The organism is Delftia sp. WSY_16 (genome assembly GCF_043104415.1).
GTDB lineage: Bacteria > Pseudomonadota > Gammaproteobacteria > Burkholderiales > Burkholderiaceae_C > Comamonas > Comamonas tsuruhatensis.
In genome coordinates this window covers 843,571-899,201 of record NZ_JBICKS010000040.1, presented here as the reverse complement: position 1 = coordinate 899,201, position 55,631 = coordinate 843,571, and the positions used below count along the sequence as shown (strand labels likewise).

Annotated in this window: 50 protein-coding genes (1 of these 50 running past the window's edge); 29 read left to right on the top strand and 21 right to left on the bottom strand. The window is 69.4% G+C overall.

The window, feature by feature from the left end; translation table 11 throughout:
* Both ACF8O7_RS23795 and ACF8O7_RS23790 read right to left on the bottom strand, forming a co-directional pair.
* A protein-coding gene (locus tag ACF8O7_RS23795) for a mandelate racemase/muconate lactonizing enzyme family protein (RefSeq protein ID WP_126311511.1) crosses the window boundary here: on the bottom strand, window positions 1-283 show its 5' end (the start). Its footprint begins 875 nt before the window's first position; the window shows 283 of its 1,158 coding nt (coding positions 1-283); it begins with the start codon at window positions 281-283; the stop codon falls past the left edge of the window.
* Window positions 284-326: 43 nt separating this feature from the next.
* The gene (locus ACF8O7_RS23790; protein ID WP_126311510.1) at window positions 327-1,295 is read right to left on the bottom strand and encodes a tripartite tricarboxylate transporter substrate binding protein; all 969 of its coding nucleotides are present in this window, start codon (window positions 1,293-1,295) and stop codon (window positions 327-329) included.
* A gap of 229 nt (window positions 1,296-1,524) precedes the next feature.
* Between ACF8O7_RS23790 and ACF8O7_RS23785 the strand changes: the two genes are divergently transcribed.
* Window positions 1,525-2,529 (top strand): LacI family DNA-binding transcriptional regulator, encoded by a 1,005-nt coding sequence (locus tag ACF8O7_RS23785; RefSeq protein WP_280047680.1) that lies wholly within the window; start codon window positions 1,525-1,527, stop codon window positions 2,527-2,529.
* Window positions 2,530-2,533: 4 nt separating this feature from the next.
* Here ACF8O7_RS23785 and ACF8O7_RS23780 read toward each other — a convergent pair whose 3' ends face one another.
* Window positions 2,534-3,328, bottom strand: coding sequence for an arylamine N-acetyltransferase (locus tag ACF8O7_RS23780; RefSeq protein WP_046988158.1), 795 nt, complete (start codon window positions 3,326-3,328; stop codon window positions 2,534-2,536).
* 96 nt (window positions 3,329-3,424) lie between these two features.
* Here ACF8O7_RS23780 and ACF8O7_RS23775 point away from each other — a divergent pair, with 96 nt between their 5' ends.
* Entirely contained in the window at window positions 3,425-4,918 is a 1,494-nt protein-coding gene (locus ACF8O7_RS23775) for a PLP-dependent aminotransferase family protein (protein WP_209802447.1), read from the top strand.
* On the opposite strand, the gene ACF8O7_RS23770 is transcribed toward ACF8O7_RS23775, so the two are convergent.
* Complete coding sequence (locus ACF8O7_RS23770; protein WP_209669390.1) at window positions 4,887-5,468, bottom strand: peroxidase-related enzyme; 582 nt, start codon at window positions 5,466-5,468, stop codon at window positions 4,887-4,889. The two genes, ACF8O7_RS23775 and ACF8O7_RS23770, sit on opposite strands and share 32 nt — an antisense overlap.
* A gap of 120 nt (window positions 5,469-5,588) precedes the next feature.
* Window positions 5,589-6,515 (bottom strand): LysR family transcriptional regulator, encoded by a 927-nt coding sequence (locus tag ACF8O7_RS23765; RefSeq protein WP_392444412.1) that lies wholly within the window; start codon window positions 6,513-6,515, stop codon window positions 5,589-5,591.
* 133 nt (window positions 6,516-6,648) lie between these two features.
* Here ACF8O7_RS23765 and ACF8O7_RS23760 point away from each other — a divergent pair, with 133 nt between their 5' ends.
* The gene (locus tag ACF8O7_RS23760; RefSeq protein ID WP_392444410.1) at window positions 6,649-7,551 is read left to right on the top strand and encodes an alpha/beta fold hydrolase; all 903 of its coding nucleotides are present in this window, start codon (window positions 6,649-6,651) and stop codon (window positions 7,549-7,551) included.
* A gap of 31 nt (window positions 7,552-7,582) precedes the next feature.
* Here the strand turns inward: ACF8O7_RS23760 and ACF8O7_RS23755 are convergent, their stop codons facing one another.
* Window positions 7,583-7,924, bottom strand: a complete 342-nt coding sequence (locus ACF8O7_RS23755) for a hypothetical protein (RefSeq protein WP_126311504.1) — start codon at window positions 7,922-7,924, stop codon at window positions 7,583-7,585.
* A 15-nt stretch (window positions 7,925-7,939) separates the two neighbouring features.
* On the opposite strand from ACF8O7_RS23755, the gene ACF8O7_RS23750 reads away from it, so the two are divergent.
* A complete protein-coding gene (locus tag ACF8O7_RS23750) occupies window positions 7,940-9,451 on the top strand; it encodes a YdgA family protein (protein WP_070080457.1) in 1,512 nt (503 codons plus the stop codon).
* Between the two features lie 40 nt (window positions 9,452-9,491).
* Here the strand turns inward: ACF8O7_RS23750 and ACF8O7_RS23745 are convergent, their stop codons facing one another.
* On the bottom strand, window positions 9,492-10,280 hold the full coding sequence (locus ACF8O7_RS23745; protein ID WP_126311503.1) for an IclR family transcriptional regulator: 789 nt from the start codon (window positions 10,278-10,280) through the stop codon (window positions 9,492-9,494).
* Between the two features lie 127 nt (window positions 10,281-10,407).
* Between ACF8O7_RS23745 and ACF8O7_RS23740 the strand changes: the two genes are divergently transcribed.
* The 9 genes from ACF8O7_RS23740 to ACF8O7_RS23700 all read left to right on the top strand — a co-directional run bounded on the left by ACF8O7_RS23740 (window position 10,408) and on the right by ACF8O7_RS23700 (window position 19,002).
* Window positions 10,408-11,409: a tripartite tricarboxylate transporter substrate binding protein gene (locus ACF8O7_RS23740; RefSeq protein ID WP_016451549.1), complete on the top strand. Its 1,002-nt coding sequence runs from the start codon at window positions 10,408-10,410 to the stop codon at window positions 11,407-11,409.
* Window positions 11,410-11,486: 77 nt separating this feature from the next.
* Entirely contained in the window at window positions 11,487-12,422 is a 936-nt protein-coding gene (locus ACF8O7_RS23735) for an amidohydrolase (RefSeq protein ID WP_126311502.1), read from the top strand.
* Window positions 12,419-13,417, top strand: coding sequence for a tripartite tricarboxylate transporter substrate binding protein (locus ACF8O7_RS23730; RefSeq protein ID WP_126311501.1), 999 nt, complete (start codon window positions 12,419-12,421; stop codon window positions 13,415-13,417). Before ACF8O7_RS23735 ends, ACF8O7_RS23730 begins: the two co-directional genes overlap by 4 nt.
* 48 nt (window positions 13,418-13,465) lie before the next feature.
* Window positions 13,466-14,152: an RraA family protein gene (locus tag ACF8O7_RS23725; RefSeq protein WP_016446268.1), complete on the top strand. Its 687-nt coding sequence runs from the start codon at window positions 13,466-13,468 to the stop codon at window positions 14,150-14,152.
* Window positions 14,149-15,081: an NAD(P)-dependent oxidoreductase gene (locus ACF8O7_RS23720; protein WP_126311500.1), complete on the top strand. Its 933-nt coding sequence runs from the start codon at window positions 14,149-14,151 to the stop codon at window positions 15,079-15,081. Before ACF8O7_RS23725 ends, ACF8O7_RS23720 begins: the two co-directional genes overlap by 4 nt.
* A 70-nt stretch (window positions 15,082-15,151) precedes the next feature.
* A complete protein-coding gene (locus tag ACF8O7_RS23715; protein WP_126311499.1) occupies window positions 15,152-16,156 on the top strand; it encodes a tripartite tricarboxylate transporter substrate binding protein in 1,005 nt (334 codons plus the stop codon).
* 39 nt (window positions 16,157-16,195) lie between these two features.
* Entirely contained in the window at window positions 16,196-17,152 is a 957-nt protein-coding gene (locus ACF8O7_RS23710; RefSeq protein WP_126311498.1) for a tripartite tricarboxylate transporter substrate binding protein, read from the top strand.
* Window positions 17,153-17,156: 4 nt separating this feature from the next.
* On the top strand, window positions 17,157-18,056 hold the full coding sequence (locus ACF8O7_RS23705) for an amidohydrolase (RefSeq protein WP_043790525.1): 900 nt from the start codon (window positions 17,157-17,159) through the stop codon (window positions 18,054-18,056).
* 22 nt (window positions 18,057-18,078) lie between these two features.
* Window positions 18,079-19,002 carry an SMP-30/gluconolactonase/LRE family protein gene (locus tag ACF8O7_RS23700; protein WP_392444408.1) on the top strand — a complete coding sequence of 308 codons (924 nt, stop codon included), beginning with the start codon at window positions 18,079-18,081 and terminating at the stop codon, window positions 19,000-19,002.
* A gap of 57 nt (window positions 19,003-19,059) precedes the next feature.
* Here ACF8O7_RS23700 and ACF8O7_RS23695 read toward each other — a convergent pair whose 3' ends face one another.
* Window positions 19,060-19,599, bottom strand: coding sequence for a PadR family transcriptional regulator (locus ACF8O7_RS23695; protein WP_016446262.1), 540 nt, complete (start codon window positions 19,597-19,599; stop codon window positions 19,060-19,062).
* Between the two features lie 163 nt (window positions 19,600-19,762).
* On the opposite strand from ACF8O7_RS23695, the gene ACF8O7_RS23690 reads away from it, so the two are divergent.
* Window positions 19,763-21,784 carry an NADPH-dependent 2,4-dienoyl-CoA reductase gene (locus ACF8O7_RS23690; RefSeq protein ID WP_065346660.1) on the top strand — a complete coding sequence of 674 codons (2,022 nt, stop codon included), beginning with the start codon at window positions 19,763-19,765 and terminating at the stop codon, window positions 21,782-21,784.
* 47 nt (window positions 21,785-21,831) lie between these two features.
* Window positions 21,832-22,272, top strand: a complete 441-nt coding sequence (locus ACF8O7_RS23685; RefSeq protein WP_016446260.1) for a nuclear transport factor 2 family protein — start codon at window positions 21,832-21,834, stop codon at window positions 22,270-22,272.
* 66 nt (window positions 22,273-22,338) lie between these two features.
* On the opposite strand, the gene ACF8O7_RS23680 is transcribed toward ACF8O7_RS23685, so the two are convergent.
* Window positions 22,339-23,790 carry a catalase gene (locus tag ACF8O7_RS23680; protein ID WP_016446259.1) on the bottom strand — a complete coding sequence of 484 codons (1,452 nt, stop codon included), beginning with the start codon at window positions 23,788-23,790 and terminating at the stop codon, window positions 22,339-22,341.
* 264 nt (window positions 23,791-24,054) lie between these two features.
* Window positions 24,055-24,597, bottom strand: a complete 543-nt coding sequence (locus ACF8O7_RS23675; protein WP_016446258.1) for a PAS and helix-turn-helix domain-containing protein — start codon at window positions 24,595-24,597, stop codon at window positions 24,055-24,057.
* A gap of 73 nt (window positions 24,598-24,670) precedes the next feature.
* On the opposite strand from ACF8O7_RS23675, the gene ACF8O7_RS23670 reads away from it, so the two are divergent.
* The 6 genes from ACF8O7_RS23670 (at window position 24,671) to ACF8O7_RS23645 (ending at window position 33,361) form a co-directional block, all read left to right on the top strand.
* Window positions 24,671-25,378 (top strand): CoA transferase subunit A, encoded by a 708-nt coding sequence (locus ACF8O7_RS23670; RefSeq protein ID WP_016446257.1) that lies wholly within the window; start codon window positions 24,671-24,673, stop codon window positions 25,376-25,378.
* A 2-nt stretch (window positions 25,379-25,380) separates the two neighbouring features.
* Window positions 25,381-26,019 carry a 3-oxoacid CoA-transferase subunit B gene (locus ACF8O7_RS23665; protein WP_012206068.1) on the top strand — a complete coding sequence of 213 codons (639 nt, stop codon included), beginning with the start codon at window positions 25,381-25,383 and terminating at the stop codon, window positions 26,017-26,019.
* Window positions 26,020-26,127: 108 nt separating this feature from the next.
* Window positions 26,128-27,492, top strand: coding sequence for an HD-GYP domain-containing protein (locus tag ACF8O7_RS23660; protein ID WP_061288148.1), 1,365 nt, complete (start codon window positions 26,128-26,130; stop codon window positions 27,490-27,492).
* Window positions 27,493-27,582: 90 nt separating this feature from the next.
* A complete protein-coding gene (gene imuA / locus ACF8O7_RS23655; protein ID WP_280047672.1) occupies window positions 27,583-28,467 on the top strand; it encodes a translesion DNA synthesis-associated protein ImuA in 885 nt (294 codons plus the stop codon).
* Window positions 28,468-28,473: 6 nt separating this feature from the next.
* A complete protein-coding gene (locus ACF8O7_RS23650) occupies window positions 28,474-29,982 on the top strand; it encodes a DNA polymerase Y family protein (RefSeq protein ID WP_017403837.1) in 1,509 nt (502 codons plus the stop codon).
* Window positions 29,975-33,361 carry an error-prone DNA polymerase gene (locus ACF8O7_RS23645; protein ID WP_126311493.1) on the top strand — a complete coding sequence of 1,129 codons (3,387 nt, stop codon included), beginning with the start codon at window positions 29,975-29,977 and terminating at the stop codon, window positions 33,359-33,361. Before ACF8O7_RS23650 ends, ACF8O7_RS23645 begins: the two co-directional genes overlap by 8 nt.
* A gap of 35 nt (window positions 33,362-33,396) precedes the next feature.
* Here ACF8O7_RS23645 and tsaA read toward each other — a convergent pair whose 3' ends face one another.
* The 8 genes from tsaA to ACF8O7_RS23605 all read right to left on the bottom strand — a co-directional run bounded on the left by tsaA (window position 33,397) and on the right by ACF8O7_RS23605 (window position 42,544).
* A complete protein-coding gene (gene tsaA / locus ACF8O7_RS23640) occupies window positions 33,397-33,891 on the bottom strand; it encodes a tRNA (N6-threonylcarbamoyladenosine(37)-N6)-methyltransferase TrmO (protein ID WP_016446252.1) in 495 nt (164 codons plus the stop codon).
* Complete coding sequence (locus ACF8O7_RS23635) at window positions 33,888-34,253, bottom strand: winged helix-turn-helix domain-containing protein (RefSeq protein WP_016446251.1); 366 nt, start codon at window positions 34,251-34,253, stop codon at window positions 33,888-33,890. Before ACF8O7_RS23635 ends, tsaA begins: the two co-directional genes overlap by 4 nt.
* A 339-nt stretch (window positions 34,254-34,592) precedes the next feature.
* Window positions 34,593-36,851, bottom strand: a complete 2,259-nt coding sequence (locus ACF8O7_RS23630; protein WP_061288138.1) for an AsmA family protein — start codon at window positions 36,849-36,851, stop codon at window positions 34,593-34,595.
* Between the two features lie 147 nt (window positions 36,852-36,998).
* Entirely contained in the window at window positions 36,999-38,345 is a 1,347-nt protein-coding gene (locus ACF8O7_RS23625; protein ID WP_034369055.1) for an MFS transporter, read from the bottom strand.
* A gap of 37 nt (window positions 38,346-38,382) precedes the next feature.
* Window positions 38,383-39,702, bottom strand: coding sequence for an MFS transporter (locus ACF8O7_RS23620; RefSeq protein WP_126311492.1), 1,320 nt, complete (start codon window positions 39,700-39,702; stop codon window positions 38,383-38,385).
* A 121-nt stretch (window positions 39,703-39,823) separates the two neighbouring features.
* Window positions 39,824-40,702, bottom strand: a complete 879-nt coding sequence (locus ACF8O7_RS23615; protein WP_017403842.1) for an SMP-30/gluconolactonase/LRE family protein — start codon at window positions 40,700-40,702, stop codon at window positions 39,824-39,826.
* Window positions 40,703-40,748: 46 nt separating this feature from the next.
* Complete coding sequence (locus tag ACF8O7_RS23610) at window positions 40,749-41,681, bottom strand: 3-keto-5-aminohexanoate cleavage protein (RefSeq protein ID WP_017403843.1); 933 nt, start codon at window positions 41,679-41,681, stop codon at window positions 40,749-40,751.
* Between the two features lie 68 nt (window positions 41,682-41,749).
* Window positions 41,750-42,544: an SDR family oxidoreductase gene (locus tag ACF8O7_RS23605; protein ID WP_047327423.1), complete on the bottom strand. Its 795-nt coding sequence runs from the start codon at window positions 42,542-42,544 to the stop codon at window positions 41,750-41,752.
* Between the two features lie 138 nt (window positions 42,545-42,682).
* On the opposite strand from ACF8O7_RS23605, the gene ACF8O7_RS23600 reads away from it, so the two are divergent.
* The 8 genes from ACF8O7_RS23600 to ACF8O7_RS23565 all read left to right on the top strand — a co-directional run bounded on the left by ACF8O7_RS23600 (window position 42,683) and on the right by ACF8O7_RS23565 (window position 50,166).
* Window positions 42,683-43,438, top strand: coding sequence for a GntR family transcriptional regulator (locus ACF8O7_RS23600; protein ID WP_126311491.1), 756 nt, complete (start codon window positions 42,683-42,685; stop codon window positions 43,436-43,438).
* Between the two features lie 64 nt (window positions 43,439-43,502).
* A complete protein-coding gene (locus tag ACF8O7_RS23595) occupies window positions 43,503-43,730 on the top strand; it encodes an AbrB/MazE/SpoVT family DNA-binding domain-containing protein (protein ID WP_016451595.1) in 228 nt (75 codons plus the stop codon).
* Window positions 43,727-44,143 carry a putative toxin-antitoxin system toxin component, PIN family gene (locus ACF8O7_RS23590; protein WP_016451596.1) on the top strand — a complete coding sequence of 139 codons (417 nt, stop codon included), beginning with the start codon at window positions 43,727-43,729 and terminating at the stop codon, window positions 44,141-44,143. Before ACF8O7_RS23595 ends, ACF8O7_RS23590 begins: the two co-directional genes overlap by 4 nt.
* 12 nt (window positions 44,144-44,155) lie before the next feature.
* Window positions 44,156-45,073, top strand: coding sequence for a pseudouridine synthase (locus tag ACF8O7_RS23585; protein ID WP_392444403.1), 918 nt, complete (start codon window positions 44,156-44,158; stop codon window positions 45,071-45,073).
* A 105-nt stretch (window positions 45,074-45,178) separates the two neighbouring features.
* Window positions 45,179-45,727 (top strand): TetR/AcrR family transcriptional regulator, encoded by a 549-nt coding sequence (locus tag ACF8O7_RS23580; protein ID WP_016446240.1) that lies wholly within the window; start codon window positions 45,179-45,181, stop codon window positions 45,725-45,727.
* 1 nt (window position 45,728) lies between these two features.
* The gene (locus tag ACF8O7_RS23575) at window positions 45,729-47,504 is read left to right on the top strand and encodes an MFS transporter (RefSeq protein ID WP_012206052.1); all 1,776 of its coding nucleotides are present in this window, start codon (window positions 45,729-45,731) and stop codon (window positions 47,502-47,504) included.
* A 29-nt stretch (window positions 47,505-47,533) separates the two neighbouring features.
* Window positions 47,534-48,703: an HlyD family secretion protein gene (locus tag ACF8O7_RS23570; RefSeq protein ID WP_126311490.1), complete on the top strand. Its 1,170-nt coding sequence runs from the start codon at window positions 47,534-47,536 to the stop codon at window positions 48,701-48,703.
* A complete protein-coding gene (locus tag ACF8O7_RS23565) occupies window positions 48,700-50,166 on the top strand; it encodes an efflux transporter outer membrane subunit (RefSeq protein WP_126311489.1) in 1,467 nt (488 codons plus the stop codon). The genes ACF8O7_RS23570 and ACF8O7_RS23565 overlap by 4 nt, the downstream gene beginning before the upstream one ends.
* On the opposite strand, the gene ACF8O7_RS23560 is transcribed toward ACF8O7_RS23565, so the two are convergent.
* From ACF8O7_RS23560 to dsrO, 3 genes are all read right to left on the bottom strand, one after another.
* A complete protein-coding gene (locus ACF8O7_RS23560; RefSeq protein WP_280047671.1) occupies window positions 50,167-53,367 on the bottom strand; it encodes a tetrathionate reductase subunit A in 3,201 nt (1,066 codons plus the stop codon).
* 78 nt (window positions 53,368-53,445) lie between these two features.
* Window positions 53,446-54,489: an NrfD/PsrC family molybdoenzyme membrane anchor subunit gene (gene nrfD, locus ACF8O7_RS23555; protein ID WP_126311487.1), complete on the bottom strand. Its 1,044-nt coding sequence runs from the start codon at window positions 54,487-54,489 to the stop codon at window positions 53,446-53,448.
* A 16-nt stretch (window positions 54,490-54,505) separates the two neighbouring features.
* The gene (gene dsrO / locus ACF8O7_RS23550) at window positions 54,506-55,351 is read right to left on the bottom strand and encodes a sulfate reduction electron transfer complex DsrMKJOP subunit DsrO (protein WP_016446234.1); all 846 of its coding nucleotides are present in this window, start codon (window positions 55,349-55,351) and stop codon (window positions 54,506-54,508) included.
* Window positions 55,352-55,631: the final 280 nt, after the last annotated feature.

The following is a 55,631-nucleotide window of genomic DNA, read 5'->3' as shown; positions in this document are numbered from 1 at the left end:
TGTCGCTGGGGTCTTCGCCCAGCAGGGAGGGCGCGATCTCGCTGGCATGGGCGAACTGGCCGGGGCCGCCTGCGCGCTTGGCGTAGCTCAGGCCCAGGCCCCAGTGGCCGTCGCGGGTCTGGATCTCGGCGAACAGCATGGCGACCTCGGTCATGGGCTTTTGGCGGCCCGTGAGCACCTTGGCATCGCTGATGGGCCGGGCCAGGGGGAGGTAGCAGGACGACAGGCGTATCCACTGGATGCGGTCCTGGCTGGTGGTTTCGGAGAGCGCGGAAGAGGTCATGGCTGCGGGAGTGCGGTGGTTGGGAAAAGGACAGGGGCAGGCATCAGTCGATGCTGATCTTTCCGGCCTCGATGACCGTCTTCCAGCGCGCGTATTCCTGGCGCTGGAACTCGGCGAACTGCTGGGGCGTGCCGGCCACCATCTCGTAGCCGATGGAGACGAACTGCTCGCGCACCCGGGGATCGTTGAGCGCCTCGACAAAGGCCGCATGGGCCTTGTCGCGCAGCGCAGGCGGCAGGCCCTTGGGCGCGACGATGGCCTGCCAGGAGGCGACCTCCACGTTCTTCACCCCGGCCTCGGCCAGCGTGGGCAGGTCCGGCAGCACGGGCGAGCGGCGCGGGCTGGTTACGGCCAGGGCACGCATCTTGCCGGCCCGGATGTGCTGTATCACGGCATTGATGTTCTGGAACGAGGCATCGACCTGGCCGCCGATCAGGTCGGCATGGGCCGGTGCGCCACCCTTGTAGGGGATGTGCACGCCCTGGGTGCCCGTCTGCTGCCAGAACAGTTCGGCCGTCAGGTGGTCGCTGGAGCCGTGGCCGGCCGAGGCAAAGCTCATCTTGCCCGGATGGGCCTTGAGGTGGGCGACCACGTCGGCCACGCTGTTGTGCGGCGAGGCGGCAGGCACGACCAGCACGTTGGGCGACTGCACAGCCACGGTGATCAGGTCGAAGTCCTTGAGCGCGTCGTAGGGCAGGTTCTTGATCAGGTGGGGCACGATGACCAGCGGGCCCAGCGAGGTGACGAGAAAGGTCTGCCCGTCCGCCGCCGCGCGCTGCACGAAGGCTGCGCCGATGGTGCCCGTGGCGCCGGCCTTGTTTTCCACCACGAAGGACTGCCTGAGCTTGTCGCCCAGCCTGGGCGCCACGGCGCGCGCGACCTGGTCGGTGGAGCCGCCGGCGGGGAAGGGCACGACCAGGGTGACCGGCCTGTCGGGCCAGGCCTGGGCCGACGCAGAAAAGGCAGCGAGTGCGGCCAGGGCCAGCGCCATGGCACGAAGAATGTGATTCATCTTGTCTCCTGATTTGTGAATGACATCGTTGTCATTTCCGGGGAAATGAAAAAGCGCCGATGCCATTTTGTAGATGCAAGGATTTGCGCTTTCAGCAAAATGATATCGTTGTCATTTTGGCTGTCAATCACGATTTCTGCGATGCAGGGCAGGCCTGGCGCCCGTGCGTGGAGGGCGGTCTGCTATCTTCAGGCCCGTCCCCGATACCAGCCCGCGATCGCGCTTGCCCATGAACACACCCACACCACCCAGGCCCGCCACGCTGCACGACGTGGCCGAGGCGGCCGGCGTCTCGCTGATCACGGCCTCGCGCGCACTGGGCAATCCTTCCATCGTTTCGGAGAAGACGCGCGAGCGCGTGCGCCAGGCCGTGGAGGCCACGGGCTATATCCCCAACCTGCTGGCCGGCGGGCTCAAGTCCAGGCGCAGCCGCATGGTGGCGGGCGTGGTGCCTGCGCTTTCGGTGTCGCAGTTCCTGCCCACGGTGCAGTCATTGACGGCCACGCTGGCGCAGGAGGGCTATCAGCTGCTGCTGGGCCAGACCTTCTACGACGAGCAGCGCGAGGAAGAGGTGCTCAACGCCATGATCGGGCGCCAGCCCGACGGCATTGTGATGATGGGCCTGGTGCAGTCCGGCAAGGCGCGCGAGCGGCTGCGCAGGACCGGCATTCCCGTGGTGGAAACCTGGGACTTCAGCGACCGGCCGCTGGACATGGTGGTGGGCTTTTCCCACCTGAAGGTGGGCAGCGCGCTGGCCGGCTATTTCCTCTCGCACGGCCTGCAGCGCGTGGGCATGGCCACGGGCAGCGACCACCGGGCCCAGCAGCGGCGCGAGGGCTTTCTTGCAGCCTGGGGCCGCGAGGTGCCCACGGTCACCGTGTCCGCGCCCGGCAGCCTGGAGCTGGGCCGGCAGGCGCTGGGCCAGTTGCTGGCGCAGCAGCCTGATCTGCAGGCTGTGGTCTGCAGCTCGGACATGCTGGCCCACGGCATTTTGGTGGAAGCTCAGGCGCGCGGCCTGCGCGTGCCCGTGGACCTGGCCGTCTCGGGCTTCGGCAATGCCGATTTCGCGGCCCATCTGCTGCCGTCGCTGACCACCGTGCATGTGGACGGGCCGGGCATAGGCCGCCTGGCCGCCGAACTCGTGCTGGCACGCTGCCAGGGCCGCAGTGCCGGGCGCTCGGCGTTCGACCTGGGGTTCGAGCTGATCGAGCGGGATTCGACCCGCCGAGCTTAGAGGGTCAGCACACGGCAGCTGCCTGGCGCTCGGTCGCCAGCCCGAACAGGCTGCCCAGCGCGTGCTGGATTTCATCAGGCGCCAGCTGCTTGGTCTCGGTGCCGCTGGCCGTGATGGTCTTGAGCGCGTCGCCCACCAGGATCATGCGGCCGGCCGGCTGGTGCAGCACCACCACCCGCTTTTGCACGAAGATGGCGTCCGGGTGCGTGGAGTTCAGGTAGTTGGCAGGGGCGAAATCCACCCATTCCTGGGGCGACAGGTTGAAGGCGTACTGGTTGGCCCATTCACCGTCCACGCGGGCCTGCAGCAGGTACTCGCCCTGGTCGTCCAGGCTCAGGCGGAAGGTGTCGCCGTCCTGGCGGACCTCGGTGTCCAGCACGTCCAGGGCCATGGGGGCGCGTATGCCGTAGCTGCCAAAGCCCAGGTCGCACAGCCAGCGCCGTCCCTCGACCTCGGCCACCAGGGCCATGTGGGTGCGGGGGCGGCGTGCCGGATAGAACATGGGCCGCGCCGCCACAAAGCGGTAGGCAATGCCCAGGGCCTGCAGCGCCATGGCGAACAGGCCGTTCACCTCGTAGCAGTAGCCGCCCCGGGCGCCGCCGAGGATCTTGCCCGCAATGTCTTCGGGCACCAGAGAGACGATCTTGCCGGCCTGCACGTCCAGGTTCTCGAAAGGCACGGAAAACAGCTGCTGGCGCATCAGCGCATGCAGGGTGGCGGCATCTGCCTGGGCGGAGTCCCCGGCACTGAAGCCGATGCGGCGGAAATAGGCCTGGAGATCGAAATTGCTGGCTTGCATGGGTTTCCTCGGGTTGCTTGATGGCTGCAACGATAAATCCGGGCAGCCAATGCCTGTATAAGCAGAATCCAAGAAAACTGACCTGTACAGATTGGCATGCCCACCAACAACGAACCCTTGCCCCAGTACCGCCGCATTGCCCAGGCCCTGCGCCAGACGCTGGCCTGTGGCGCACTGCGCCCCGGCGACAGGCTGATCTCCGCCCGCAGCCTGGCCGAGCGCGAACAGGTCAGCCTGCCCACCGCGCTGGAGGCGCTGCGCTGCCTGGAGGCCGAGGGCCTGATCGTCGCGCGTCCGCGCTCGGGCTACTTTGTGCGGCAGGCAACCGGCGGCGCGGCGCTGCAGGCGTCCCGCCCGTCGTCGCGCCCCGTGCCCGTAACCCTGTCGGCCCTGGCGCGCTCGCTGTTCAGCAGTCCCGACACGCGCCTGATCCCGCTGGGTGCGGCATTGCCCGATCCGGCCTGGCTGCCCACGGCCCGGCTGCAGCGCGCGCTGCAGACCGCCGGGCGCCGCCTGGACGCGCACGGGCAGACCTACAGCATGCCGCCGGGCCGCGCCGACCTGCGCGGCCAGATCGCGGCCCGGGCCGCGCAATGGGGTGCGCGCTTCGGCCCCGACGACCTGGTCCTGACGGCAGGCGCCACCCAGGCCGTGCGGCTGGCCCTGCGCGCCGTGTGCAAGCCCGGCGATGTCGTGGCCGTAGAGCGGCCCGCCTATTTCGGCAGCCTGCTGCTGCTGGAGGACCTGGGCCTGAAGGCGTTGGAGATTGCCACCGATCCCCGCGAAGGCCTGCTGCTGGAGCCGCTGGCCGAGGCCATTGCCCGCCACCGGCCGGCTGCCGTGCTGGCATCGCCCACCGTGCAGAACCCGCTGGGCGCCAGCATGCCGGTGGAGCGCAAGCAGGCCCTGGTGGCGCTGCTGGAGCGGGCGGGCATTCCCTTGATCGAAGACGATGTCTATGGCGACCTTGCAGGCGACGGCCAGCGCCCGCCGGCCTGCAAGGCCTTCGACGGCAGCGGCAACGTGCTGTATTGCGGCTCCGTGTCCAAGACCCTGGCGCCGGGCTGGCGCGTGGGCTGGATTGCGGCGGGTCGCTTCCATGCCCAGGTGCTGCAGGTGCGCCTGGCGGGCGACTGGGCCGGTGCGCCGCTGCTGGAAGCCGCCGTGAGCGAGGTGCTGGCCAGCGGCGACTACGACCGGCACCTGCGCCGTCTCAAGTCCCGCGTGCAGGCCGGGGTGCAGGCCGTCACGGCCAGGGTCGAGGCCAGCTTTCCGCCCGGCACCCGCGTCTCGGCCCCGCGCGCGGGCTTTCTGCTGTGGGTGGAACTGCCGCGCCAGGTCAATGCACTGGAGGTGCACCGCCGCGCGCTGGAGCTGGGCATTGGCGTCAGCCCCGGCCCGCTGTTCTCATCGCGCTCGGACCTGCCCAACCACCTGCGCCTGAACTGCGCCAACGAGCCCACGCCGCGCCTGCTGGGGGCCGTGGGGCAGGTGGGGGAGATATGCCGGGGTTTGGTCGAGGGTGCTGCTGCGCGGCAGGGGGCACAGGTCGGCCAGCCTACTTCTTCTCGCGCGGCACGCGCCCCATGAGGAAGAACTCGGGATTGGGCTGCATGCCGGCAAAGCTGGCCATGCGGTTGGACAGGCCGAAGAAGGCGGTGATCGCGGCGATGTCCCAGATGTCCTCGTCGTCGAAGCCATGCGGGTACAGCGCCTCGAAGTCGGCCTCGCAGATTTCATGGCTGCGTTCGCAGACCTTCATGGCGAAGTCCAGCATGGCGCGCTGGCGGGCGCTGATGTCGGCCTTGCGGTAGTTGACCGCCACCTGGTCGGCCACGTAGGGCTGCTTTTCGTAGATGCGCAGGATGGCGCCGTGGGCCACCACGCAGTACAGGCACTGGTTGGCTGCGCTGGTGGTGGTGACGATCATCTCGCGCTCGCCCTTGGTCAGGCTGCCTTCTTCCTTGAGCATGAGCGCATCGTGGTAGGCGAAGAAGGCACGCCACTCGGCCGGGCGGCGCGCAAAGGCCAGGAAGACGTTGGGGATGAAGCCTGCCTTTGCCTGCACTTCAAGGATGCGGGTGCGGATGTCCTCGGGCAGGCTGGACAGTTCGGGCTGGGGGTAGCGGGCGGTGGCCATGTGTCTTGTCTCCTGGGTGTGGTGGTTGTCGTTGCGGTCCATGTTCGCATGGCCTGCGCTGCGCGGGGTGAACGCGCATGACAGCCTGCCTGCCGCCGAGGTTGCAGATTGCGCCCGGGCTCAGGCGGGCGCCATCTCCGGCTCAGGCCGTTGTGCAAACCAGTCGCCCAGAAAGCCGGTGAGCGCGCGGATCCGGGCCGACATCTCGCTGCGCGTGGCGTGCACCAGGTAGATGTCGGCCGCAGGCAGCTGCCATTGGGGCAGGACCTCGCGCAGGGCGCCTGCGGCCAGCGGCGCGGCCACGTCCCACAGCGAGCGCTGCAGGATGCCGTGGCCGTCCAGTGCCCAGGTCAGGGCTGCAGCGCCATCGTTGGTGCTCATCACGCCGTTGACCTTGATGTTGTGCTCGCTCAGGCCCTGGCGCGTGCGGCGGCTCAGGCGCCAGCTGCCATAGGTTTCGTCGCTCTCGCGGATCACGATGCAGCGGTGGGCCTGCAGGTCGGCGGGCTGGCGCGGCTCGCCGTGGGCGTTGAGGTAGGAGGGCGCGGCGCACAGCACGCGGCGGTTGGGCAGCAGCAGGCGGGCGGTGAGGGCGGAGTCGGGCAGGGCGCCAAAGCGCACCACGGCGTCAAAGCCCTGCTCGACCAGGTTGACGGGCCTGTCCGTCAGGTGCAGCTGCACCTGCACTTCGGGATAGGCGCGCGCAAAGGCCGACAGCGCGGGCGCCAGCCGCTGGCGGCCAAAGCCCAGCGTGCAGGCGATGGACAGCGGGCCGCGCGCCGTGGCGCGCGTGCCCGAGATGCTGCGCTCCAGCGCCTCCAGGTCGGCCAGGATGCGCGCGCCGTCCAGCAGGTAGGCTTCGCCCTCGGGCGTCAGGTGGATGCGCCGTGTCGTGCGCTGCAGCAGGCGCACGCCCAGGCGCCGCTCCAGCAAGGACAGGCGGCGGCTGACGGCGGGCGGCGTCACGCCCATCTGCTGGGCCGCAGCGGCCAGAGTGCCCTCGCGGATCAGCAGCGAGAAGAAACGCAGGTCGGAAAAGCCGTCCATGGTGGATGCGGTGGATGGTTGATTCGTAAATTGAACTGATGGATCAATGCAGTATTTTGCTATTTATGCAGCCTGGTTTACTGATTAGCATGGCAGGCTGACAGTCATGAACAACGTAGAAGGAATCTCCGGGATGCACACAGATCCATGGATGCCGGGCCTGCGCCACCAGCGCATCACGGTCGATGACGGGGTGGAGATCAACGCCTGGGTGGGCGGCCAGGGGCCGGCCCTGCTGCTGGTGCACGGCCACCCGCAGACCAGCGCCATCTGGCACCGCGTCGCGCCCCGGCTGGCGCAGCAGTTCACCGTGGTGCTGGCCGACCTGCGCGGCTATGGCGACTCCTCGCGCCCGGCCGGCGATCCCGAGCATGTGAGCTACAGCAAGCGCACCATGGCCCGCGACCTGCTGCGGCTGATGGCGCGGCTGGGCCATGAGCATTTCAGCGTGCTGGCGCATGACCGGGGCGCGCGCGTGGCGCACCGGCTGGCCATGGACTATCCCGCCAGCGTGCAGCGCCTGGTGCTGCTGGACATTGCGCCCACGCTGGCCATGTACGAGCAGACCGGCGAGGCCTTTGCGCGCGCCTACTGGCACTGGTTCTTCCTGATCCAGCCCGCGCCGCTGCCCGAGCGCCTGATCGAGGCCGACCCCGCCGCCTATGTGCGCGAGATCATGGGCCGGCGCAGCGCCGGCCTGGCGCCCTTCGATCCCCGGGCGCTGGCCGAGTACCAGCGCTGCCTGGCGCTGCCGGGCAGCGCGCACGGCATGTGCGAGGACTACCGCGCCTCGGCCGGCATCGACCTGGATCATGACCGTGAGGACCGCCGGCTGGGGCGCAGGCTGTCCATGCCGCTGCTGGTGCTCTGGGGCGAGGAGGGCGTGGTGCACCGCTGCTTCGATCCGCTGCGCGAGTGGCAGCTCGTGGCCGACGATGTGCGCGGTCGGCCACTGGCCTGCGGGCACTACATTGCCGAGGAGGCGCCCGACTCACTGCTGGACGCGGCTCTGCCATTTCTGTTGCAGGCCGGGTGAGTGCGGTCATTGCTGGCTTTCGGGACTGCATTCAGGCAAGCCGGCAAAAAAGGGCAAAGAGGGCAAAGGTGCATTCGCACCATATCTGCGGAGACATAGCGTTCTCCATGGATTCAATTGGTATGCCAATCGTGTCCGGAAAAGGTAAGCAATTGAAAAAACCGCATGCCTGCTGCCAGCATGCAATGCCCAGGTCCCAATCCTTGAAAGCCGCTGGAGACAAGGCCTGGCAAGGGCTGGGCAACGCCTTGCGCCCATAGGGGACCACCGCACAAGGTGCAGGCGGGCCAATGCGCGGCCCATTGCCGATGCATGGTGAAACGCCGAACTGATACAGTCGCGCGGCCCGCCCGAGGGGGAGGGTCTTATTCATCACGGGATATTCACAATGAGCAACAAGAAAACCGCAGTGGCTGCTGCCGTGGCATTGGCCGTCGTGGCCTATGGAGGAACCACCTGGTATACGGGCCAAAGGGCCGAGTCCGGCTACAAGGATGCCGTGGCCGAATTGCGCAAGGTGCTGGGCGAGAAGGCCGTCGTGACCGACGAATACCACAAGGGATTCCTGTCGTCCCAGGCCAAGCTGGTGCTGCAGTGGCCTGCGGCTGGCGAGGCCGATGCGCCCGCCGCTGCAGACGCCGGCGCAGAAGCCGCCCCCAAGCCCGTGCGCCTGGTGGTGGACACCACGGTGCGCCACGGCCCGCTGGCCGGTGGCCGCCTGGCGGCAGCGGTGTCGGAGACGCGCTTTGCGCTCGACGGCCTGGACGAAAAGAGCCGCCAGACCCTGGCCAAGGCTGTCGCTCCCACGCTGACCAGCGTGCACCACTTCACGGGCGGCCAGGATGTGCGCCTGCTGCTGCCTGCAGGCGAGATGGGCGACAACGAAGTCACCATGCGCTGGCAGGAAATGGTGCTGGACACGGCCCTGGGCGGTGGCAGCGTCAAGGGCACCTGGCGCTGGCCCGAGGTGGCCCTGCTGGGCCTGCCCAGCCGCGACAAGTCCATGGGCGTGGAAGAGGAAGAGGGCGAGGAGGAGGAGGAATCCGACAACGACGAGGCCATCGCCGCCCAGCCGGCCGCAGCGCCGGTGGAGCGCACCAGCATCGTGCTCACGGGCCTGGAAAGCAGCTTCGAGAACAAGGTCATCGACGGCCTGTGGGGCCTGGGCCCCGGCAAGGCCAGCGTGCGCATCGCCCGCTTCGGCATGAGCAGCACGCCCGCCGAAGGCGGCGAGGCCAAGACGCTGCTGGACCTCAAGAACGTGGACGGCAGCTCGGTCATCGAGTCCGACAAGACCACGCTGGGCATGACCACCCAGGTCAAGGGCACGGGCCGTATCGGCCCCATCGATTTCGAGTCCGTGGGCTACGAGGAAAAGATCCAGCGCCTGGACATCGAGGCGCTGCGCGGCTTCCAGCGCGTCATGGTCGAGGGCTACCGCAAGGAGGGCCTGGCCAAGGCACTGGAATCGCTGGAAGAGCAGGGCATGGGCGTGCTGATGCAGAACGCCCCGCGCCTGGTGGCGGCCCTGCCGGCCTACTCCATGAAGCTGCAGGCCACCTACCAGGGCCAGACCGGCCACCTGGAGTACGGCGCCGAAGTGCAAAGCGCGCCCACGCAGGAGCAGGTCGCCCAGGCCGGCTGGATGCCGGCGCTGCTCAAGACCTCGGCACTGCAGGCCAATGCCAGCCTGCCCAAGGCCTGGCTGGAGCCGCTGATCAAGGCATCGGGCAAGCCCGATGTCTCGGCCGAGGATGTGGAGGGCATGCTGGGCATGGCCCAGGCCACGGGCTATGCCCGCCTGGAAGGCGACAAGCTGGTCAGCGCGCTCAAGATGCAGGCCGGCCAGGTCACGCTCAACGGCAAGCCCATCGCCCTGCCCATGGGCGCGCTGCAGTAAGCGGCCATCCACCTTCGGGGCGTCGCCCCGGAAGGGGTTCTCAGGGATGCCACTGGCTGGCGCGCACCACAGGGGCCTGTGTGCTGGCGCTGCCCGCCAGCGCATAGGACAGCTGGTTGGCCGCCACCACCACCGTCTGCGCCATGGCTTCCAGCCGGGCCTCGGGCAGGCGCGATGCCGGCCCGGAGATGCACACCGACCCCATCAGCCGCCAGTGCATGCCGAACACCGGCGCCGACACCGTGGCCACGCCCTGTTCGCGCTCGCCGATGGACCAGTGGTAGCCGCGCTGGCGGATCTGCTCGTACACCGGCCCCGGCTCGCCTGAAAACGCCAGGATCACGCGCCCCGGCGAGCCCTGGTCCAGCGGCAGCCCCTCGCCCATGCGCGCATGGTGGCGCAGGGCCTGCGGCCCTTCCACGCGCACGAGGCAGGTGCGCACATTGCCTTCGCGCACATAGAAGGCCGCGCTCTCGCCGCTGGCCTGCGTGAGCGCGCGCAGCGCGGGCTCCAGCACGTTCTGCACATCGAAGCCCGCCTGGTAGCGCGCACCCAGCCAGCCAGCGGCCGGGCCCAGGCGCCAGTCCCCATCGTCCCTTTGCACCATGAAGCCCGACTGCGCCAGCGTGCGCGCCAGCCGCAGCACCGTGGTCTTGTGCAGCGCGCAGCGCCGGCTCAGTTCCGCCAGGGACAGGTGCGACTCCCCGAGGGCGAAGGCGCCAAGCAGCTGCAAGGCACGCGTGACGGCGATGACGCCGCCGTCCTTGGCCGCGCTGGCCTTGTCATCGGGTGGCTGCGCCGGGGAAGGGGTGCTGGGGGGCTTGTTCATGGTGCAAGGCATGCAATTGGTTGCGCTGTATGAAACGGCATTGTATGGGTTGAAACGTTTTCATAAAGTTCGTCCCACGCACCGCAGCCATGCGGGCGTTGGACACAACAAACGGAGACAAACCGCCATGCCGATTCCCTCGCTTTCGCGTTGCCTCAACGCACGCCTTCTTGCCGTCCTGGTCGGCGTTGCCGCCATCGTGCCCATGGGCGCTGCCCAGGCCCAGGACGCCTATCCCCGCAAGCCCATCCGCCTGGTCGTGCCGTTTCCGCCCGGTGGCGGCACGGACATGATCGCGCGCACCGTGGCCCAGCGGCTGGCGGACCACAACAAGTGGACCGTGGTGGTGGACAACCGGCCCGGCGCCGGCGGCAACCTGGGCGTGGACGCCGTGGCCAAGGCCGCGCCGGACGGCCATACCCTGGTCATGGGCCAGACCAGCAACCTGGCCATCAACCCCTCGCTGTACGCCAAGCTGCCCTATGACCCGCTGAAGGATCTGGTGCCCGTGGCGCTGGTGGCTTCCGCGCCCATCGTCATGGCCGCGCCGGCCAACTCGCCCTACAAGACCTTTGCCGACCTGGTCAAGGCCGCCAAGGCCAAGCCCGACGGCCTCACGCTGGGCTACCCGGGCAACGGCACGGTGGCGCACCTGGCCGGCGAACTGGCCGAGAACGCGGCCGGCATCAAGCTGCGCCATGTGCCCTACAAGGGCGCAGCACAGGCCATGACCGACCTGGTGGGCGGGCAGATCGATTTCTACATGTCCGCCGTGCCCACGCTGCTGGGCCAGGTGCGCAACGGCAAGCTGCGCGCAGTGATGGTCACCTCGCTCAAGCGCTCCGCCCAGCTGCCGCAGACGCCCACGCTGGCCGAGTCCGGCTACCAGGATTTCGAGGCCGTCACCTGGTTCGGGGTGCTGGCGCCGGCCGGGACGCCCCAGGCCATCGTGCAGCAGCTGAACAAGGCCATCAACGATGCGCTGCTGGTGCCCGAGGTGGCCGAGAAGCTGCGCTCCGAAGGCGGCGAGGTGCTGGGCGGCTCGTCCGAGAAGTTCGCCGCGCTGCTGCGCGCCGAGGTGCCGCGCTGGGCACGCATCGTCAAGGACTCGGGCGCCAGCCTGGACTGAGCCCGGGGCAGGGGCGCCAGCCCTTTCGCTTCCTTCTCGCTCCCACCTCCCTTCCTTTCCTCCATCGAGATCTCGCCATGGACTGCGACAGCCTTGCCGTGCCCGTCCGTTTCTCGCAGGGCAGCGCCCGGCCCCGTGCCGTGCTGCCCCCGGATGCCTGCGACTGCCATGTGCATGTCTATGACGGCCGCTACCCGGCAACCCCGGGCGCGCGGCTGCTGCCGCCCGACGCCTCGGCCGGCGACTACCGCGCGCTGCAGCGGCGCCTGGGCACCGCGCGCTGCGTGCTGGTCACGCCGTCCACCTACGGCAGCGACAACCGCTGCATGTTGGACGGGCTGGCCGCCCTCGGCCCGCAGGCGCGGGGCGTGGCCGTGATCGATGGCAGCGAAAGCGATGACCAGCTGCAGCGCCTGCACGGCCTGGGCGTGCGCGGCGTGCGGCTGAACCTGTCGCTGGGCGTGACGGGCACGGCCGAGCTGCTGGTGCCGCTGGCCCGCCGCATTGCGCCGCTGGGCTGGCATCTGCAACTGCTGATGGCGCCGGACCTGCTGGCGTCGCTGGCCGGCGTGCTGCGGCAATTGCCGGTGCCGCTGGTGTTCGACCACTTCGGCCGCATCGCCCCCGAGCAGGCGGGGCGCCATGCGGGCCATGCGCTGCTGCTGGAGCTGCTGGAGGGCGGCAGGGCCTGGGTCAAGTTGTCCGGCGGTTACATCGTCAGCGCGCTGCAGTCGGTCGAAGACCCGGCGCTGGACGCCCTGGCCGCCAGCTATCTGCGCTGCGCGCCCGAGCGTGTGCTCTGGGGCAGCGACTGGCCGCATGTCAGCGCCTCGGCAGGCATGCAGCCCCTGCCTGATGACGCCCGCCAGATCGACCGCCTGGCCGACTGGACCGCCCGTGCCGGCGGCGCCGCCACGCTGCGGCGCGTGCTGGTGGACAACCCCCGGGCGCTGTACGGCTTCGAGACCGCAGCGCCGCCATTGCATTGCACACAAGCAGGAGACAAACCATGAACACCTTCCTTCCCACGCGCCGCACCCTGCTGGCCGCAGGGGGCGCCGCCCTGCTGGGGCCGCTGTGCAGCGCCGCCGTCCACGCGCAGCCCGCATGGCCTGCAGGCAAGCTCATCACCTGGGTCGTGCCCTATCCGCCCGGCGGCAGCACCGATGTGCTGGGCCGCCAGGTGGCACTGCACCTGGGCAAGGCCCTGGGCAGCACCGTGATCGTGGACAACCGCGCGGGCGCCACGGGCACCATCGGCGCGGCCTACGTGGCCAAGGCGGCGCCGGACGGCCACACGCTGCTGGGCACCTCCATCGGTCCGCAGGCGATCGCGCCCCACCTCATGGGCAAGCTGCCCTATGACCCGATTGCGGGCTTCGAGCCCGTCATCACCATCGGCACCATTCCCCATTTGCTGGTGGTGGGCGCGGCCCAGCCCTTCCAGTCGGTGGCCGATCTGCTGGCCGCAGCCAAGGCGCAGCCAGGCCAGCTGGCCTTTGCCTCGGGCGGCAGCGGAACCATCTTGCAGATGCAGGGCGAGCTGCTGCAAAGAAAGGGCGGCGTGCGCTTCATCCATGCGCCCTACAAGGGCGACACGCCCGCGCTGCAGGACACGCTGGCGGGGCAGGTGCAGTTCATGTTCGCCCCCGTGGCCGCCGCGCTGCCCCATGTGCAGGGCGGCAAGCTGCGCGCGCTGGCCGTGACCTCGGCGGCGCGCCTGAAGGCCCTGCCTGATGTGCCCACCATGGCCGAAGCCGGCATCGGCGACTTCGTGGTCGAACAGTGGCAGGCCGTCTTTGCGCCGGCCAGGACGCCGGCCGCCATCGTGCAGCGGCTGAACCAGGAGATCGGCCTGGCGCTCAGGGACCCGGCCGTCGTGGCACTGGCCGAGCGGCTGGGCGTGACCCTGGTCGGCGGCACGCCGCGGCAATTGGGCGAGCTGCAGAAATCCGACTCCGCCAAGTGGGCCCAACTCATCCGCGAGGCCGGCATCAAGGCCGACTGACGCGCGCACATCTTTCTGTTTTCCTTCACCTCATCTCACTGGACCATCATGAGCCAACTCCCAGAAATCATCCGTGACATAGAGCGCGTGGACGCCCAAGTCGTGCAGCGCGCAGCCGGCTTTCAGGCCGCCATCCTGGCCGACGTGGCGGGCCGCCGCGGCACCATGCATTCGCGCGTGGCGCCCGTGCACCAGGGCATGAAAGTGGCCGGCCCGGCCTTCACCGTCGAGGTGCGTCCCGGCGACAACCTCATGATCCACGCCGCCATCGCACTGGCCCGGCCCGGCGACGTGCTGGTCATCGACGGCAAGGGCGACCAGACCGCGGCGCTCATGGGCACGCTGATGCTCAGCGCCTGCAAGAAGCTGGGTCTGGCCGGCGTCATCGTGGACGGCGCCATCCGCGACCGGCTGGAGCTGCTGGAGCTGGACTTCCCCGTGTTCAGCGCAGGCTTCAATCCCGCGGGCCCGACCAAGTTCGTGCCGGGCCGCATCAACCACGCCATCTCCGCTGGTGGCACGACGGTTCACCCGGGCGACCTGGTGGTGGGCGATGCCGATGGCGTGGTCGTCATCGAGCGCGCCAAGGCCCCCGCCATGCTGGAGCTGGCCGTGAAGAAGGTGGCCGACGAGGCCGCCCGCATCGAGGCCATTGCGCGCGGCGACACGGCATCGAAGTGGCTGCCCGCGGCCCTGCGCGCGGCCGGCGTGCTCAAGGAAGGGGAATCGCTGTGAGCACCATCATCGTCACCGGCGCCGATCTGGCGCCACAGGCCCTGGAGCTGCTGGCCCGGCACGACATCGTCTATGCGGGCAAGACGCCCACCGAAGAGGACCTGGTCGCGCTGTGCCGCGCCCATGATCCCGTGGCCATCATCGTGCGCTACGGCAAGGTGGGCGCGGCCGTGATGGACGCGGCGCCCTCGCTGCGCGTGATCTCCAAGCACGGCAGCGGCACGGACACCATCGACAAGGCGGCCGCCGCCGAACGCGGCATTGCCGTGGTGGCCGCCGCGGGCGCCAATGCGGCGGCCGTGGCCGAGCAGGCACTCGCGCTGCTGCTGGCCTGCGCCAAGTCGGTGGTGGCGCTGGACGCCCGCATGCACGCAGGCCACTGGGACAAGGCCACGCACAAGAGCCTGGAGCTGGGCGGGCGCACCGTGGGCCTGGTGGGGCTGGGCGCCATCGGCCTGCGCTTTGCGCGCATGGCCGATGCGCTGGGCATGCGCGTGATCGGCTTCGATCCCTTCGCAAAGAACCTGCCCGCCTACGTGCAGCCCGTGGACCTGGAGACCATCTGGCGCGAGTCCGACGCGATTTCGCTGCACTGCCCGCTGACCGAGGAAAACCGGGGCATGCTCGGCGCCTCCACGCTGGCGGCCTGCAAGCGCGGCGTGATCGTGGTCAACACCGCACGCGGCGGCCTGATCGACGAGGCCGCGCTGCTGGCCGCCGTGCGCTCGGGCCAGGTGGCGGCCGCAGGGCTGGACAGCTTTGCGGTGGAGCCCATGGTGGCCGGCCACCCGTTCCAGGGCGAAAGGAACTTCGTGCTCAGCCCCCATATCGGCGGCGTGACCGGCGATGCCTACGTGAACATGGGCATGGGCGCGGCCCGCAATGTGCTGGAGGTGCTGGCCCGCGTGCCTGCGGCGGCCGGCGCCTGAGCCAGGGCAGGGGCGCCGTGCGCGCCCTTGGCCCATGCATGTGCATGCATGTGATTTGAGGAGACAAGCGATGTCGAGGAATTTCCAAGAGGTCCGCCGCCTGGCCTTGCGCGGCGGCCTGCTGGCCGCCGTGGGGCTGGCCGTGCTGGGCGCCCAGCCCGCGCTGGCGCAGAAGGACTATCCGGCCAAGCCCGTGCGGCTGGTCGTGGGCTTTGCGGCGGGCGGCCCCACCGACGTGGTGGCGCGCGCCTTTGCCGACCATGCGGGCAAGGCGCTGGGCCAGCCCTTCGTGGTGGACAACAAACCCGGGGCCAACACCATACTGGCCGCGCAGGCCGTGGCTGGCGCGCCGGCCGATGGCTATACGCTGCTGTTCGGCGCCACCAACCACAGCATGATCCCGGCGCTGTACCAGGGCCGCGTGAAGTTCGACGTGGTGCGCTCGTTCCGGCCGCTGTGCACGGTGGCCAGCAGCCCCACGGTGCTGGTCGTGGGGCCGGGCATGCCGGCGCGCAACCTGCAGGATTACATGGACCAGGCGCGCAGCCGGCCCGGCAGCGTCACGGCCGGCACGGCGGGCATGGGCAGTTCGGGCCATTTCGCCACCGAGATGTTTGCGCGGGCCAAGGGCCTGAAGCTCAACCACGTGCCCTACAAGGGCGCGGCGCCCGTGGTCACGGATCTCATGGGCGGCCAGCTCGACAGCTCCTTCGCCACGCTGGGCTCGGTGCTGCCCCAGGTGCGCAGCGGCAAACTCACGGCGCTGGCCGTGGCTTCGCCCAGACGCGCGTCCCTGCTGCCCCAGGTGCCCACCTTTGCCGAAGCGGGTGGCGGCGACTACTCGGCCGATGTCTGGTACGGCGTGCTCGCGCCGGCGGGCATTCCCGACGGCGCGGCCCAGGCGCTGGAGCGCGTGGCCGTGGAGTTTGCCAAGAGTGCATCGGCCGCGGAAAAGCTGCACGGCCTGGGCATGGATGCCGAGTCCAGCTGCGGCAGCGCCTTCGCGCAGCGCGTGGCCAGCGAAGCGGCCTCCTATGCGCAGATCGCCCGCGAACTGAACCTGAAGGCGGATTGATTCGGCCGCCGCCCCCTCTAAAAAATGTGGAGACAAGCCATGAAATTCCTTGCCGGAACCCTGATCGCGGCCTGCGCCCTGGCCGCCGCCGTGGCCCAGGCCGCCTTTCCCGAGCGTCCCATCACCCTGGTCGTGCCCTATGCGCCCGGCGGCGGCGCCGACGCGGCCGCGCGCCTGCTGGCCACGCGCATGGGCGCGCGGCTGGGCACCAGCATCATCGTGGACAACCGGCCCGGGGCCAGCGGCACGATTGGTGCCAGCCAGGTGGCCAAGGCGCGCGCCGATGGCTACACGGTGCTCTACGACGCCACGCCGTTTTCCATCAACCCGCATCTGTTTGCCAAGCTGCCCTATGCGCGCAGCGCGCTGCAGCCGCTGTCGCTGGTGCTGCTCATGCCCAATGTGGTCGTGGTCAAGGCCGACTCGCCCGTGCGCAGCGTGGCCGACCTGGCGGCCAGGGCCAAGGCGCAGCCGGGCAAGATCAACTTCGCCTCGGGCGGCAGCGGCACGGTGCAGCGCCTGGCGGCCGAGCTGTTTCGCCAGCGGCTGGAGCTGGACATGGTCCATGTGCCCTACAAGAGCGGCGGGCCGGCCATTGCCGATGTGATGGGCGGGCAGGTGGACTTCATGTTCGGCACCATGGCGGCCACCTATCCGCTGGTCACGGGCGGCAAGCTGCGCGCCCTGGCCGTGGCGGCGCCCCAGCGCTCGGCGCGCCTGCCCGATGTGCCCACCGTGTCCGAGACCGTGATTCCCGGCTACGAGGCCTATGAGTGGAACGGCATCTTCCTGCCCACGGGCACGCCCGAGCCCGTGGCCGCGCGCCTGCACCAGGCGCTGTCCGAGGTGCTGCAGGAAGCCGAGGTGCGCCAGCGCCTGAGCGACCTGGGCGCCCAGCCCATGGCATCGACGCCGGCCGAGTTCGCCGCCTTCCTCCAGAAGGAAGACGCCAAGTGGGGCGAGGTGGTGCGCAAGGGCGCCATCGTGCTGGACTGAGCGCATGGGCATGACCGACATCGCCATGGCCGTGCCGCACTCGGCCGGCACGAGCAGGCCTGCGCGCACGCTGCCGCCCCTGGCTTGCGACAGCCACATGCACATCTTCGATGCGCGCTTTGCGCCGTCGCCGCACTGGCCGCGCACGCCTCCGCAGGCCGACGTGGCCATGTACCGCCAACTGCAGCGGCGCCTGGGCACCTCGCGCGCCGTGGTGGTCACGCCCTCGACCTATGGCACGGACAACGCCTGCACGCTGGATGCGCTGGAGCGCCTGGGCGATGATGCGCGCGGCGTGGCCGTGGTCGCCCACGACGTGGCCGATGCCGAGCTGGACCGGCTGGCCACGCACCGTGTCTGCGGGCTGCGCGTGAACTTTGTCTCGCCGCAGTCCTGGGGCGAGACCACGGCCCACATGCTGGTCACGCTGGCGCACCGGGTCGCACGGCTGGGCTGGCATGTGCAGGTCTTCGTGCAGCCCGAACAGCTGGTGGCGCTGGAGCCCGTGCTGGGCGCGCTGCCCGTGCCCCTGGTCGTGGACCACCTGGGTCGCATCGACCCGGCCGCGGGCATGCAGGGCGTGGAGGGCGCGGCCCATGCCGCGCTGCGCCGGCTGCTCGATGGCGGCAACACCTGGGTCAAGCTCTCCGGCGCCTATATGCGTTCATCGGTGGGCGGCCCCTCCTATGCCGACACGCTGCCGCTGGGCCGCGACCTGGTGCGCGCCGCACCCGAGCGCCTGGTCTGGGGCAGCGACTGGCCGCACACCACCGAGGCGCCGGGCTCCGTCGACGATGCCGATCTGGTCGATCTGCTGCAGGCCTGGGCGGGCACGGACGAGGCCATGGACCGCATCCTGGTCGACAATCCAGCGCGCCTGTACGGCTTCAGCGCCATCCCCTGAAATCCCGAGAAAGACAAGCACCATGTTCCTGCTGCAAGCCCCCCAGGTCTGCGAACTCGAATCGTTCACCGCCATGCCCGACGCCCTGCGCCGCCCCGAGCGCAGCGACTGGGCCGATGCCAACCGGGGCGGCGCCGTCACCGACTCCTTCCTCGAGGGGCCGGTGTTCGACGGCGCCGGCAACCTGTACGTGGCCGACATTCCCTGGGGCCGCGTCTTCCGCATCGATCCGCAAGGCGCCTGGACCCTGGTGGCCGAGTACGACGGCGAGCCCAACGGCATGAAGTTCCTTGACGAGCGCACGCTGCTGATCACCGACTACAAGAACGGCCTGATGCGCCTGGAGGTGGCCACGGGGCGCGTCAGCCCCTATCTGCAGCGGCGCAACAGCGAGCGTTTCAAGGGCGTGAACGACCTGGTCTTCGATGCCGAAGGCAACCTCTACTTCACCGACCAGGGCCAAAGCGGCCTGCACGACCCCAGCGGCCGCCTGTACCGCCTGCGGCCGGACGGCCGGCTGGACCTGCTGCTGGCCAACGTGCCCAGCCCCAACGGCGTGGCGCTGTCGCCCGACGGCCGCGTGCTCTACCTGGCCGTGACGCGCGGCAACTGCGTCTGGCGCGTGCCCCTGCTGCCCGATGGCAGCGTGGCCAAGGTGGGGCAGTTCTTCACCTCCTACGGCCCCAGCGGCCCCGACGGGCTGGCTGTGGATGACCAGGGCCGGCTGCTGGTGGCCAACCCGGGCCTGGGCCTGGTGTGGGTGCTCAACCACCGTGCCGAGCCCGTGCAGGTGCTGCGCGGCGTGCTGGGAAGCTCGCTCACCAACCTGGCCTTTGGCGGCGCGGACCGTCGCACGCTGCATGTGACGGACTCCACGCACGGGCGCATTCTGCGTGTCCGGCTGGAGGCGCCGGGGCTGGTGCTGCACGGCTTGAACAAGGGCTGAGGCGGCCGTCGAGACCTTCTCAGCCGTCTCGGCCGTCTCAGCCGTCGCAACCGCTCCTCAGGGCCTGGCCGGCATGTCCAGGATCTCCCGGGCTTCCTGCAGCAGGCCTATCCACAGCTGCTCCTGCTGTATGCCGGCCTTGAGCACCAGGTGCTGCAGCCGCCGCTCGCGCGTGGGCGGCTTGTCCAGGAAGTCGCGCTGCTCCAGGCGCTGGTAGACGTCCAGCTGCGCCTGGTGCAGTGCCAGCAGCCGCTGCACTTCGTCCTGCAGTCCGCAGGGCCCCACCACCGCCTCGGCACGCAGGCGCACCATCCATTCCTCGCGCAGCGGCTTGGGGTCTTCCTGCTCGGCCACCCAGCGCTTGAGCTCCTTGCGGCCGGTGGGAAGGATGCGGTACTGGCGCTTGCGGCCCCGGCCGGATTCGGCGGGCAGGGCCTCTATCCATTGCGCCTCTTCCAGCCGGGCGAGTTCGCGGTAGATCTGCTGGTGCGTGGCGTTCCAGAAATAGCCGATGGAGCGGTCGAAGCGCTCGGCAAGTTCCGAGCCCGAGCAGGGGTGCTCGACCAAGGCAGTGAGAAGGGCGTGTGGCAGGGACATCGGCAACAAGAAAGGCGCTGGAGCTGGGCGCCATCTTACGGGCCTGCATGGAGGCGCGGCCAAGCGCTGCGGTCATTTCTGCAATTTTTTGCGCAACCAGTTGCATAAATAAAGGAGGCTGACTACATTCATGCAATCAGTTGCATAAAAAAGCGAGACAGGCATGACCCACTACCCCCACCTGAATGCCGAACTGGACCTGGGCTTCACCACGCTCAGAAACCGCGTGCTCATGGGCTCCATGCACGTGGGCCTGGAGGAGGCGCCCAACGGCTTCGAGCGCATGGCCGCCTTCTACGCCGAGCGCGCGCGCGGCGAGGTGGGCTTGATCGTCACGGGCGGCATCGCCCCCAATGAGCGTGGCCGGCCCATGAAGGGTGGCGCCATGATGGTCAACGAACACGAGGCGGACCAGCACCGCATCGTCACGCAGGCCGTCCATGCCGAGGGCGGCAAGATCGCCATGCAGATCCTGCACTTCGGCCGCTATGCCTACCAGCCCGGGCTGGTGGCGCCCAGCGCGCTGCAGGCGCCCATCAACCCCTTCGTGCCGCATGCGCTGACGGGCGACGAGGTGGAGCAAACCATCGAGGACTTCGTGCGCTGCGCAGCCCTGGCCCGGCATGCGGGCTACGACGGCGTGGAGATCATGGGCTCCGAGGGCTATCTGATCAACGAGTTCATCGCCGCACGCACCAACCACCGCGATGACGAATGGGGCGGCAGCTACGCGGGCCGCATGCGCTTTGCGGTGGAGATCGTGCGGCGCACGCGCCAGCGCGTGGGGCGGGACTTCATCATCATCTACCGCCTGTCCATGCTGGACCTGGTGGAAGGCGGCTCCACGCTGGAGGAAGTGATCGCGCTGGCCCAGGCCATCGAGGCCGCGGGCGCCACGCTGCTGAACACGGGCATAGGCTGGCACGAGGCACGCATCCCCACCATCGCCACCAAGGTGCCGCGCGCCGCCTATGCCTGGGTCACGCAGCGCGTGATGGGGCAGGTGGGCATCCCGCTGATCACCTCCAACCGCATCAACACGCCCGAAGTGGCCGAGCGCCTGCTGGCCGAGGGCTATGCCGACATGGTGTCCATGGCCCGGCCGCTGCTGGCCGATGGCGACTTCGTGCGCAAGGCGCGCCAGGGCCGGGCCGACGAGATCAACACCTGCATTGCCTGCAACCAGGCCTGCCTGGACCATACCTTTGGCGGCAAGATCACCTCCTGCCTGGTCAACCCGCGCGCCTGCCACGAGACCGAGCTGGTGATTGCGCCCGCGCCCGCCGCCAAGCGCATCGCCGTGGTGGGCGCCGGCCCGGCGGGCCTGAGCTTTGCCGTCACCGCGGCGCAGCGCGGCCATGCGGTGACCTTGTTCGATGCGGCCAGCGAGATCGGCGGGCAGTTCAACATTGCCAAGAAGGTGCCCGGCAAGGAGGAGTTCCACGAGACGCTGCGCTACTTTCGCCGCCAGCTGGAGCTGGGCGGCGTGGCGCTGCGACTGGGCCACCGCGTGGAGGCTGCCCAGCTCATCGAGGGCGGCTATGACGAGATCGTGCTGGCCACGGGCATACGGCCGCGCGTTCCCGCCATCGACGGCGTGGACCATCCCAAGGTGCTCGGCTACCTGGACGTGCTGCAGGGCGACAGGCCCGTGGGCGAGCGCGTGGCCATCATCGGCGCGGGCGGCATCGGTTTCGATGTGGCCGAGTACCTGACCCATGCCGGCGACAGCGGCGCCGTGGCGCCCCGCAAGTTCTATGCGGAGTGGGGCATAGACACGGACTACGCCCAGGCCGGCGGCCTGGCGCAGCCGCAGGCCGAGCCCTCGCCGCGCCGCGTGCACCTGCTGCAGCGCAAGTCCACCAAGGTGGGCGACCAGCTGGGCAAGACCACGGGCTGGATACACCGCACCTCGCTGAAGGCACGCAGCGTGGCCATGGGCTCGGGCGTGGCCTATGAACGCATCGACGACGCCGGCCTGCACATCACCGTGGACGGCCAGCCGCAACTGCTGGAGGTGGACAACGTCGTGCTCTGCGCGGGCCAGGAGCCGCAGCGCGAGCTGCATGCGGCCCTGAGCGCGGCGGGCTGCAGCGTGCACCTGATCGGCGGCGCCGACGTGGCGGCCGAACTCGACGCCAAGCGCGCCATCGTGCAAGGCACCACGCTGGCGGCCAGCCTTTGAGGGCGCCGCCCGATTCCGTTTTCCACCTCAACCACCAGGAGACAAGCATGTCCCAGCCCCCGAAGAACGCCCATCCCGCAGTCGCCCGCTCCCTGGAGCTGTGGCATCGCATGGTTGCCGCCAGCGACCTGGGCGAGCTGCACACCATCGTCCATCCCGATGCGGTGTTCCGCTCGCCCATGGCCAACACGCCCTATGCCTCGGCAGCCGCGCTGATGCTGGCGCTGTCCACCGTGGTCCAGGTCTTCGAGAACTTCACCTACCACCGCCAGATGGCCAGCGATGACGGCCTGGACGTGGTGCTGGAGTTCAGCGCCAGCGTGGGCGGCAAGAACCTCAAGGGCATCGACTTCATCCGCTTCGACGAGCAGGGGCTGATCCGGGAATTCGAGGTCATGGTGCGCCCCATGAGCGGCCTGCAGGCCCTGGGCACGGAGATGGGCAAGCGGCTGGGCGACAAGCTTCCCGCCTTCAAGGCCGTGGCCTGAGGGCAGGGCGCGCCATGAAAAACGCCCCCGAAGTTTCGGGGGCGTTTTGCCGTGGGCGTCAGCCGGTCAGAGCGTTCCGGCCTTCTGGCGGGCGATGGCATCGGCCACGCCCTTGCCGTAGGCCGGGTCGGCCTGGGTGCAGTGCGCTATGTGCTTTTGCACGATGTGCTCGGACACACCGGCGATGTTGCGCGCCGTGTTCTCGAACAGGCGCTGCTGCGCATCGGGCGTGAGCAGGCGGAACAGGTCGCCGGGCTGGGTGAAGTAGTCGGCATCGTCCTCGCGGTAGTTCCAGCGGTCGGCCGCGCCGTTGAGGGCCAGCGGCGGCTCGGCGAAGGCCGGCTGCTCCTGCCACTCGCCCTTGGTGTTGGGCTCGTAGGCGATGGTGCCGCCGTAGTTGCCGTCCACGCGCATGGCGCCGTCCCGGTGGTAGGCGTGGTAGGGGCAGCGCGGCGCGTTCACGGGGATCTGGTGGTGGTTCACGCCCAGGCGGTAGCGCGCGGCATCGCCGTACGAGAACAGGCGCGACTGCAGCATGCGGTCGGGCGAGGGGCCGATGCCCGGCACCAGGTTGGCCGGCGTGAACGAGGCCTGCTCCACATCGGCGTGGTAGTTGCGCGGGTTGCGGTTGAGCTCCATCACGCCCACTTCGATCAGCGGGTAGTCCTTCTTGCTCCAGACCTTGGTCAGGTCGAAGGGGTGGAAGCGGTAGGTCTCGGCTTCATGCTCGGGCATGATCTGCACGCACAGCTTCCAGCGAGGGAACTCGCCGCGGTCGATGGCCTCGAGCAGGTCGCGCTGGCTGCTTTCACGGTCGGAGGCGACGACGGAGGCCGCCTCGGAATCGGTGAAGTTCTCGATGCCCTGCTGGCAGACCCAGTGGAACTTGACCCAGTGGCGCTCGTTGCTGGCGTTGATGAAGCTGTAGGTATGCGAGCCGAAGCCATGCATGTGGCGGTAGCCGCGCGGAATGCCCCGGTCGCTCATGACGATGGTGATCTGGTGCAGCGCCTCGGGCAGGCCGGTCCAGAAGTCCCAGTTGTTCTCGGGCGAGCGCAGGTTGGTGTAGGGGTCGCGCTTGACGGCCTTGTTCAGGTCCGGGAACTTGAGCGGGTCGCGGAAGAAGAACACCGGCGTGTTGTTGCCCACCAGGTCCCAGTTGCCTTCCTCGGTATAGAGCTTGACGGCGAAGCCACGGATATCGCGCTCGGCGTCGGCCGCGCCGCGTTCGCCGGCCACGGTGGAAAAGCGCGCGAACACTTCGGTCTGCTTGCCGATGTCGGAGAATACCTTGGCGCGGGTGTAGCGCGTGATGTCACCCGTCACGGTGAAGGTGCCGAAGGCGCCCGAGCCCTTGGCGTGCATGCGGCGCTCGGGAATCACTTCGCGGTTGAAGTGGGCCATTTTTTCCAGATGCCACAGGTCCTGCAGCAGCATCGGGCCACGCGGGCCGGCCGTGAGCGAGTCCTGGTTGTTGGCAACCGGGGCACCTGCGGCGGTGGTGAGCTTGTGGGTCATGGTCTCTCCTTGATCGAGGGGTGGTAGCGGCGCCGGCTTGCACGCAGGCAGCGCGGCGCTTGGAAAATCAATAGCTGCGTGCTATCGAATTGCTTTTATTGTTGTTTCGTTCTATGGATGCGGCAAGGCTTTGGCGATTGGCAAATCTCAACTGCGCCATAGCCAAAAAATTTCACCGCACCCCGCCTGCGTCGTGCCGGGCATGCTTTTTGCCAAGGCATTGTGTTGCGCGGGCGGATACGGCCCGTGTAGGCCGTCGCCCTGTCAGCCAGAGACCAGCTTGTGGACCAGATCGGCGGCCGTGGAGGCGCCGTACTTGCGCATCAGCCGTGCGCGGTAGATCTCCACCGTGCGGTGGCTGATGGCCAGGGCGCGGCCGATTTCCTTGGAGGTCAGGCCTTCCAGCAGGCGGGCGGCCACCTCGCGCTCGCGCCCCGTGAGTTCGGCCTTGACGGGGCGCTGGGCGCTGAGGTCCTCGAAGCTCCAGATGCCCGAGGCATGCGGGTCGCTGCGGTCCAGCGTGCGGCCCGTGACATGGCACCAGAACGTTTCGCCGTTGGCGCGCTTCATGATGCGGTTGTCCGAATAAAAGCCCCTTGCATTGAGAATGGGCGCGATGCGCGCGCCCAGCCGCTCATACTCGTCGGCGCTGGGGTAGAGGATCTGGAAGGTCTGGCCGATCAGCACCTCGCGCGAGGCCTCGAACATCTCGCAGACCTGGCGATTGCAGTCGATCATGGTGCGGTTGCGCGAGATCACGAGACCGACGGGGGCGGCCTCGAACGCCAGCCTGTAATCTATATCCATGGGCAAATCTTTACGAAAAACTACTTATGCAAGTACGTAGTATCGTAGCGCATCCAATCTGAAGGAGACATGTGTGAAAAAGCTCTACCCCTCTGCGGAGCAGGCGCTCCAGGGCGTCGTGGCCGACGGGCAATTGCTGGCTGTGGGAGGCTTCGGCCTGTGCGGCATTCCCGAGGCCCTGATCGACGCGCTGCGTGACAGCGGCGTCAAGGGCCTGACGGTGATTTCCAACAACGCGGGCGTGGACGGCTTTGGCCTGGGCAAGCTGCTGGAGACGCGCCAGATCAAGAAGATGATCTCGTCGTATGTGGGCGAGAACAAGGAGTTCGAGCGCCAGTACCTGGCCGGCGAGCTGGAGCTGGAATTCACGCCCCAGGGCACGCTGGCCGAGAAGCTGCGCGCAGGCGGCGCCGGCATTCCCGCCTTCTTCACCAAGACCGGCGTGGGCACCATGGTGGCCGAGGGCAAGGAGCTGCGCGAGTTCGACGGCGAGACCTATGTGATGGAGCGCTCGCTTGTGCCCGATGTCTCCCTGGTCAAGGCCCACCGTGCCGACAAGAGCGGCAACCTGCAGTTCCGCCTGACGGCGCGCAACTTCAACCCTGCCGCCGCCACGGCCGGCAAGGTCTGCATCGTGGAAGTGGAGGAGGTGGTCGAGGTCGGCGAGATCGCACCGGACGACATCCACCTGCCCGGCATCTACGTGCACCGCATCGTGCACAACCCGAACCCCGAAAAGCGCATCGAAAAGCGCACCATCACAGAAAAACAAGGAGCCTGACCATGCCGTGGACCCAAGACCAGATGGCCGCCCGCGCGGCCCAAGAACTCGAAGACGGCTTCTACGTCAACCTGGGCATCGGCATTCCCACCCTGGTGGCCAACCACACGGGTGACAAGGAAGTGTGGCTGCAGTCCGAGAACGGCATGCTGGGCATCGGCCCCTTCCCGACCGAGGATGCCGTGGACGCCGACCTGATCAACGCCGGCAAGCAGACCGTGACGACGATTGCCGGCTCGTCCATCTTCGGCAGCGACCAGTCGTTCGCCATGATCCGTGGCGGCAAGATCAACCTGTCCATCCTGGGTGCCATGCAGGTGTCCGAGAAGGGCGACCTGGCCAACTGGATGATCCCTGGCAAGATGGTCAAGGGCATGGGCGGCGCCATGGACCTGGTGGCGGGCGTCAAGCGCGTCATCGTGCTCATGGAGCATGTGGCAAAGAAGAAGGACGGCACGACCGACCTCAAAATTCTTCCCGCCTGCACTCTGCCTTTGACCGGCGTGGGCGTGGTGGACCGTATCATCACCGACCTGGGAGTGATGGACGTGACGCCGCAGGGCCTGAAGCTCGTGGAACTGGCCCCCGAAGTGAGCTTCGAGGACATCCAGTCTAAGACCGGCGTGACGCTGATTCGCTGATGTTGCCGTGCTGTGCAGTGCCTGCCTGGTGCAGGCCTGCGCGACAAGAGCCCGCCTTGCGCGGGCTCTTTTGCTTATATTTCAGATTTCGAGCCAATGGGAGCCTCTATGACGGATGTCGCGGCCGTGCGCAATCCACCGACAGCGCAGGGATGGAAGGACGAGGGCGTGCATTTCCTGCGCGCCGTCACCGACATGGCCGAGCATTGCAACGTGGTGACCGGCGAGCCCATCTTCAACGACAAGGGCGTCAAGCTCGTGGACAAGGGCGCGCGCATCGACAGCAACATGTACGAGCGCCTGGTCAAGCACAAGCTGCGCGACCCCATCGACAAGCACCTGGGCGTGGACAACCGCGTGGACGTGCTGGCCATCGAGGCCCAGGCCATGGTGCAGTGCGAAACCGTGGACCTGATGCGCCGCCTGGTGCAGTCGCTGGGCGGCACGGACCGGCTGCTGGCGCCGCTGCGCCTGATGGTGCTGCCGCCGCAGATCGCCTTCAAGCTCACGGTCATGCGCGAGCAGCGCCCCGAGCTGTTCGCCCACAGCCTGCAGATGATGCTGGTGGCCGTCTACCTGGCGCTGCAAAGCGAATGGAGCGAGCGTGAATGCGGCCCGCTGGCCACGGCGGCCCTGCTGCACGATGTGGGCATGCTCTACATGGACCCGGCCTGGACCGACCCCAACTACCGGCTCACGGGCGCCGAGCGCAAGCACCTGGTGGCGCACTCGGTCACGGGCATGCTCATCATGCGGGGCGCGGGCGCGTATTCGCAGGACGTGGAAATGGCCGTGCTCGAGCACCACGAGCGCATGGACGGCACGGGCTATCCGCGCGGCGTGCATGGCGAAGCCATCTCCAAAATGGGCCGGATCCTGTTGCTGGCCGAGGTGGTCTCGGCCTTCTTCGACAAATTCCAGGACCTGCCCGGCCAGCGCCTGTCGCTGATGCTGCGCATGAACCACCGCCGCTATCCGGCCGATCTGGTCGGCATCCTGCTGCCGCTGCTGTACGACGAGATCTCGCCGGGCACGCCGCTGCCGCCGCTGCAGGCCGAGGTCACGCACAGCGTGGCAGCGCTGTCGGCCGCCTTCCAGATGTGGGACACGTTCAGCCAGGCCTTTCCCGAGCGCTGGCAGGCCATGCCCGACCACCAGGCGGCCGTCTACATCGACTCCAGCATCGGCAGCCTGCAAAAGCAGCTGGCCGAGGCCGGCCTGCACCCGAACCAGCAGACCGACCTGCTGGCCTACCTCAAGGACGACGTGCAGGGCATGAGCGAGCTGGCCCTGCTCAGCCGCGAGGCGCTGTGGCAGCTGCAGGCCATCGTCAACGCCTGCCTGCGCCGCTGGCCCGCCATCAACGCCCGCACCCACGCCGTGGACACGGCGGTCGCGCAATGGTGCGAAGCCTGCATGCAGATCGACGCCACACCCCCAGCGGGTGGCGCAGCGAGAGCGCCAGCGCACTGAGACAGCCGGGCTTGCCCGGCTTTTTTACATCCGTGGATCTCTCGGAAATCAAGAGTGCTGTATATTCATACAGTATTTGAGATTTTCCCCATGACCACGCCCCACGCCTCCCAACCTGCGCAGCCCGCCCCCATGGCGGGCGCGGCGCGTGTGCTGCCTCAGTTGCAGGGCGTGTGGCGTGGCGATGGCTGGCAGCAGGCGCTGCAGCAGCGCGTCCAGCCTTCGGGCCATGCGCTGCTGGATGCGCAATTGCCGGGCGGGGGCTGGCCGCTGGGCGCCATGGTCGAGCTGCTGCAGCCCGCCCATGGCCATGCCGAATGGCCGCTGCTGCTGCCGGGCCTGGCGGCCCTGATGCAGCGCAGCGCGGGCCAGGTGGTGCTGGTGGCGCCGCCTTGCAGGCCTTTTGCTCCGGGACTGGAAGCGGCGGGCGTGGCGGCGCACCGGCTGTGCTGCGTGGAGGCCGATACCCACCCCGGCACCCACCCCGGCGCCCACCCGGCAGGCGATGGGGCAGGGCTGGCCTGGGTCTGTGAGCAGGCACTGCGCTGCCGCGACGTGCTGGCCGTGCTGGCCTGGCTGCCGGCCGGTCTGCCCATGGCCACGCTGCGCCGGCTGCAATGGGCGGCCGCTGCGCAGGGGCGCATTCTGTGGCTGTGGCGCGAGGCCTCGGCCGCCCTGCAGACGGTGGCCTCGCCCGCGCCGCTGCGGCTGCGCGTGGAGACAGAGTTGGGGGAGCCGGGCGAAGGCGGCACGCCAGCCTGCCTGCGCGTGCAGTTGCTCAAGCGCCGGGGGCCTGCGCTGGAGCATCCCTTGAAACTGCCGCTGCACCACTGGGCCTGGCAGGACGTGCTGCAGGCCCAGGCCCTGCGGCGCACCCGGCAGGCGGGCGAGGCGCAGCGCTGGCTTCATGGACACGGGCAACTGCTGCCCGCCGAGGCGCCCGCCCTGCAGGCGGCAGCGCACACCCTGGGATGAGATGCCATGGCACAGCCGAATCAAGCACTGCACTGGATTGCCTGGCCGCTGCATGCCGCGCAGGGCGATGGCCAGGGCAACGGCGACAGTGATGGCAAAGGCAGTGCCTGCGCGCAGCAGGCCTGGTGGGCCCTGCGCTGGACGCCGCGCGTGGCCGTCTGGCAGGGCGCAGGGCAGGCCGTGGCGCTGATGGAGGTGGGCAGCGTGGAGCGCCTGTGGGGCGGCCGCCAGTCCATGCTGCTGGGCCTGCTGCGCGCTCTGCGTGAACAGCAGCCTGACACAGGGCAGGCAGGCAGCCCGCAGATGCCGGTCTGGGCCCGGGCCGCCACGGCCTGGCAGGCGCTGGCCCGGCTGCGCTGGCGCATGCAGGGCACGGATTCGCGCCAGCCCTGGCCGCCTGCCGATGACCTGCCGATCTGGACCCTGCCCGCGCTCGAACCCCATGCGCCGGCCCTGGAGCGCATGGGCTGCCGCCGCTGGGGCGAGCTGCGCGCCCTGCCGCGCGCGGGCCTGGCGCGGCGCATCGGGCTGCCGGCCTTGCTGGCGCTGGACCAGGCCTATGGCAGCAGCCCCCATGCGCTGGACTGGCTGGAGCTGCCCGAACACTTTGCATTGCGCGCCGACCTGGGCTATCCGGCCAGCGACGCCCAGGCCCTGCTGCAGGCCGCCCGGCCCCTGCTGCGTGCGCTGCAGGCCTGGCTGCAGGCCCGCCACCAGGGCGTGCTGGGCCTGCAACTGCGCTGGCACCACGATCTGCGGCGCGTGGACGGCACGCAACTGCCGGCCTGGGAAGCGCTGGACATCCGCACGGCCCGGCCCGCCCAGGCGCTGGAGCACATGGAGCGCCTGCTGCGCGAACGCCTGGCCCGCACGCCCTGGCGCGCGCCTGCGGACATGCTGGAGCTGGTGGCGCTGGACACCGCGCCTTTCGCGGCCGATGCCGGCAGTTGCCTGCCACCGGCCGCGCCCGGTCCGGCGCCGCTGGGCGAGGCGGCAGGCGCGGCAGATGGGGCAGGCGCGGCCAGCGGCATGGCCTGGCATGAATGGGTGGAGCGCGTCTCGGCCCGCCGTGGCGCGCAGGGCGTGCGGGTGGCGCAGCTGCAATCGGACCACCGGCCCGAGGCCATGCAGCGCTGGACCCCGGCCTGCGAGGCCTTGCAGACCCCGCAGGCACCGCGGCGGCCCGCGCACGCGCGCAAGGCGGCCAACCCCTGGCAGGGCCTGCTGCCGCCCTGGCTGCTTGATCCGCCCCAGCCGCTGCTCCTGCAGGGCAGCCGCCCCTGCTGGCAGGGGCCGCTGCAATTGCTGGCCGGCCCCTATCGGCTGGAGGCCGGCTGGTGGGGAGAGCCGCAGGCCGATGCGGCGCTGGCCGTGCGTGACTATTTCGTGGCCAGCAACGCGGCTGTCGGCCATGTCTGGATCTACCGCGAGCGCGCGCCTGCATCGGAGCGGCTGCCAGGCATGCCGGCCCTGCTGTCGCCCGCCGCCTGGTTTGCGCAAGGCATCTATGGCTGAACAGGACATCCTGCTGGAGCCGCCGCCCCCGCAGCTGCAGCGGCTGCAGCCCCCGCCCCAGGCCACCGGGCCGGTGTCCGGCATGGCATCGGGCCCGGGCCTGCCCGGCTATGCGGAGCTGCACTGCCTGTCGAACTTCAGCTTTCTGCGCGGCGCCTCTTCGCCGGCCCAACTGGTGCAGCGCGCCAAGGCCCTGGGCTACCAGGCGCTGGCCCTGACCGACGAATGCTCGGTGGCCGGCGCCGTGCGGGCCTTCGAGGCCGCGCGCGACTGCGAGATGGCCCTGATCCATGGCAGCGAATTCGCCTGGGGGCCGCTGCGCGTGGTGGCGCTGGCGCGCGATCTGAACGGCTGGGGCAACCTCTGCGAGTTCATCAGCGCAGCGCGCGCCCGTGCCGAAAAGGGCCAGTACCTGGTCGATACCGACAGCCCCTGGCATCTGCTGCATGAAGGCTGCGAATGCATCGTCCTGCCACAGCGTGCGCTGCTTCCAGCCGGCGATGTGCCCGCCATCGCCCAGGCCGTGCAGGCCGCCGTGGCGCAGCTGGGGCCGGGCTGCTGGCTGGGCGTGGAGCTGCTGCTGGCGCCCGACGACAGCCTGTGGCTGCAAAGCCTGCAGGACGTGGCAGGGTTAATGGGCCTGTCCTGCGTGGCATGCGGCGACGTGCACATGCATGCGCGCTCGCGCAAGCCGCTGCAGGACCTGGTGACGGCGCTGCGCCTGGGCTGCACGGTGGCCGAATGCGGCTTCGAGCTGCATCCCAATGCCGAGCGCCATCTGCGCTCACGCTTGCGGCTGGGCGGCATCTATCCGCGCGCCATGCTGGATGCAACCTTGCAGATTGCCGCGCGCTGCGATTTCAAGCTCAGTGAGATCAGCTACCACTATCCGCAGGAAAGCGTGCTTCCCGGCATGGACGCGCGCCAGACCCTGGCCTGGCATACCTGGCAGGGAGCGGCGGGGCGCTATCCGCAAGGCATTCCCGAATCGGTCGCCAAGCAGTTGAAGGATGAGCTGGAGCTGATCGCCGAATGCCGCTACGAGATGTACTTTCTCACCGTGCACGACATCGTGCGCTATGCGCGCAGCGAAGGCATCCTGTGCCAGGGGCGCGGTTCGGCCGCGAACTCGGCCGTCTGCTATTGCCTGGGCATCACGGCCGTGGACCCGAACAAGACCACGCTGCTGATGGCGCGCTTCATCAGCCGCGAGCGCAGCGAGCCCCCAGATATCGACGTGGACTTCGAGCACGCGCGGCGCGAGACCGTCATCCAGTACATCTACGAAAAATACGGCCGCGGCCGTGCGGCGCTGACGGCCGTGGTCAGCTGCTGGCGCACGCGTGGCGCACTGCGCGACGCGGGCAAGGCCCTGGGCGTGGATGCGGTGCTGATCGACGCCATGGCCCGGCAGCACCACTGGTTCAGCGATGCCGAGGACCAGGCGGCCGAGCCGGAGCCCGAACCCGATGACCCCGCCCTGGGCTGGGTGCGCTCCAAGCTGCTGCGCCTGGCCCGGCTGCGCGAGCGGCTGGGCGACGACTGCCCGCAACTGTCGCCCCAGCGTGCGCGGCTGTGGCTGGAGCTGGCCTTGCAGCTGCGCGACAGCCCGCGCCACCTGAGCCAGCATGTGGGCGGATTTGTGCTGACCGACGGGCCGCTGACGCGGCTGGTGCCCGTGGAGCCGGCCGCCATGGAGGGCCGCTCGGTCATCCAGTGGGACAAGGACGATCTGGACACCATGAAGCTGCTCAAGGTCGATGTGCTGGCCCTGGGCATGCTCACCGTGCTGCGCGGCAGCCTGCACGCGCGCGCCGCGCTGCGCGGCCCGCGCTGGGAGCTGGCCGACATCCCCAAGGACGACCCGGCCACCTACGACATGATCTGCCGCGCCGACACCGTGGGCACCTTCCAGATCGAGAGCCGGGCGCAGATGAGCATGCTGCCCCGGCTGCAGCCGCGCGAGTTCTACGACCTGGTGGTCGAGGTCGCCATCGTGCGGCCCGGCCCCATACAGGGCGGCATGGTCCATCCCTATCTTCAGGCGCGCGAGCGTCGGCGGCAGGGCGGCGAGCTGGTTCTGGAAAAGCCTGCGCTCGAGAAGGCGCTCAAGCGCACGCTGGGCGTGCCCATTTTTCAGGAGCAGGTGATGCAGATCGCCATGATCGCGGCGAACTTCTCGGCGGGTGATGCCGACGAGCTGCGCCGCTCCATGGCGGCCTGGCGGCGCAAGGGCGGCGTGCACCGCTTCGAGCGTCCGTTGATAGACGGCATGCTGGCCAACGGCTACAGCGCCGAATTTGCCCAGGCCATCTTCCGCCAGATGCTGGGCTTCGGCGAATACGGCTTCCCAGAAAGCCATGCCTACAGCTTTGCCATGCTGGCCTATGCCAGCGCCTGGCTCAAGCGCCATGAGCCGGCCTGTTTCCTCATGGCCTTGCTCAATGCCCAGCCCATGGGCTTCTACACCCCCTCGCAACTGATCCAGGATGCGCGCCGCCACGGCGTGCGCGTGCTGCCCGTCGATGTGCGCCACAGCGACTGGGACTGCACGCTGGAGGCGCCGCACGAGCGCATTGCCGGCGTCGAGCTGCCGCAGCCGGCCGTGCGCCTGGGTCTGTGCATGGTGGCGCAGTTGCCCAAGACTTCCGGCGAGCGCGTGGCCCAGGTCCGCGCGCAGGCGCCGTTCAGGAGCACCGAGGACCTGGCCCTGCGCGCCCGGCTGCAGCGCGCCGAGCTGCAGGCCCTGGCGGCGGCCGATGCGCTGCAGGGCCTGTCAGGCCACCGCCGCCAGCAGATGTGGGATGCCGCGGCCCTGCAGGTGCAGCCCCCGCTGTTCGCGGGCGTGCCCGTGCACGAGGCGCCCGTGCAACTGGCCGCCGGGCCCGAGGGCGAGGAAATCCTGTTCGACTACGCGGCCACGGGCCTGAGCCTGCGCCGCCATCCGCTGGCCCTGCTGCGTGACCGCCTGCGCCGCCACGGGCTGCGCACGGCGCTGGAGCTGCGCGACACGCTGGCGGGCATGCGCGTGCGGGCCTGCGGCATCGTCACCGTGCGCCAGCGCCCGCCCACGGCCAAGGGCACGGTCTTCATCACGCTGGAGGACGAGACGGGCACGGTCAACCTGGTGGTCTGGCCCGATACCGTCACGCGCTGGGGCGAGCCCTTGCTGGGCGCGCGGCTGCTGGCGGTCGAGGGCATCTGGCAAAGCAGCTCGGACTGGGGCGGCGGCAAGGACTGCGGCGAGTCAGTGCCTGCAGAGCAGGCCAGCCAGGAGGTGCCCGCCGTGCGCCATCTCATCGTGCACCGCGCCCGCGACATGAGCCGCTGGCTGGGCCGCCTGGGCGGCGCCGGCGTGGCGAGCCGCAATTTCCACTGAGGGCTGTTGCCGTTGCTGCGGCTGCCGAAGCAGGCTCAGGCCATGCGGGCGTCGGCGCGGATGTCGGGCATCTGGTCGATACGCTTGCCGAACCAGCCTATGCGCTCGGTCTGGCGCACGTCCAGCCTGGGCACGTAGGGCTTGATGTCGAGCACGGGCGTGCCGTCGAGCATGTCGTTGCCCAGGAAATGCAGCAGCAGTCCTTCGCGCCGCACCAGGCGCACGATGGACAGGCCCAGCCGGTTGGGCCGCGCCGGGGCGCGTGTGGCGAACACGCCGTGGCTGCGGTCGTCCATGAAGGGCACGACTTCCAGCTTTTCCACGGCCTGGTGCAGGTGGGTGATGAGGATCAGGTAGTCAAAGCCTTCGATGTCGCGCAGCCCGGCCTCGAACTCGGGCAGCAGCTCCACGCGGCCTGCCTCGTCGGCCGCGCCTGCCGTCTGTATGGGCATGCCCACCGGATCGGTGAAGCGGCTGCGCACATGGCCGATGGGGCGGCAGCCTATGGCTTGCGCGGCGGCATCGCTCATGCGCTGGCGGTGCCCTGGGGATTGAGCAGGCGCGTCAGCGCTGCGATATCGGCCGCAGCCGCCATGCGCGACGTGGTTTCTATGGAGCGGTAATGCCTGACGATGGCCTCGCCCGTGGCCGTGAGCGAGGCGCCGCCGCCATGGGCGCCGCCTGCGCTGGTGTTGACGGCCGGCGTCTGCAGCGCGCGGTTCATCTCGTCCACGAGCACCCAGGCGCGCCGGTACGACATGCCCAGCGAGCGGGCTGCGGCCGAGATGGAGCCCGCCTCGGCGATGGATTCGAGCAACTGCACCTTGCCGGGTCCGATGGCAATGGTGCTGTCGTTGTATACGCGCAGGCGGAACTGGACTTTGGAGGACATGGGAGAAGGGCTGGGCACGGCAAAAGCGGGTTAACGGCGAAGGTTAAGCGAAATCAACGGTCTGCGCCGCGATGGGGCTAAGGGGAAATACGCAATGCATGGCCTGCTACAGCGGGGCGGGTCATATGCACTGTGCGCCGCCGCCGTTCGCAACGGCTGTGGCCCTCATGGTACTGATGGCTCGCACGGTCGGCGTTGCCACTCTTGCCAGACTGCACGCTGGCCCAAGCCCCGGCTCACATAGGCGCGCGGTGATCATGGTCTTGCTGGCCAGCGCCTGGGGACGGCCGTTCGTGGCGTTCCCAGGGTGCGCTGCAGGTGAAGGCCGGGCAGGCCTTCCTACTTCTTGCCGGCGTCTGCCAGCAGGCGCTGGCATTGCGCATCTTCCTCGGCAGCCGGCACCGTCAGCGGCACCAGGGCCAGGGCGGCGGGCGCCACCACGGCGGCGGCCACGGCCGCGCCCGCACGCAGCAGCAGCGGGCCGGGCTCCACGCCCACCTTGGGGTTGGCGAAGCTGCCGCGCACATACAGGGGCGTGCGCAGCGAGAAGAACTTCCACTTCAGCGATTCGGGCTTGATGTGCAGATCCATGGTCTCCTGCGCCAGGCTGATCTGGCCTGTGGCCTCCACGATCGCCTCCGGCGTCGCCAACTTGACGTTGCGCGTGCGTGCCAGGCCGTTCTGCACGGACAGGTCGGCCACGGCGCAGTTGAGCTGGACTTCCTTGTCGGCACCGAACAGCTTGGTCACCACCACGCTGCCCAGGTTGAGCGCGGCCAGGTCCAGCAGTTGCTTGCTGAAGCGCCCGTCGCGCACATACAGGCGCATGTCGCCGGAGCTGGTGCCCAGCCATTCGGCCATGGACTGGCCTCGGCCCTCCAGGGCGATGGCGCCATCCATGCTGCCCAGGCTTTTCTTCATCAATTCGATCTCGGGGAACAGGGCCGACAGCTGCAGCCCCTGGACCTTGCCCTGGAGGTTGGCCTTGGGCGGCTTGGCGCCGCTGTCCACCATGGCCTGCAGGTCCAGCTTGCCCTTGGCCATGCCGAAGCGCAGCGGCGCCAGGCGCAGCACACCGTTGTCCATGACGGCATGTACGCTGAAGTTCTCGATGGGCAGGGCCTGGGGACGCTCGATGCGGTCACTCTGGAAGTGCACATCCATATCCATGGCATTCCACTTGCTCGTGTCGAAGCGCTGCGTGGGCAGGGTCTTGCCGCTGGCCGCCTGCCGGCTTTTCTGGTCCTGCCTGGTGGACGGTGCTCCTACCACCGGCCCCAGGTCGGCCAGGCGCAGCTTGCGCGATGCCAGCTCGCCGCTGAGCTTGGGCCGGGGCTTGCCGGATGCGTAATGCAGCGAGCCGCGCAGATCGCTCTGGCCCACGCGGCCCTCGAAGTTTTCGTAGTCCCACTCGGCGCGGCCGGGCTGCAGGCTGCCGACCAGATGGCCGTTGGTGTCGAAGGGCGGTGTACGCGGCAGCAGCAGGCCGGTCAGTGGGAACAGGTCGGCCATGCTGGAGCCGCGCAGGTGCACCTGCAGGTCCATGCCCTTGAGTGCCCTGGGATTGTCGAGAATGCCCTCGGCCCGTGCGCGCAGGCTGCCCGCATGGGCCCACAGCTTGACCGGAAAGCGTGCCTGCTCGCTTTGCAGGTCCAGCACGGGGCCGATGAGGCCCTGGGCCTCGACCGTGGCCTTGGCGATGCGGCCGGTCAGGCCGACGCGCATGCCATACGGAAAGTCTGGACTGGGCGGCCGTACAAGGCTGTCCAGGCGTGCGCGCACCGCCATCTGGCGCACGCCATCGCTCCAGCCCACCAGGCCGCCGCGCAGGCTCAATTGCGTCACTTGGAAGCGCCAGCGCGGACCGGTGGACTCGGGGCGCTTGAAAGTCCAGTTGTTGCTGCCGTCCTTGCGCCGTGCAAAGACCAGGTCAGGCCCTTCGAGCTGCAGATGGTCCAGCAGCACGTGCCGGCCCAGCAGCGGCCACAGCCGCAGGCTGGCCGTGGCGCGGGCTGCCGTGGCCATGGTGGCGGCGTCGCGCGGGGGAGGGGCCATTTTTTCGTCGGCCAGGACGATGCTGTCGCTGTCGATACTGGGCGCGGAAGGGCTGGCCTGCGAGTCCTTGTCCTTGTCCTTCGCCTTTACCGTGGGCTGTTCCTTGGCTTTCTCCTCGGGCAGGCGGCCCTTGTTCAACTGGTCGGGCGGCGCAGGCAGGGCAGGCAGCTCGCCACTGCCCTTGGCCGGCTCCTGCTCCACCTGCCAGCCTTCGGGCTGGCCCAGCGTCAGCTGCTCGGCCTGGACGGTGACGCCAGGAATCCAGTGACGCCAGCCCTGGTCCAGCGGCTGGGGCCAGTTCCATTGCACCCGCAGGTCGCCTTCAATCGCGAAATGCCGGCCGGTGCTTTCACTGACCCGCTCATTGATCCAGGGCCTGGCGCGGTTCCAGTCATAGGTGGCAATCAGGACCACGACCAGCGCCAGCAGCAGCACCAGTGCCGAGACCATCCACACGAGGATGCGCAGCCAGCGGCGGCGCGGCGGGCGGGGTGTGGGCTTGGATGCCGGCGTGGGGGAGCTGTCGGTCGCTGTGTCGGTCATGGCGCAGGGGGCCGCTAAATGGAGTTCGGTCCATCCTAGCGCCGCAAAACCGCTTGCCAAGGTCCGGGACGCGCTGGCGGGCAGCCGGCAGGCCCGCATACAGGAGATTGGCCTACAGCGCGGCCTGCCGCGGCAAAAGCGCTGTCATCACCGTGTCTCCTGGCCCTGGCGCAGCCGGGTGGATGCCAGGGCGGCCACCACCAGCAGGCCCGCCATGATGAACAGGCCGTTGCGCGTGCTGCCCGTGGCCTGTTCGATCATCCCCATCACGGTGGGGCCGATGAAGCCGCCCACCAGTCCGCAGGTATTGACCAGGGCAATGCCGCCCGCCAGCCCCGCGCCCGCCAGCCGCGAGGCCGGGAACAGGAAGACGACGGACTGCACCACGAAGAACATCAGCGCCGTGAGGCTGAAGCCCAGCAGCCCCAGCGCGGGCGAGGCCTTGCCCGCCAGCGCCGCCAGCAGCAGGCCTGCAGCCATGGTGCCCAGGCCCGCCAGCAGCATGCGCCGGCAGCGCTGCGGGTGGGTGGCAAAGCGCGGCAGCCAGGCCGCACCGATGGCCGCTGCGATCCAGGGCACGGAGTTGAGCGTGCCGATCTGCAGCGGCGAGAGCTGGCCGTAGGTGCCGATGATGCCGGGCAGGAAGAAGATCACCGTGTAGATGCTGATCTGGTGGCAGAAGTAGACAAGGATGGCCAGCCAGATCTGGCGGTCGCGCAGGCAGTCCCGGAGCGAGTGGCCCACCTGGCCGGCGCTGGCCTGCTGGTCCTGCTCGGCCTGCAGGCGTTGCAGTACCTCGCGCGATTCGGCGGCCGTCAGCCAGGGCGCGCTGGCCGGGCCGTCGGGCAGCTTCTTCCAGACCACCCAGGCCAGGGCCACGGCGGGCAGGCCCTCGATCACGAACATCCATTGCCAGCCGTGCCAGCCCAGGAAACCGTCCATCTGCAGCAGCGCGCCGCCCACGGGGCCGCTGAGGATGTTGGCAATGCACACGCCCAGCAGGAAGTAGCCGATGGCGCGGGCCCGTTCCTCGCGGCCGAACCAGTAGGTCAGGTACAGCATCACGCCGGGGAACAGCCCCGCCTCGGCCGCGCCCAGCAGCACGCGCATCACGTAGAACGAGGTCTCTCCGGTGATGAAGGCCATGCCGGCCGACAGCAGGCCCCAGGTCACCATGATGCGGGTGATCCAGAACCGCGCGCCCACCCTGTGCATGATCAGGTTGCTGGGCACTTCCAGCAGGGCGTAGCTCAGGAAGAACAGCCCCGCGCCCAGGCCGTAGGCGGCCGCCGAGATGCCCAGGTCCACCTCGATGTGCGACTTGGCCAGCGCGATATTGGTGCGGTCTATGAAGCTGATCACATAGGACAGCACCAGCAGCGGCATCAGCCTGCGGAAGATGCGGGCGTTGAGCAGCGACTGCCTGTCGCCGGCGGCCGGCTGCGGCCGTGCGGGCGGCGCGTGAACAGGGGCGGGTGATGGGTGATGGACCATGGCAAATCCTTGGAAAGATGGGTGGATGAAAGCGGAGTCAGGCGGTGGCGGTGGAGGCGGCGTTGCCGCGCGTGCCCAGCTGCAGGGCCACGCCGCCCAGCGCGCAGCCGGTCATGACCACGAAGCACAGGGCATAGCCGCCGGGGCTGGTCCAGCCGCCGCCCAGGGAGATCAGGCTGCCCATCAGCACGGGCGCGATGCCGCCGCCCACGAACATGGCGGTGGTGATGATTCCGTTGGCCGTGGAGGTGGCCGCAGGCTGGGCGCAGTCCGAGGCCACCGCGTAGTAGATGGGCCAGACCGCATTGGCGACCAGGCCGAACAGCAGCTGCATCACCACGACCAGGGCCATGGTGTCGGCGAAGTAGAAGGCGCCCACGCTGGCGGCCATCCACAGGCCGCAGATCACCAGGGTGACGCGGCGCCCGATCACGTCCGACAGAGCCGGCCAGACCAGCTGGCCCAGGATGCCGGTGAGCGTGAACACCACGCTCATGCCTGCCGATTCGGCCAGCGACAGGCCCATGATGTTGTAGAGGTAGGCGGGCAGCACCACGTTGATGCCCATGTAGACCACCTGCGTGAGCAGGGTGTTTCCAGCCGTCAGGGCGATGCTGCGGTTGGCCAGCGTGCTGCGCAGGGTGCGCCAGGCCTGGCCTTTTTCCACCTGCGCCGCCACGCTGGCCTGCGGCGGGGTCATGCCCCGGGCGGCGATGTCGGCATACAGCAGTTCCATCTTCTGCGGCGTGGAGTAGCGCGCCCAGAACCACATCAGCGGGATGGCGACGACCAGCGCGACAAAGAACACATAGCGCCAGTTCTCCTCGCCGAAGGCGTACAGCACAAAGCCGGCGACCAGGCCGCTGAGCATGGCGCCCACCGGATAGCCCGTGTGGTGGGCGCCCAGCGCGAAGCCGCGCCGCTCCACCGGCCACCACTCGGCGGTGTTGCTCACGCCCACGGGCTCGCCCCAGCCGGCGCCCAGGTTGACGCCGACGCGCAGCGCCACGAAGCCCGCCAGGCTGCCGCTCAGCGCCTTGAAGCCCGAGGCGAACGACAGCGCCGTATAGCCCAGCACCAGGGGCACCTGAAAGCGTGCGCGCTTCCAGCCCGCGCCGTAGCGGTCGCTCCAGATCGCGCCGGGAATGTCCAGCACGGCCAGGGCCAGCATCACGATGGTGGCCACCGTGCCCCATTCGTCGGCCGACAGGCCGAAGTGCCGGGAGATAGTCGGCCCCAGCCGCAGCACGATCTCGCGGTCGTAGGCATTCAGAACCCAGATCAGCCAGCAGACCAGCAGGGATACCCATGAATAGCGGTGGATCTGGCGCAGCGAAGCGCGCGGGGCCTGGGCCATGGCGGTCTCCCGGGCACCAGCGGTGGGTGCCGTTTCATTGTTGTGTGGATGAAGGCGCCGCTTCGCGGGGCGGGCGGCGTCGCGGTGCGAAGGCTCCGGGCCTGCATGCCCGGCTCCGTGCTCAGGCGCCGAAGCGCTGCTCGGGCAGGCCACGCACGCCCAGCCCCTTGACGGCAAACAGCGCGCCACGGGACTGGCCGTCGCCCGGGAAACGCGGCAACGGCGGCTTGCCCATGGAGGTGACGTACAGCGTGTCGAGCCCGGGCCCGCCGAACATCACGCTGGTCACCTTGCGCACCGGCATCTCTATCACCCGGTCCACCCGGCCGTCCGGCGTGTAGCGCACCAGCTGGCCCGCGTACACCAGGGCCTGCCACAGGCAGCCTTCGGCATCGACCGTGGCCCCGTCGGCCGCGCCGCCACCGCTGGTGTCGACCGGGGCAAAGGTCCGGCGGCCGCTGGCATGGCCCGTGGCCGTGTCGTAGTCGTAGGCGCGGATCTCGCCGCTCCACGTGTCCGAGAAATAGAGCGTCGTGCCGTCCGGGCTCCAGCACGGGCCGTTCGAGCAGATGATGCCCTCGTCCAGCACATGCAGGCTCAGGTCCGTGTCCAGCCGGTACAGCCGTGCCGAAGGCTGCTCCTCCAGGGTGTCCATGGAGCCGAAGACGAAGCGGCCCTGCCGGTCCACCTTGCCGTCGTTGAGCCGGTTGCCGGGAAGGTGGGGCTCGGGGGCGACGACCAGCTCCAGCTCGCCGCTTTCCAGGTCCAGCGTGTGCACGCCGCCGTGCAGCGCCACCAGGGCCGAGCGGCCGTCGCGGCGCAGTGCCATGGAGCCAATCTTCTGGCCGACTTCCCAGGCGCGCAGTTCCCGCCCGTCGGCCGTGCAGCGGAAGATGCGGCCGTCGAAGCTGTCTATCCAGTACAGGCGCTGCTGCCCGACGTCCCACAGCGGGCCTTCGCCCAGCGTGGTCTTGAGGTCGGCGACGATATCGATCTGCATGGGAGTCTCCTGTTTTGTGGCATGGGGGCTGGCCCGGGAAGGCGGTTCAGAAGGCCACGTTGGCCGCACCCTTGAGGCCCAGCATGCTGCGCGCCTCGTCAGGCGTGGCGACGTCGACATTCAGGGCCTCGAGCACGGTGCGGATGCGGCGCACCTGCTCGGCGCTGGAGGTGGCCAGCTGGCCCGGGCCTATCCACAGAGAGTCTTCCAGCCCCACGCGCACATGCGAGCCCATGGCCGCGCCCATGGTGGCCAGCGGCAGCTGGTTGCGCCCGGCGCCCAGGATGGACCACTGGTAGTTGCTGCCCAGCAGGCGGTCGGCCGTGCGCCGCATGTGCATCAGGTCCTCCGGGTGGCCGCCGATGCCGCCCAGGATGCCGAACACCGACTGCACGAACACGGGCCCCTGCACCAGCCCCCGGTCCACGAAATGCGCCAGGTTGTGCAGGTGGCTGATGTCGTAGCACTCGAATTCGAATCGCGTGCCCTGGGCCTGGCCCAGCCGCAGGATGCCTTCGATATCGGCAAAGGTGTTCTTGAAGACCAGGTTGCGGCTGTTTTCCAGGTGCTCGCGCTCCCAGGCGTGTTCCAGGTTCGGGAAGCGCTCCAGCATGGGGAACAGGCCGAAGTTCATCGAGCCCATGTTCAGCGAGGCCAGCTCGGGCTGGAACTCGGTCACGGGCCGCATGCGCTCTGGCACCGTCATGTGCGGGCTGCCGCCCGTGGTGATGTTGACGATGGCATCGCACTCGGCACGGATCGCCTTGAGAAAGGGGCGGAACAGCTCAGGGTCCTGCGAAGGGCGCCCGTCGCGCGGATCGCGGGCATGCAGGTGCACGATGGCGGCGCCGGCCTCGGCGGCATCGATGGCGGCGCGCGCAATCTGCTCGGCCGTCACGGGCAGGTGGGGCGACATGCTGGGCGTGTGGATGGCGCCCGTGGGCGCGCAGGTGATGATGGCTTTGGTGCGGGTGGCCATGGAAGGTCCTTGCGAACGGTGAAAAAGGCGAGAGGAGTAGAGGTGGGGGGAGGACGAGGAGAGGGCGCTCAGCTCAGCGCCTGGGTCAGGCCATCGACGGCCAGTTCCTGGCCCGTGACATGGCCGGCCAGCGGGCTGGCGGCAAACACGGCCATGTTGGCAATGTCGCGCGCCGTGGCCATGCGGCCCAGCGCGGCCTGGTGCGTGTAGCTGCGCGTGACGTCTTCCAGCGGCAGGCCGCGCGCCTGCGCCTTGGCGGCAATCACATCGCGGATGCGCGGGCCGTCCACGGCGCCCGGCAGGATGGCGTTCACCCGGATGCCGTCGGCGCCCAGCTCCAGCGCCAGCGACTTGGTCAGGCCGATCACCGCCCACTTGGACGCCGAATAGGCCGAGCGGCCCGGCATGCCCAGGTGGCCTGCCGCCGAAGACAGGTTGACGATGGCCGCCTGCCGGCCCTCGCGTGCCGATTGCCGAAGCCGGGGCACGGCCAGCCGCGTGCACAGGAAGGCGCCGGTGATGTTCACATCCAGCGTGCGCTGCCAGTCGGCCAGCTCCAGCGTCTCCACCGCGCCCGTGGGGCCGGCCACCCCGGCGTTGTTGACGAGGATGTCCAGGCCGCCCAACTCGTTGTCCACGGCCTTGAACAGGGCCTGCACCTGCAAGGCATCCGACACATCGGCAAGACGGCCGCTGGCGCCGGGCAGGGCGGCAGCCAGCGCATCCAGGCTGGCCTGGGCCACGTCACAGACCATGACGCGCGCGCCGGCCTCGGCAAAGGCGCGGCTGATTTCCAGGCCGATTCCGGCGGCGCCCGCCGTCACCAGGACGCGCTGGCCGGCCAGAAGATCGTTTTTCCACATGCGGGGACTCCTTGGGAACTCAAACAAAGGTGAAAGGGATTCGGGTTGGGTTTGGATTTTGTATCTGTGATCACAGATCAAATATGGTAAATACCCTATGAGGCATGACAGCGGCGGCGCCGCGCTACCATCGCCGCCATGGCCATCAACGAACTAGTCACCCCACTCAAACGGCAGACCCTCAGCAGCGATGTCTATGCACAGCTCAGGGAATTGCTGATCACGGGCCAGATGATTCCGGGCGAGCAGATCTCGCTGCGCACCACGGCCAGCGCGCTGGGCGTCAGCGTCATGCCCGTGCGCGAGGCCGTGCACCGGCTGGTGGCCGAGCAGGCGCTGGAACTCACGCCCAACCGCGCGCTGCGCGTGCCCTTGATGACGGAAAGCGCCTTCCGCGAGATCACGCGCATCCGCGTCAACCTCGAAGGCCTGGCCACGGAGCAGGCGGCCCGGCAACTGCCGGCCGCCGGGCTGGAACGCATCGCCGCACTGCAGGACCGCTTTGCGACCGAGATGGCCAGCGCCTCGCCGGACGGCGCGCGGCTCATCGCCTTCAACAAGGATTTCCACTTCGCCGTCTACAGCGCGGCCGGCATGCCCATGCTGCTGCAGATGATCGAGGCGCTGTGGCTGCGCATAGGCCCCATCCTCAACCACGACATGCGCTCGGGCTCGCGCCGCGTGAGCGAACAGGTGGCGGTCGGCCACCATGCGCGCCTGGTCGAGGCCCTGCGGCGCGGCGATGCGCCCTCCGCCAAGGAGGCGCTGCGCGGCGACATCGAAAGCGCGGCCGACTACATCGTTTCGGCGGGCGTGCTGGTGACGGCGGACAGCGGGTTGAACGGCGTGAGTGGACTGAGCGGGCCAGCCTCGCCAGGTGAAGAAACCCGGTGAGACGCAGAGAAATGAAGTAAGGAAGTAAGATTTCCGTGTTTTCTCTGATTTGCAGGAGCCGGCCATGCTTGCCAAATTGACGTCGAAGAACCAGATCACCCTGCCCAAGGCCGTGGTGTCCGAGGTGGAGGCCACCGAGTATTTCGAGGTGGCCGTGGAAAACGGCCGCATCGTGCTCACGCCCGTGCACGTGCAGCGTGTCCAGCGCGCACAGGCCGTCCGCGACAAGCTGCAGCAGATGGGCATCACCGAAGAGGATGTGCAGGAGGCTACCTCCTGGGCGCGCAAATGATGCGTGTCGTCCTGGACACCAACGTCGTGCTCTCGGCATTGCTGTTCACGTCCGGCCGTCTTGCGTGGATACGCCGGGCCTGGCAGCAACAGCAGTTGCAGCCCCTGGTCTGCAGGGAAACGGCCAGCGAACTGCTGCGTGTGCTCGCCTATCCGAAGTTCAAGCTGTCAACGGCCGAGCAACAGGCCTTGCTGGAGGATTTCCTGCCCTGGGCCGATGTCGTCACACTGCCGCAGCCCTGGCCTGCATTGCCGCTGTGCCGGGACGACAAGGACCAAGTGTTCCTGGTGCTGGCGCATGTAGGCCGGGCCCGGGCGCTCATCACGGGTGATGGCGATCTTCTGGCACTGCGCGACGAGTTTCCCGGCCTGATCGTGACGCCCGATGAATGGGCTGCGCGGCAGGCGCTCTGAGGGCTGAAACACATGCACAACGCCCACGACCCCAAGGTTCTTCCCATACGCGACGGCGTCAGCCCCAGCTGCGTGGTGCTGCCCAGCCAGGGCGGCGGGTTGCTGATCGATTTTCTGGCCGAGCGCCTGCCGGCCGCGGCGCGCGAGGACTGGCTGCGGCGCATGGCGCAGGAAGAAGTGGTGGACGAGCACGGCCGTGCCGCCCATGCAGGCACGGCGTTTGCGCCGGGCCTGCGCTACTACTACTACCGCGAGCTGCAGGCCGAGCCGCCCATTCCCTTCGAGGCCGAGGTCCTCCACCGCGACGCGCATCTGCTGGTGGCCGACAAGCCGCATTTCCTGCCCGTGGTGCCGGCCGGCAAGTACCTGCAGCAGACGCTGCTGGTGAGGCTCAAGCGCGAGTTCGACCTGCCCGAGCTGTCGCCCATCCACCGCATCGACCGCGACACGGCGGGTCTGGTGGTGTTTTCGGTGCAGCGCGCCACGCGCGGCATCTACCAGGCGCTGTTCCGCGACCGCGCCATCCACAAGACCTACGAGGCCGTCGCCCCCTGGCGCGAGGACGTGGTTTTCCCGCGCACGCATGAAAGCCGCATGGAGGAAAGCGGCCATTTCTTTCGCATGCACGAGGTGGCCGGCACACCCAACACCCGCACCCACATGCAGGTGCTGGAGCAGCGCGGCCGCTGGGCACGCTACCGGCTGGAGCCGGAAAGCGGCAAGCGCCACCAGCTGCGCGTGCACATGGCCGCCCTGGGCCTGCCGCTGTGGGGCGACGGCTTCTATCCCGAAGTGCATGACATGCCCGAGGGCGACTACTCGCGCCCGCTGCAGCTGCTGGCGCGCAGCCTGGCCTTCACCGATCCTCTGGACGGCCAGTCGCGGCGCTTTGACAGCCGCCGCCAGCTGCTGCCGCTGACCGACCTGTAGAGGCCTTGCCGCTGCCGGAAACCGTTGGTTTTTTGCCCCTGGCCCCGCCATGGGATAGGCCGGTTGCGGACATTTAACGGACAACTTTGTCCGATAATTGTCCGCATGACTTCCAAAAGACCCAGTGCCGATATCCGCCGCGCCCAGCTGCTGGACGCGGCCGATGCCGTGTTTTCCGAGCATGGCGTGACCGCGCCGCTGGACCTGGTGGTCGAGCGCGCCGAGGTCGGCCGCGCCACGCTGTACCGGCAGTTTCCTGACCGGCGTGCGCTGATGCTGGCGCTGCTGGAGCGTTCGCTGGACAGCATGCGCAGCGCGGCCGAAGCCATGGCCGAGGACGACGATGCCTTCTACAAGCTGCTGTCGCGCCTGGCCGAGCGCATTGCGGTCTCGGCCCCCATCACCGATTACTGGCGCACCGTGGAGCGCGGCGACGAGGTCATCGCCCAGGCCCGCGTTGCCATGTGGCAGATCTTTCGGCCGGCCATGGACCGGGCCGTGGCCTGTGGCCATTGCCGCCAGCCGCTGACGCAGGCCGAGCTGTCCCTGGTCTTCGGCATGCTGGGCGCCTCGCTGCGCGGCGAGACGCCGCAGCAGCGGCGCACACTGGCGCGCAAGGCGCTGCAGATCGTCTGGCAAGGCCTGAAGGCCTGACATGGCCACCACACCCACTCCACCAGGGCCCGTGCTGCCCCCGTCGCCCCCCGTCGTCTACCTCAAGCCCCCGCCGGACTGGGAAGAGCATGAAAAGCCCAGCCTGCCGGGCTCGCCGTCCATGCCGCTGCACCAGCCGGCCGTGCGCGCAGCCTATGGCCTGATCGCCGTGCTGGTGGCGCTGACGGGCGGCCTGGGCAATGCACTGTTCACGGCCAACCTGCCCACCATCCAGGGGCAGATGGGGCTGACGTCTTCCGAGGCCGCCTGGCTGACCGGCGCCTACGTCATGCTCAACATGACGGCCAATTTGCTGGTCTACAAGTTCCGCCAGCAGTTCGGCATGCGGCTGTTCGCCGAGATCGGCCTGGGCCTGTATGCGCTGCTGACGCTGCTGCACCTGGTGCTGGGCAGCTACACCAGCCTGCTCATGCTGCGCGCGGCCAGCGGCCTGGCGGGCGCCACCTGCAGCACGCTGGGCACGCTCTACATGCTGCAGGCCGCGCCGCGCAAGCATGTGCTCAAGATGCTGGTGATCGGCGTGGGCCTGGGGCAGATCGCCACGCCGCTGGCCTGGATCCTGTCGCCGGGCCTGCTGTTCAACAGCGAGTGGCACAACCTCTACCTGTTCGAGGCCGGCCTGGCCCTGATCTCGTTCGCGGGCGTGGTGGTGCTCAAGCTGCCGCCGGGCGTGCATATCCGCAGCTTCGAGCGGCTGGACTTCCTGACCTTCTTCCTCATGGTGCCCGGCGTGGGCCTGCTGATCGCCGTGCTGGTGCAGGGCTACAACCACTGGTGGCTGGACACGCCCTGGCTGGCCTGGATGCTGATCGGCTCCATCGTCCTGCTGAGCGTGGCGCTGTACATCGAGCACCACCGCCGCAATCCCATGCTGCAGACGCGCTGGTTCGTGCTGGCGCCCACGGTGCGCTTCGTGATCGGTGCGCTGCTGCTGCGCTTTCTGACCACCGAGCAGACCTATGGTGTGATCGGCATGCAGCGCATGCTGGGCATGACGGTGGACCAGATGCAGCCGCTGTTCATCGTCATCCTGCTGGGCACCATCGCGGGCATTGCCGTGTCGGCGCTGACCTTCGGGCTGGAGAACATGGGCAAGCAGATCGTGGGCTCCATCGTGCTGTTCGCGCTGGCGGCCTGGCTGGACCACAGCCGCACCAGCCTGGCCCGGCCCGAGGACTTCTTCGGCAGCCAGTTCCTCATGGCCGTGGGCGCGGGCCTGTTCATGGGGCCGCTGATGCTGATCGGCGTGGTGCAGGGCCTGAAGTTCGGCGCGCACTACATGCTGACGGCCATCGTCACCATCTCCATGACGCAGGCCATGGGCGCGCTCATGGGCTCGGCCCTGCTGAGCACCTACCAGATGCACCGCGAGCAGGTGTATTCGGCCGCCATCGTGGCCGATGTCGATCCCACCGACCCCATCGTGGCCGACCGCCTGCGCCTGCAGCAGCAAAGCCTGGCCCGCGTCATTGCCGACCCGGCCCTGCGCGCGGCCCAGGGCACGGCCCAGCTGGCGCAGGCGGCACGCCGCGAGGCCAATGTGCGCGCCTACAACGACGTGTTCGCCCTCACGGCCGGCGTGGCCGTGCTCTACCTGCTGTGGATGCTGGCCCTGGCCGGCCGCGCACGCCAGCGCGCCTTCGTGGAGCGCATGCGCGCCGCCGCTGCCGATGCCTCGGCCATGCGCGGCACCGATGCCGCCGCGCCGCAGGACGCGCCGGGCCAGCCGCCCACCCAACCCGTCGCCCGCGCCTGAAACCGTTCGCCCAGAGAAAAGACAACAACATGAGTGACTCCGAAAATTCCAATGGCGGCACGGCCGCCTCTGCCTCGCCTGCGCCGGCTCCCGCTGCGGCGCCTTCGCCCTCGCCTTCGCCCAAGCTCATCAAGCCCTCGCTGCGCAGCGTGCTGGTGATGCTGGTGGTCGCACTGACCGGCGTTCTGCTGGTGCTGCGTGCCTGGAACCTGTTCCCCTTCGCGGGCACCGTGGTCAGCACCGACAACGCCTATGTGCGCGGCGCCGTCACCGTGCTCGCGCCCCAGGTCAGCGGCTATGTGACCGAGGTGCTGGTGCAGGACTACGAGAACGTCAAGGCCGGCCAGCCCCTGGTGCGCATCGACGCACGCACCTACGAAGCCGCCCAGGCCCAGGCCCAGGCCCAGCTGGCCAATGCCCGCGCACAGCTGGCCAATGCCGACCAGACCCAGGCGCAGAACCGCGCCACGCTGGGGGCCAGCCGCGCCGGCCTGGCGGCGGCGCAGGCCGAATCCGACCGCGCCGCAGCCGAGCTGCAGCGCGTGCAGGCGCTGTCCGAGCGCGGCTCCGTCTCGCTCAACGAGCGCGACAAGGTGCGTGCCACCGCGCGCTTGGCGGCCACCAACGTGGCCAAGGCCCAGGCCGACATCGAGATCAACGCCCAGAAGATCAAGGCGACGACGGTGAACCGCGCCTCGCTCGAAGCCCAGGTCCAGATGGCCGAGGCCCAGCTGCGCCAGGCCCAGATCAACCTGGACAACACCGTGGTGCACGCGCCAGGCGATGGCCAGGTCAGCGAGGTCGGCGTGCGCCGGGGCCAGTACGTCACGGCCGGCTCCCAGCTCATGTACGTGGTGCCGCACACGCTGTGGGTGGTGGCCAACTTCAAGGAGACCCAGACCGCCCGGGTGCGCATAGGCCAGGCAGTGCGCTTCAGCGTCGATGCGCTGGGCGGCGCCCACCTCACGGGCCGCGTGCTGGAGATCGCGCCGGCCACGGGCTCGGAATTCAGCGTGCTCAAGGCCGACAACGCCACGGGCAACTTCACCAAGGTCGTGCAGCGCCTGCCGGTCAAGATTGCAATCGATCCCGACCAGGAGCTGGCCGCGCGGCTGCGCGCGGGCATGTCGGTGGTGGTGCGGCTGGATACGGCGCAGCCTGAGCCCCAACCCGCACCCCAACCGGAGGTCCGCCCATGACCGCCCGCGCACTGGCCATGGCCATGGCCTGCGCTGCCGCGCTGGCCGGCTGCAGCGTGCCGCCGCTGAGCACCGCGCCTGAAGCGGCCCGGCCCGCCGTGCCCGCCCAGTGGAGCGGGGCAGGGCAGGAGCCGGCCGCCGCCGTCCAGGCATCGTGGTGGCAGGCCTTTGACGATCCGCTGCTCACGCGCTGGGTGGAGCTGGCCCAGTCCCGCAACAACGATGTGCTGCTGGCCCTGTCGCGCGTGGATGAGGCGCGGGCCAACCTGGATGTGGCAGGCGCTGCGGGCCTGCCCCAGCTCTCGGCCACGGCCGGCGCCTCCACGGGCCGCAGCCTGGGCGCGCGGGGCCTGGCGCACACGCGCTCGGTTCAGCCCGGCCTGCAGGCCAGCTGGGAGCCTGATCTGTGGGGCCGCATCGCCCACCTGGAAAAGGCCGCCGCCCTGCGCCTGCAGGCCAGCGAGGCCGACCGCGACGCCGTGGCCCTGGCCGTGGCCGCCACCATGGCCCAGGCCTATGTGGGCCTGCGCTCGCTGCAATCGCAGCTGCAAGTGGCCCAGGCCACGGCCCGCTCGCGCGAACAGGCCCTGCGCCTGGCCGACGAGCAGGCGCGCGTCGGCTACACCTCGCAGCTGCAGCTCACCCAGGCCCAGGCCGAGCTGCAATCCGTGCAGCAGGCCGTGGAGCAGCTGGAGCTGTCGCTGGCGCGCCAGCGCACGGCGCTCCTGCTGCTGGCCGGTGGCGAGGGTGACGAGCAGGCCGCCGCGCTCATGGCAACAACCGACGGCCAGTCCGCTGCGCTGGGCGCACCGCCGCCTGCGCCGGCCGCCGGCCTGCCTTCGGCCTTGCTGCAGCGCCGCCCCGACATTGCACGAGCGCAGCTGCAGCTGGCGGCCGCCGACGAAAGCCTGGCCGTGCAGCGCACCGCCTTCCTGCCCCAGGTCTCGCTGACGGCCAGCGCCGGCAGCCTGCTGGTCAATGCCCTGCAATACCACCCGGCCACGGTCTGGGCCCTGGGCGGCAGCGTGCTGGCGCCGCTGTTCACGGGCGGCCGGCTGCAAGGGCAGTTCGACGCCGTGACCGCCCAGCGCGACCAGGCCGCCTATGCCTACCGTGGCGTGGTGATCAAGGCCCTGGCCGATGTGGAAAACGCCCTGGTCGGCACCCGGCGCCTGCAGTCGCAGTGGCAGCACGCCAGCGAGCGCGAGGCGGTGCTGCAGCGCTCCCTGGGCTTTGCCAAGGACCGCTACGAGGCCGGCTACGCCAGCTACCTGGAAGAGCTGGACGCACAGCGCAATCTGTACCAGGCCCAGCAGGAAGTCATACGCCTGCGCCAGAGCCAGCTGGAAAACGCCATTGCGCTGTACCAGGCGCTGGGCGGCGGCTGGCAGGCCGCCACCACACCAGTCGCTGCACCCGTCGCTGCACCTGTCGCTGCACCTGTCGCCAGCTCCGCCCGCTGATCAGACCTTCTCGATGCGCGCAGGCAGCCCCTGGCGCACCGCGGCGCCCGACACCCAGTCCACCCACACGTTTTTGCAGCCGGGCCGCGTGGGATCGGCAAAGCCCAGGTCGTTGAGGTTCACGCCATTGGCATGCTCGGCGTTCACCGGCATGGGCTGGCCGTCGATGCTGTGGCGGCCCGCGCCCAGCTCGCGGTGGCCGTAGCCGTGCTCGATGGCCACGGTGCCTGGCATCACGCCGTCGCGCACCATGGCCACGGCCGTCACCGCGCCGCCCGGCGTGCGGATGCGCACCGTGTCGCCGTTGGCGATGCCCAGCCGCTCGGCGTCATCGCGGTGCAGGGACACCGGGTTGTGCGGATGCACCTGGCGCAGCCGCGAGACGGCAATCGACATGGAACTCATCAGGTTGGACTTGTACGAGGTCAGCAGCAGCGGCCATTGCTGCTCGCCGAAATGCGTGCGCATGGCGCTGCCGTCGGCCAGCCGCGCCGGATACCAGGTGGGGCAGCCGCTGTAGCGCTCGCCCGTCATGGCGTGGCGCATGCGGGCCAGCTCCTCGCTCCACACTTGCAGGGCAGGCGCGTGGGCCTTGCGGGTGTGGCCGTCCTTCCAGGCGTCCTCGATGCGGTCGAAGCGCCCGCCGCGCGTCAGCAGCATGGCCACCTGGCGCCATTCATCGTCCTTCAGGCGCTGGCGCAGCGCGGGCACCAGCCTGTCCACGCCGGTGATGGCGATGTCGTCATCGCTGGCCGCCGGCACGGGCTTGCCGCCTGCCCAGGCCACGTTGGCCAGGGCGTGGATGTAGAAGTCCTCGGCCGAGCGCAGCGCATGGGGCTGGCCCTGGGCGTCCTTGATGGCGGCCTCGCCAAAGCCCGGCAGGCCCAGCCGTTCTGCCACGGCGAAGAGGAAGCTCTCCACGTTCACGGGCTGGCCGCCGGCCGTGCGCGCCACGGCGGGCTGCACCACGGGCCAGCGCACGGTGGAGCTTTTGGCCACCACGTCGGCCCAGGGCGCCGAGATGCCCCAGCTCTCGTAGGTCACGGTATCGGGCACGATGAAATCGGCCAGCGCGCTGGTCTCGTTGATGAAGGGGTCGATGGAGACGATCAGCGGCAGCTTCTTCGGGTCCTTGAGATCGTCCACCAGCGCGTTGCGAAAGCCCGCAATGCCGTAGACGGGGTTGCTCATGTGGTTGATCCAGGCCTTGGCGCGGTAGGGGTAGCCGGCCAGCGCGCTGGCCAGCATCTCGCTGGACAGGCCGCCCACGGCCGGGTACCACGGGGCCTGGGCGGCGGGGTAGTCCTTCGCGCCCTCGGGCTGGCCCTCGCGCTTGCGCTGGAATTCCGCGCTTTTCTCGTAGGGCTGGCGGTGGCGTGACAGCGCCAGGCCGCGCGGCTTGACCTTGCCGTCGAAGTTGGCGAAGTCGTAGCGCGGGCCCGGGCCGAAGGGGCCGAACGGGCCGGCATCCAGCACCAGGCCGCCCTGCACGTTGAGGTTGCCCACCAGGGTGTTGAGCATGCTGATGGCGTAGGCGGTGTAGAAGCCCGCGCCGCTCATGGTGCCGCCATGCGCATCGGCCACGGCGCGTTTGCCATGGCTGGTGAACTCGCGCGCCAGCGCCTCGATCTCGCCGCGCGCCACGCCGCACAGCGCTGCGTATTCGTCCAGTGTCTTGAGGCTGGCCTGCTCGTGCAGCTTGGCCAGCGAGGAGCAGACCGACAGCTCGGGGGCCTGGTCCGCGCCTTCGGCCTTCAGGCCGGGCACGGCCACGCGGGTGCGCACCATCAGCTGTGCAGGCTCGGCCTGGGTGTGCGGCGCCAGGCGGCCATCGGCACGCCGCACCACGAACACGTCCTGGGCCGGCTTGCCGTCTTCGGCTGGCGCGGGCAGGGCCCAGCCCAGGTCGGCGCCGCGCAGAAAGCTGCCATGGCGCGGGTGGCCGGGCTCGTTGACCAGCAGGTGCGTGGCATTGCTCCAGGACGCCTCGCCCGCCGCCTGCATGGCGGCCGGGCCGGGCTGGGCGAGAAAGCCCGTGTCATGGCGCGCCTCGTCCAGGATGACGCGGATGAGCGCCATGGCCAGGGCCAGGTCGCTGGCCGGCTTGACGGCCAGCCAGCGGTTGCCGCTGCCCGCAGCCAGGCTGGACGAGGTGGGCAGCACGGGCGAGACCACCACGTAGCGGAACCGGTTGTCCTCGCGCGAGCGGGCCTCGGCCAGTTCGCGGCCCTGGCGCTGGAAGGGGTTGCCGGACTGTGCGGGCGCCGCGCCGATGAACAGGCCGAAGCTGGCATGGCTCCAGTCCGGCTTGCCGTGCGGCATGCCGGGCAGGTCGCCCAGGGCCGCTGCCGCACCCACTCGGAAACTCTGGCCGCAGTAGGCGCCGTGGTTGCTGACGTTCACGGTGCCGAAGGACGGCCCCGCAAAGCGGCGCAGCAGCTGGGCGCGGCCTTCGTTGGAGGCGTCGGTCACCAGCAACTGGTTGGAGCGCGGGCCGAACTCGGGGTTGTCGGCGTCCAGCGGCGTCCTGGTGTCCCAGATGGCGCGCAGGCCCTCGACCTGGCCTTCGCCGAACAGGTCGCCGCCCTCGCAGACTTCCTGCACCAGCTGCTCGAAGGAAATGCTCTGCCAGCGGCCGCTGCCGCGCGGGCCCACGCGCTTGAGCGGGGTGAGCACGCGGTGCGGCGCGTTCTGGTGCTCCAGCATGGACGAGCCGCGCGCGCAGGCCGTGGCCCGGCCTTCCAGGCCCAGCTCCTTGCCCAGCTTGGCGTAGACCTCGCGCACGGGTTCTTCCATGGCGGCCGGGCGCGTGGTGGCCAGCGGGTGGTAGGGGTTGCCTGCCACGCGCAGGATGCGGTTGCTGGCGGTATCGACACGCACGCGCACGCCGCACTGCGTCCAGCAGCCCAGGCAGCTGGACGGGCTGACCACCTGGCCGGGCTGGGTGGCGAGCGCGCCCGTGGCCGGGTCGATGCGGAACTCGGGCGTCAGCGAATTGCCGCGCGTGGCGCTGGCCGTGGGCGTGCCCGAGCTGCCTGTCACCAGGCCCTTGGCGCCACGTGCCAGCGTCTCGCCGTAGCCGGCCGCAAAGGCGGCCAGCCCACCGGCGGTGAGGCCACCGCGCAGCAGCAGGCGGCGGCGGGCGGCCTCGGCATCCAGGGAATCTTCGGGGGCTTGGGGGAGTTTCTTCTTGTCGGTCATGAAAGGCTTTCTGTGGCGCGGCCGGCCGGTGGCGGGCCGCGCTCCGTGAATGGGTGAGGGGTCGTCAGGGCGGCGGTGTCAGACGGCGCGGGCCGCGGCCGAGCGCGCGGGAAACAGCTCCAGCGCCCAGGTGGCCAGCGTCACCAGTGCAATGCACAGGCCGGCCACGCCCAGCATGCCCAGCAGGCCGTCGCCGCCCAGCGGCATGTGGTAGATGTACAGGCCCGCGCCGTACTTGGGCACGCCTTGCACGCCCATGAACAGCGCCCAGCGGAAGGCCCAGGCCGCGGCGGCCAGGCCCAGCCCCAGGGCCAGCGTGTAGCGCGGGCAGGCCATGCGCTGACCACCCCGCACCAGGGCCCACAGCAAGGCGGCACCGGCCACGGCCGAGCCCAGCATGCTCAGGCGCCAGACCGGAAACTGCTGCCACAGCTGCAGCGCCGCCTGGAAGGAGCGGCCCTGGCCCAGCCAGCCGGCAACGGCCCAGACCACCACCATGGCCAGCAGGCACAGCGCCAGCGCCAGGCCCAGCATGCGCAGCGCCTGCAGGGCGCCGGCATCGGGGCGGTGGCGGGCGGGCAGAAAGCGCGCCGTCACCAGCATGCAGCCCACCGTGGCCAGCCAGCCCGTGAGTGCCAGGTTCAGCGGCACCCACAGCGTGTTCCACAGCGGGCGCGAGCGCACTGCCATCAGCTCGGCGCCGGTATAGGCGGTGATGGTCAGCGCCGACACGGCCAGCAGCGGCGCCAGCCAGCGCAGCCACTGCGGCCGGCCCAGCCACCAGGCCAGCACGAAGGCCAGCGCCAGTCCCACGAAGACGGGCAGCAGCAGGGCGCCCACCGACATCCACGACCACGGCGTGAAGTGCGCATAGAAATGCCAGAAGCGCGCAGGCTGGTGCAGGTCGGCCAGCAGCGACACGGGCGCGGCGATGGCGCTGACGGCCAGCACCAGCACGGCGGCCGGCAGCAGGCGCGCCATGGCGCTGGCGCGCGGCGCCCAGGTGCAGGCGGCGGCCAGCAGGGCGGCGCCCGTGGCAATGCCGGCCAGGAAGAAGTACTGCACGGCCCAGGGCAGCCAGGCCGATTCGTAGGCGGGGGTCAGGAGTTCGACGATGTGCATGGGGTGCTCCTTGCGTTCAGTGGGAAGTGACCAGCCGCACGCTGGCCTGCCCGTCCACGCCGTCGACGAAGGCGTCGGGCAATCCCAGGTAGTACACATGCGGGTCCGTGCCCATGGCGGGCTTGAGCACCTTGAGGTCCTTGGCGTGCTCGCGCATGCGCTGGCGGATCTCGCTGCCCTCGTCGTTGAGGTCGCCGATCACGCGGGCGCCGCCCACGCAGCTTTCCACGCAGGCCGGCAGCAGGCCGGCTTCCAGGCGGTGCTCGCAGAAGGTGCACTTGTCGGCGGTCTGCGTCTCGTGGTTGATGAAGCGCGCGTCATAGGGGCAAGCCTGCACGCAGTAGCCGCAGCCCACGCAGCGCTCGTTGTCCACCAGCACGATGCCGTCGCTGCGCTGGAAGGTGGCCTGCACCGGGCAGACCGGCACGCAGGGCGGGTTGTCGCAGTGGTTGCACAGGCGCGGCAGGTTGAGCATGGCCGGCGGCAGGTCCTCGTTGCCCGCGTGCTGCACCTCGTACTGCAGCACCGTGGTGCGGAACTGGCCCAGCGGCGGCAGGTTCTCCATGGAGCAGCTCACCGTGCAGGCCTGGCAGCCTATGCAGCGGCGCAGGTCCACCAGCATGCCGTAGCGCCTGCCGGCCTCGCCGGGACGGCGCGGCGGCTGGAAACCCGGGGTGCCGGGCGCGGCCGCCGCCACGGGCAGGGCCACGGCCGCCATGGCAGCGGCCAGCAGGTCCTGCAGGAAGCCGCGCTTGCCGGCGGCGGGCTGCGCATGGGAGAGGGTAGGGGCGGGGATGTCCTGGGTGGAGGGCTTGCAGCTGCAGTCGTTGCAGCCGCTGCCGGCGCGGGATGTTTTTGGCATGGCCTGTCTTTCATCGTCCTGCGGCCACGGGAGGGTGGTCGCTCAAACTCAATAAAGCATTAAAAATATGCTTTTTATATTGAATTTAATATATGAAATTCAGGGCCTTGGCGGCTTGATATGAGTCAAGCAATGGGCTTGCAAAGCGCCACCAACTGCCTGCCATGGACAGGCGCCCAAGGCACTCCATAGCGTGTGGCGCAGGGATTAAGACGGGGTTAACAGGGTGACTGCATTCCTCGGGAATGCGGGGCGCGTATCGGAAATCACCCTCTTGTTT

Coding starts and splice junctions, on each gene's coding strand:
- ACF8O7_RS23680 (WP_016446259.1), bottom strand. CDS start 23,790: ATGACCCACAAGCTCACCACCGCCGCAGGTGCCCCGGTTGCCAACAAC.
- ACF8O7_RS23760 (WP_392444410.1), top strand. CDS start 6,649: ATGCACACAGATCCATGGATGCCGGGCCTGCGCCACCAGCGCATCACG.
- ACF8O7_RS23620 (WP_126311492.1), bottom strand. CDS start 39,702: ATGGCCCAGGCCCCGCGCGCTTCGCTGCGCCAGATCCACCGCTATTCA.
- ACF8O7_RS23685 (WP_016446260.1), top strand. CDS start 21,832: ATGTCCCAGCCCCCGAAGAACGCCCATCCCGCAGTCGCCCGCTCCCTG.
- ACF8O7_RS23635 (WP_016446251.1), bottom strand. CDS start 34,253: ATGTCCTCCAAAGTCCAGTTCCGCCTGCGCGTATACAACGACAGCACC.
- ACF8O7_RS23610 (WP_017403843.1), bottom strand. CDS start 41,681: ATGGCCACCCGCACCAAAGCCATCATCACCTGCGCGCCCACGGGCGCC.
- ACF8O7_RS23660 (WP_061288148.1), top strand. CDS start 26,128: ATGACGGATGTCGCGGCCGTGCGCAATCCACCGACAGCGCAGGGATGG.
- ACF8O7_RS23700 (WP_392444408.1), top strand. CDS start 18,079: ATGTTCCTGCTGCAAGCCCCCCAGGTCTGCGAACTCGAATCGTTCACC.
- ACF8O7_RS23780 (WP_046988158.1), bottom strand. CDS start 3,328: ATGCAAGCCAGCAATTTCGATCTCCAGGCCTATTTCCGCCGCATCGGC.
- ACF8O7_RS23765 (WP_392444412.1), bottom strand. CDS start 6,515: ATGGACGGCTTTTCCGACCTGCGTTTCTTCTCGCTGCTGATCCGCGAG.
- ACF8O7_RS23650 (WP_017403837.1), top strand. CDS start 28,474: ATGGCACAGCCGAATCAAGCACTGCACTGGATTGCCTGGCCGCTGCAT.
- ACF8O7_RS23645 (WP_126311493.1), top strand. CDS start 29,975: ATGGCTGAACAGGACATCCTGCTGGAGCCGCCGCCCCCGCAGCTGCAG.
- ACF8O7_RS23715 (WP_126311499.1), top strand. CDS start 15,152: ATGTCGAGGAATTTCCAAGAGGTCCGCCGCCTGGCCTTGCGCGGCGGC.
- ACF8O7_RS23775 (WP_209802447.1), top strand. CDS start 3,425: ATGCCCACCAACAACGAACCCTTGCCCCAGTACCGCCGCATTGCCCAG.
- ACF8O7_RS23735 (WP_126311502.1), top strand. CDS start 11,487: ATGGACTGCGACAGCCTTGCCGTGCCCGTCCGTTTCTCGCAGGGCAGC.
- ACF8O7_RS23790 (WP_126311510.1), bottom strand. CDS start 1,295: ATGAATCACATTCTTCGTGCCATGGCGCTGGCCCTGGCCGCACTCGCT.
- ACF8O7_RS23605 (WP_047327423.1), bottom strand. CDS start 42,544: ATGTGGAAAAACGATCTTCTGGCCGGCCAGCGCGTCCTGGTGACGGCG.
- ACF8O7_RS23710 (WP_126311498.1), top strand. CDS start 16,196: ATGAAATTCCTTGCCGGAACCCTGATCGCGGCCTGCGCCCTGGCCGCC.
- ACF8O7_RS23750 (WP_070080457.1), top strand. CDS start 7,940: ATGAGCAACAAGAAAACCGCAGTGGCTGCTGCCGTGGCATTGGCCGTC.
- ACF8O7_RS23770 (WP_209669390.1), bottom strand. CDS start 5,468: ATGGCCACCGCCCGCTACCCCCAGCCCGAACTGTCCAGCCTGCCCGAG.
- ACF8O7_RS23565 (WP_126311489.1), top strand. CDS start 48,700: ATGACCGCCCGCGCACTGGCCATGGCCATGGCCTGCGCTGCCGCGCTG.
- ACF8O7_RS23675 (WP_016446258.1), bottom strand. CDS start 24,597: ATGGATATAGATTACAGGCTGGCGTTCGAGGCCGCCCCCGTCGGTCTC.
- ACF8O7_RS23745 (WP_126311503.1), bottom strand. CDS start 10,280: ATGAACAAGCCCCCCAGCACCCCTTCCCCGGCGCAGCCACCCGATGAC.
- ACF8O7_RS23690 (WP_065346660.1), top strand. CDS start 19,763: ATGACCCACTACCCCCACCTGAATGCCGAACTGGACCTGGGCTTCACC.
- ACF8O7_RS23625 (WP_034369055.1), bottom strand. CDS start 38,345: ATGGTCCATCACCCATCACCCGCCCCTGTTCACGCGCCGCCCGCACGG.
- ACF8O7_RS23665 (WP_012206068.1), top strand. CDS start 25,381: ATGCCGTGGACCCAAGACCAGATGGCCGCCCGCGCGGCCCAAGAACTC.
- ACF8O7_RS23755 (WP_126311504.1), bottom strand. CDS start 7,924: ATGAATAAGACCCTCCCCCTCGGGCGGGCCGCGCGACTGTATCAGTTC.
- ACF8O7_RS23560 (WP_280047671.1), bottom strand. CDS start 53,367: ATGACCGACAAGAAGAAACTCCCCCAAGCCCCCGAAGATTCCCTGGAT.
- ACF8O7_RS23785 (WP_280047680.1), top strand. CDS start 1,525: ATGAACACACCCACACCACCCAGGCCCGCCACGCTGCACGACGTGGCC.
- ACF8O7_RS23705 (WP_043790525.1), top strand. CDS start 17,157: ATGGGCATGACCGACATCGCCATGGCCGTGCCGCACTCGGCCGGCACG.
- dsrO (WP_016446234.1), bottom strand. CDS start 55,351: ATGCCAAAAACATCCCGCGCCGGCAGCGGCTGCAACGACTGCAGCTGC.
- nrfD (WP_126311487.1), bottom strand. CDS start 54,489: ATGCACATCGTCGAACTCCTGACCCCCGCCTACGAATCGGCCTGGCTG.
- ACF8O7_RS23585 (WP_392444403.1), top strand. CDS start 44,156: ATGCACAACGCCCACGACCCCAAGGTTCTTCCCATACGCGACGGCGTC.
- ACF8O7_RS23730 (WP_126311501.1), top strand. CDS start 12,419: ATGAACACCTTCCTTCCCACGCGCCGCACCCTGCTGGCCGCAGGGGGC.
- ACF8O7_RS23695 (WP_016446262.1), bottom strand. CDS start 19,599: ATGTCCCTGCCACACGCCCTTCTCACTGCCTTGGTCGAGCACCCCTGC.
- ACF8O7_RS23570 (WP_126311490.1), top strand. CDS start 47,534: ATGAGTGACTCCGAAAATTCCAATGGCGGCACGGCCGCCTCTGCCTCG.
- ACF8O7_RS23630 (WP_061288138.1), bottom strand. CDS start 36,851: ATGACCGACACAGCGACCGACAGCTCCCCCACGCCGGCATCCAAGCCC.
- ACF8O7_RS23580 (WP_016446240.1), top strand. CDS start 45,179: ATGACTTCCAAAAGACCCAGTGCCGATATCCGCCGCGCCCAGCTGCTG.
- ACF8O7_RS23725 (WP_016446268.1), top strand. CDS start 13,466: ATGAGCCAACTCCCAGAAATCATCCGTGACATAGAGCGCGTGGACGCC.
- ACF8O7_RS23595 (WP_016451595.1), top strand. CDS start 43,503: ATGCTTGCCAAATTGACGTCGAAGAACCAGATCACCCTGCCCAAGGCC.
- ACF8O7_RS23575 (WP_012206052.1), top strand. CDS start 45,729: ATGGCCACCACACCCACTCCACCAGGGCCCGTGCTGCCCCCGTCGCCC.
- imuA (WP_280047672.1), top strand. CDS start 27,583: ATGACCACGCCCCACGCCTCCCAACCTGCGCAGCCCGCCCCCATGGCG.
- ACF8O7_RS23615 (WP_017403842.1), bottom strand. CDS start 40,702: ATGCAGATCGATATCGTCGCCGACCTCAAGACCACGCTGGGCGAAGGC.
- ACF8O7_RS23590 (WP_016451596.1), top strand. CDS start 43,727: ATGATGCGTGTCGTCCTGGACACCAACGTCGTGCTCTCGGCATTGCTG.
- tsaA (WP_016446252.1), bottom strand. CDS start 33,891: ATGAGCGATGCCGCCGCGCAAGCCATAGGCTGCCGCCCCATCGGCCAT.
- ACF8O7_RS23600 (WP_126311491.1), top strand. CDS start 42,683: ATGGCCATCAACGAACTAGTCACCCCACTCAAACGGCAGACCCTCAGC.
- ACF8O7_RS23740 (WP_016451549.1), top strand. CDS start 10,408: ATGCCGATTCCCTCGCTTTCGCGTTGCCTCAACGCACGCCTTCTTGCC.